52 protein-coding genes, 1 tRNA gene and 1 pseudogene (1 of these 54 only partly in view) are annotated in these 53,144 nt (G+C 39.0%); 25 read left to right on the forward strand and 29 right to left on the reverse strand.

Annotation, left to right across the window (positions count from 1 at the left end; all coding sequences use genetic code 11):
- The 12 genes in view from rimP to DV63_RS16855 are tightly spaced (at most 51 nt apart) and all read right to left on the reverse strand, a layout consistent with a single transcriptional unit that may run on beyond the window.
- Positions 1–304, reverse strand: the 5' portion of a protein-coding gene (rimP, locus tag DV63_RS16800) for a ribosome maturation factor RimP (protein WP_000166638.1). The gene continues 137 nt to the left of window position 1, outside the view; 304 of the gene's 441 nt are visible here — the first part of the coding sequence; it begins with the start codon at positions 302–304; the stop codon falls past the left edge of the window.
- Positions 297–632, reverse strand: coding sequence for a 30S ribosome-binding factor RbfA (rbfA, locus tag DV63_RS16805; RefSeq protein WP_000991176.1), 336 nt, complete (start codon positions 630–632; stop codon positions 297–299). Before rbfA ends, rimP begins: the two co-directional genes overlap by 8 nt.
- Positions 632–3,487, reverse strand: coding sequence for a translation initiation factor IF-2 (gene infB / locus DV63_RS16810; RefSeq protein ID WP_000016290.1), 2,856 nt, complete (start codon positions 3,485–3,487; stop codon positions 632–634). The genes rbfA and infB overlap by 1 nt, the downstream gene beginning before the upstream one ends.
- Positions 3,484–3,738 (reverse strand): DUF448 domain-containing protein, encoded by a 255-nt coding sequence (locus DV63_RS16815; protein ID WP_001232500.1) that lies wholly within the window; start codon positions 3,736–3,738, stop codon positions 3,484–3,486. Before DV63_RS16815 ends, infB begins: the two co-directional genes overlap by 4 nt.
- The gene (gene thrB, locus DV63_RS16820; protein ID WP_000261715.1) at positions 3,725–4,606 is read right to left on the reverse strand and encodes a homoserine kinase; all 882 of its coding nucleotides are present in this window, start codon (positions 4,604–4,606) and stop codon (positions 3,725–3,727) included. Before thrB ends, DV63_RS16815 begins: the two co-directional genes overlap by 14 nt.
- 51 nt (positions 4,607–4,657) lie before the next feature.
- Positions 4,658–5,131: a hypothetical protein gene (locus DV63_RS16825; RefSeq protein WP_031202953.1), complete on the reverse strand. Its 474-nt coding sequence runs from the start codon at positions 5,129–5,131 to the stop codon at positions 4,658–4,660.
- A gap of 22 nt (positions 5,132–5,153) precedes the next feature.
- Positions 5,154–6,041, reverse strand: a complete 888-nt coding sequence (gene lpxC, locus DV63_RS16830; RefSeq protein WP_000815235.1) for a UDP-3-O-acyl-N-acetylglucosamine deacetylase — start codon at positions 6,039–6,041, stop codon at positions 5,154–5,156.
- Positions 6,038–6,625 carry a septum site-determining protein MinC gene (gene minC, locus DV63_RS16835; protein ID WP_000921084.1) on the reverse strand — a complete coding sequence of 196 codons (588 nt, stop codon included), beginning with the start codon at positions 6,623–6,625 and terminating at the stop codon, positions 6,038–6,040. The genes lpxC and minC overlap by 4 nt, the downstream gene beginning before the upstream one ends.
- Before the next feature lie 2 nt (positions 6,626–6,627).
- On the reverse strand, positions 6,628–7,950 hold the full coding sequence (locus tag DV63_RS16840; RefSeq protein ID WP_000423110.1) for a M23 family metallopeptidase: 1,323 nt from the start codon (positions 7,948–7,950) through the stop codon (positions 6,628–6,630).
- Between the two features lie 9 nt (positions 7,951–7,959).
- Positions 7,960–8,904, reverse strand: a complete 945-nt coding sequence (locus DV63_RS16845) for an outer membrane beta-barrel protein (protein ID WP_000911205.1) — start codon at positions 8,902–8,904, stop codon at positions 7,960–7,962.
- A gap of 8 nt (positions 8,905–8,912) precedes the next feature.
- Positions 8,913–9,755 carry an outer membrane beta-barrel protein gene (locus tag DV63_RS16850; protein WP_017179844.1) on the reverse strand — a complete coding sequence of 281 codons (843 nt, stop codon included), beginning with the start codon at positions 9,753–9,755 and terminating at the stop codon, positions 8,913–8,915.
- On the reverse strand, positions 9,745–10,467 hold the full coding sequence (locus DV63_RS16855; RefSeq protein WP_031202961.1) for a hypothetical protein: 723 nt from the start codon (positions 10,465–10,467) through the stop codon (positions 9,745–9,747). Before DV63_RS16855 ends, DV63_RS16850 begins: the two co-directional genes overlap by 11 nt.
- A 148-nt stretch (positions 10,468–10,615) precedes the next feature.
- Between DV63_RS16855 and panB the strand changes: the two genes are divergently transcribed.
- The 9 genes from panB to DV63_RS16900 all read left to right on the forward strand — a co-directional run bounded on the left by panB (position 10,616) and on the right by DV63_RS16900 (position 16,035).
- On the forward strand, positions 10,616–11,428 hold the full coding sequence (gene panB / locus DV63_RS16860; protein WP_000062649.1) for a 3-methyl-2-oxobutanoate hydroxymethyltransferase: 813 nt from the start codon (positions 10,616–10,618) through the stop codon (positions 11,426–11,428).
- Positions 11,429–12,439: a Holliday junction branch migration DNA helicase RuvB gene (gene ruvB / locus DV63_RS16865; RefSeq protein ID WP_000664455.1), complete on the forward strand. Its 1,011-nt coding sequence runs from the start codon at positions 11,429–11,431 to the stop codon at positions 12,437–12,439.
- A 67-nt stretch (positions 12,440–12,506) separates the two neighbouring features.
- Positions 12,507–12,959, forward strand: coding sequence for a Sec-independent protein translocase protein TatB (gene tatB / locus DV63_RS16870; RefSeq protein ID WP_000467509.1), 453 nt, complete (start codon positions 12,507–12,509; stop codon positions 12,957–12,959).
- Positions 12,952–13,701, forward strand: coding sequence for a twin-arginine translocase subunit TatC (gene tatC, locus DV63_RS16875; protein ID WP_000461147.1), 750 nt, complete (start codon positions 12,952–12,954; stop codon positions 13,699–13,701). The genes tatB and tatC overlap by 8 nt, the downstream gene beginning before the upstream one ends.
- Positions 13,702–14,739: a tRNA preQ1(34) S-adenosylmethionine ribosyltransferase-isomerase QueA gene (gene queA, locus DV63_RS16880; protein WP_000657331.1), complete on the forward strand. Its 1,038-nt coding sequence runs from the start codon at positions 13,702–13,704 to the stop codon at positions 14,737–14,739. It begins immediately after the preceding gene.
- Entirely contained in the window at positions 14,736–15,272 is a 537-nt protein-coding gene (gene rsmG, locus DV63_RS16885; protein WP_001068792.1) for a 16S rRNA (guanine(527)-N(7))-methyltransferase RsmG, read from the forward strand. The genes queA and rsmG overlap by 4 nt, the downstream gene beginning before the upstream one ends.
- Complete coding sequence (locus tag DV63_RS16890; protein WP_000944428.1) at positions 15,266–15,496, forward strand: PP0621 family protein; 231 nt, start codon at positions 15,266–15,268, stop codon at positions 15,494–15,496. Before rsmG ends, DV63_RS16890 begins: the two co-directional genes overlap by 7 nt.
- A 2-nt stretch (positions 15,497–15,498) precedes the next feature.
- Positions 15,499–15,906 carry a hypothetical protein gene (locus DV63_RS16895; protein WP_000906106.1) on the forward strand — a complete coding sequence of 136 codons (408 nt, stop codon included), beginning with the start codon at positions 15,499–15,501 and terminating at the stop codon, positions 15,904–15,906.
- 41 nt (positions 15,907–15,947) lie between these two features.
- Positions 15,948–16,035: transfer RNA gene (locus tag DV63_RS16900), tRNA-Ser, on the forward strand.
- Between the two features lies 1 nt (position 16,036).
- On the opposite strand, the gene DV63_RS16905 is transcribed toward DV63_RS16900, so the two are convergent.
- Positions 16,037–16,609 carry an outer membrane protein gene (locus tag DV63_RS16905; protein ID WP_001879972.1) on the reverse strand — a complete coding sequence of 191 codons (573 nt, stop codon included), beginning with the start codon at positions 16,607–16,609 and terminating at the stop codon, positions 16,037–16,039.
- A gap of 320 nt (positions 16,610–16,929) precedes the next feature.
- Between DV63_RS16905 and DV63_RS16910 the strand changes: the two genes are divergently transcribed.
- Genes DV63_RS16910 through copP form a run of 7 tightly spaced genes read left to right on the forward strand, consistent with a single transcriptional unit; the run spans position 16,930 to position 23,584 of the window.
- On the forward strand, positions 16,930–17,304 hold the full coding sequence (locus DV63_RS16910) for a chemotaxis response regulator CheY (protein WP_000772151.1): 375 nt from the start codon (positions 16,930–16,932) through the stop codon (positions 17,302–17,304).
- A gap of 12 nt (positions 17,305–17,316) precedes the next feature.
- Positions 17,317–18,294, forward strand: coding sequence for a 50S ribosomal protein L11 methyltransferase (gene prmA / locus DV63_RS16915; protein WP_031202973.1), 978 nt, complete (start codon positions 17,317–17,319; stop codon positions 18,292–18,294).
- Positions 18,295–18,302: 8 nt separating this feature from the next.
- Positions 18,303–20,201, forward strand: coding sequence for an ATP-dependent zinc metalloprotease FtsH (gene ftsH, locus DV63_RS16920; protein ID WP_000805251.1), 1,899 nt, complete (start codon positions 18,303–18,305; stop codon positions 20,199–20,201).
- 2 nt (positions 20,202–20,203) lie between these two features.
- Positions 20,204–20,458 carry a hypothetical protein gene (locus tag DV63_RS16925; protein ID WP_001203114.1) on the forward strand — a complete coding sequence of 85 codons (255 nt, stop codon included), beginning with the start codon at positions 20,204–20,206 and terminating at the stop codon, positions 20,456–20,458.
- On the forward strand, positions 20,448–21,161 hold the full coding sequence (pssA, locus tag DV63_RS16930) for a CDP-diacylglycerol--serine O-phosphatidyltransferase (RefSeq protein WP_001122231.1): 714 nt from the start codon (positions 20,448–20,450) through the stop codon (positions 21,159–21,161). Before DV63_RS16925 ends, pssA begins: the two co-directional genes overlap by 11 nt.
- The gene (copA, locus tag DV63_RS16935) at positions 21,158–23,383 is read left to right on the forward strand and encodes a copper-translocating P-type ATPase CopA (RefSeq protein WP_000665023.1); all 2,226 of its coding nucleotides are present in this window, start codon (positions 21,158–21,160) and stop codon (positions 23,381–23,383) included. The genes pssA and copA overlap by 4 nt, the downstream gene beginning before the upstream one ends.
- Positions 23,384–23,584, forward strand: coding sequence for a copper-binding metallochaperone CopP (gene copP / locus DV63_RS16940; protein ID WP_000648272.1), 201 nt, complete (start codon positions 23,384–23,386; stop codon positions 23,582–23,584).
- Positions 23,585–23,732: 148 nt separating this feature from the next.
- Here copP and DV63_RS18735 read toward each other — a convergent pair whose 3' ends face one another.
- Positions 23,733–23,990: a hypothetical protein gene (locus DV63_RS18735; protein ID WP_017179845.1), complete on the reverse strand. Its 258-nt coding sequence runs from the start codon at positions 23,988–23,990 to the stop codon at positions 23,733–23,735.
- Between the two features lie 233 nt (positions 23,991–24,223).
- Positions 24,224–25,540 carry a DL-carboxypeptidase Csd4 gene (gene csd4 / locus DV63_RS16950; protein ID WP_000725373.1) on the reverse strand — a complete coding sequence of 439 codons (1,317 nt, stop codon included), beginning with the start codon at positions 25,538–25,540 and terminating at the stop codon, positions 24,224–24,226.
- A 134-nt stretch (positions 25,541–25,674) separates the two neighbouring features.
- Here csd4 and DV63_RS16955 point away from each other — a divergent pair, with 134 nt between their 5' ends.
- Entirely contained in the window at positions 25,675–26,190 is a 516-nt protein-coding gene (locus DV63_RS16955) for a flagellar FLiS export co-chaperone (RefSeq protein WP_000353446.1), read from the forward strand.
- A gap of 3 nt (positions 26,191–26,193) precedes the next feature.
- On the opposite strand, the gene DV63_RS16960 is transcribed toward DV63_RS16955, so the two are convergent.
- The 8 genes from DV63_RS16960 to pyrB all read right to left on the reverse strand — a co-directional run bounded on the left by DV63_RS16960 (position 26,194) and on the right by pyrB (position 34,829).
- Positions 26,194–27,189, reverse strand: coding sequence for a HoxN/HupN/NixA family nickel/cobalt transporter (locus DV63_RS16960; protein WP_000780436.1), 996 nt, complete (start codon positions 27,187–27,189; stop codon positions 26,194–26,196).
- A gap of 57 nt (positions 27,190–27,246) precedes the next feature.
- Complete coding sequence (locus tag DV63_RS16965) at positions 27,247–27,924, reverse strand: DUF3226 domain-containing protein (RefSeq protein WP_033636895.1); 678 nt, start codon at positions 27,922–27,924, stop codon at positions 27,247–27,249.
- An 8-nt stretch (positions 27,925–27,932) separates the two neighbouring features.
- Positions 27,933–29,111, reverse strand: coding sequence for an ATP/GTP phosphatase (locus tag DV63_RS16970; protein ID WP_000616473.1), 1,179 nt, complete (start codon positions 29,109–29,111; stop codon positions 27,933–27,935).
- A 110-nt stretch (positions 29,112–29,221) separates the two neighbouring features.
- On the reverse strand, positions 29,222–29,791 hold the full coding sequence (locus DV63_RS16975) for a restriction endonuclease (protein WP_000724659.1): 570 nt from the start codon (positions 29,789–29,791) through the stop codon (positions 29,222–29,224).
- Positions 29,792–29,794: 3 nt separating this feature from the next.
- On the reverse strand, positions 29,795–30,418 hold the full coding sequence (locus tag DV63_RS16980; protein WP_000946691.1) for a hypothetical protein: 624 nt from the start codon (positions 30,416–30,418) through the stop codon (positions 29,795–29,797).
- Positions 30,412–32,067 carry an ABC transporter ATP-binding protein gene (locus tag DV63_RS16985; RefSeq protein ID WP_000764954.1) on the reverse strand — a complete coding sequence of 552 codons (1,656 nt, stop codon included), beginning with the start codon at positions 32,065–32,067 and terminating at the stop codon, positions 30,412–30,414. The genes DV63_RS16980 and DV63_RS16985 overlap by 7 nt, the downstream gene beginning before the upstream one ends.
- A 91-nt stretch (positions 32,068–32,158) precedes the next feature.
- Positions 32,159–33,598 (reverse strand): outer membrane beta-barrel protein HofB, encoded by a 1,440-nt coding sequence (gene hofB / locus DV63_RS16990; protein WP_000798592.1) that lies wholly within the window; start codon positions 33,596–33,598, stop codon positions 32,159–32,161.
- 307 nt (positions 33,599–33,905) lie between these two features.
- On the reverse strand, positions 33,906–34,829 hold the full coding sequence (pyrB, locus tag DV63_RS16995; protein ID WP_001124606.1) for an aspartate carbamoyltransferase: 924 nt from the start codon (positions 34,827–34,829) through the stop codon (positions 33,906–33,908).
- A 66-nt stretch (positions 34,830–34,895) separates the two neighbouring features.
- Here pyrB and DV63_RS17000 point away from each other — a divergent pair, with 66 nt between their 5' ends.
- From DV63_RS17000 to DV63_RS17035, 8 genes are all read left to right on the forward strand, one after another.
- Positions 34,896–35,411 carry a hypothetical protein gene (locus DV63_RS17000; RefSeq protein ID WP_000523541.1) on the forward strand — a complete coding sequence of 172 codons (516 nt, stop codon included), beginning with the start codon at positions 34,896–34,898 and terminating at the stop codon, positions 35,409–35,411.
- Positions 35,411–36,118: a 23S rRNA (cytidine-2'-O)-methyltransferase TlyA gene (gene tlyA, locus DV63_RS17005; RefSeq protein WP_001235180.1), complete on the forward strand. Its 708-nt coding sequence runs from the start codon at positions 35,411–35,413 to the stop codon at positions 36,116–36,118. The genes DV63_RS17000 and tlyA overlap by 1 nt, the downstream gene beginning before the upstream one ends.
- The gene (locus DV63_RS17010; protein ID WP_000931573.1) at positions 36,084–36,926 is read left to right on the forward strand and encodes a bifunctional riboflavin kinase/FAD synthetase; all 843 of its coding nucleotides are present in this window, start codon (positions 36,084–36,086) and stop codon (positions 36,924–36,926) included. Before tlyA ends, DV63_RS17010 begins: the two co-directional genes overlap by 35 nt.
- A 46-nt stretch (positions 36,927–36,972) precedes the next feature.
- Positions 36,973–38,898 carry a transketolase gene (gene tkt, locus DV63_RS17015; protein ID WP_001239906.1) on the forward strand — a complete coding sequence of 642 codons (1,926 nt, stop codon included), beginning with the start codon at positions 36,973–36,975 and terminating at the stop codon, positions 38,896–38,898.
- The gene (addB, locus tag DV63_RS17020; protein WP_001047453.1) at positions 38,895–41,207 is read left to right on the forward strand and encodes an ATP-dependent deoxyribonuclease AddB; all 2,313 of its coding nucleotides are present in this window, start codon (positions 38,895–38,897) and stop codon (positions 41,205–41,207) included. Before tkt ends, addB begins: the two co-directional genes overlap by 4 nt.
- Positions 41,204–43,762, forward strand: coding sequence for a DNA translocase FtsK (locus tag DV63_RS17025; RefSeq protein WP_000837257.1), 2,559 nt, complete (start codon positions 41,204–41,206; stop codon positions 43,760–43,762). The genes addB and DV63_RS17025 overlap by 4 nt, the downstream gene beginning before the upstream one ends.
- A gap of 259 nt (positions 43,763–44,021) precedes the next feature.
- A complete protein-coding gene (locus tag DV63_RS17030; RefSeq protein WP_001069541.1) occupies positions 44,022–45,308 on the forward strand; it encodes an MFS transporter in 1,287 nt (428 codons plus the stop codon).
- 54 nt (positions 45,309–45,362) lie between these two features.
- The gene (locus tag DV63_RS17035; RefSeq protein ID WP_001179259.1) at positions 45,363–46,172 is read left to right on the forward strand and encodes a flagellar hook-basal body protein; all 810 of its coding nucleotides are present in this window, start codon (positions 45,363–45,365) and stop codon (positions 46,170–46,172) included.
- A 271-nt stretch (positions 46,173–46,443) separates the two neighbouring features.
- Here DV63_RS17035 and DV63_RS17040 read toward each other — a convergent pair.
- From DV63_RS17040 to fliF, 6 genes and pseudogenes are all read right to left on the reverse strand, one after another.
- A pseudogene (locus DV63_RS17040) lies at positions 46,444–47,203 on the reverse strand (protein NO VEIN domain-containing protein).
- 14 nt (positions 47,204–47,217) lie between these two features.
- Positions 47,218–49,026 (reverse strand): translation elongation factor 4, encoded by a 1,809-nt coding sequence (gene lepA, locus DV63_RS17045; protein ID WP_000660815.1) that lies wholly within the window; start codon positions 49,024–49,026, stop codon positions 47,218–47,220.
- Entirely contained in the window at positions 49,023–50,873 is a 1,851-nt protein-coding gene (gene dxs, locus DV63_RS17050) for a 1-deoxy-D-xylulose-5-phosphate synthase (RefSeq protein ID WP_031202986.1), read from the reverse strand. Before dxs ends, lepA begins: the two co-directional genes overlap by 4 nt.
- 2 nt (positions 50,874–50,875) lie before the next feature.
- A complete protein-coding gene (gene fliH / locus DV63_RS17055) occupies positions 50,876–51,652 on the reverse strand; it encodes a flagellar assembly protein FliH (RefSeq protein ID WP_000056291.1) in 777 nt (258 codons plus the stop codon).
- Positions 51,639–52,670, reverse strand: coding sequence for a flagellar motor switch protein FliG (fliG, locus tag DV63_RS17060; RefSeq protein WP_000201853.1), 1,032 nt, complete (start codon positions 52,668–52,670; stop codon positions 51,639–51,641). The genes fliH and fliG overlap by 14 nt, the downstream gene beginning before the upstream one ends.
- Before the next feature lie 17 nt (positions 52,671–52,687).
- Positions 52,688–53,144, reverse strand: a 457-nt coding sequence (gene fliF, locus DV63_RS17065) for a flagellar basal-body MS-ring/collar protein FliF (RefSeq protein WP_020982492.1), incomplete at its 5' end; no start/stop codon positions are given.

Genomic DNA, 53,144 nt, shown 5'->3' on the forward strand with positions numbered 1-53,144 from the left:
GTTTGACTTCCACTTTTTCGCCTAAAGAAAGTTTGAAGTGTTTGGGGGTTTTAAGCGTTCTTTCTAACCCCATGGAACTCACTTCCAAAATATAAGCGTCTTGAATAAAATCGCACACATCTAATAAGGGCGAAATGATCTCGCTCACTTGTTGGCAAATGTCCAAACTAACCGCTCCATTAGGGTTTTTAAGGCTCACCCTTAAGATATGCTGCTCATTTTCTTTAATCAAACTCACATCATAAAGCAAATAACCCAAACTTTCAATCACGCCCTCTATTTTCTCTTCTATTCTTTTAGTCATTATCTTTCCCTTTAGCGATTTCATTAAATATGGCGTCTAGGCGGAGCTGCTTTTCTAAGCTATTGTCTGAAACAAAACTGAGTTTTGGGCATTTAAACCACCCGCTCGCCTGCAAAACAAACTGCCTGATCAAACCCTCAGCTTTTTTCAATTTAGAAAGGATTTTATGATCTTGTGAAAGCACAAACACAAAAGCGTGGTGCTTCCCTTTAGAGCATTCCACTTTAGTAACGCTTAAAGAATTCAACTCGCTGTCGTTCAAGCTCGCTAAAGCCTCTTGTAGTAATTCTAAAAGATTGGATTCTAAGCGTTCTTTATGAGCGTTCATTAGAGGGTTCTTTTTTTATGGATTTCTTTATAAGTTTCAAACACATCGCCCACTTTAATCTCGTTATAATTGTCTAGCATGATCCCGCACTCATAGCCCTTAGAAACTTCTTTCACATCATCTTTAAAGCGTTTTAAAGAAAGGATTTCGCCGGTATGAACCACCACGCCATCCCTAATCAAACGCGCCTTAATGCCACGAGCGATCACCCCATCGCTCACCACACACCCGGCTATCGTGCCAACTTTAGGGATATTAAAGGTTTCTCTCACTTCCGCTTGCCCGGTATGCTCTTCTTCAATGATAGGACTCATCAAGCCTAATAACAGCGATCGCATTTCTTCAATCAAGGCATAAATCACCGTGTAAGTTTTAATGCTCACATTGTATTCTTTAGCCTTATTTTTCACATTACCGGTGGGGCGGACATTAAAGCCCAAAATCACCGCATGCTCACTGCTAGAAACCAGGCTCAAATCATTCTCAGTAATACCCCCCACCCCTGAGTGGATCACTTGAATCGCCACCTCTTCGTTATTAAGCTCTAACAAGCTGTTTTTAATGGCTTCTAAGCTTCCTTGCGTATCCGCTTTAATGACTACAGGAATGTTTTTTAATTCCTTATTAGCGACCATTTCTGAAAGCTCATCAAAAGACACTTTAGTGCTTTTACTCAACGCTTTTTGGCGTAAATAAGTCGCCCTCTTTTGAGCTTGCAAGCGCGCGATGGAATCGTTTTCTACCCCTATTAAAACAGATCCTGCAGGCGGCACTTCGCTTAAGCCCGTGATGAGAGCCACCATAGAGGGTTTTAAACTTTGAATGCTCTTGCCTTGATCATCAGTCATCGTTCTTACTTTACCAAACGCCGTTTCGGCAAAAAAACTATCCCCCACGCTCAAAGTCCCGCTTTGGACAATCACAGTGGCTACTGCCCCACGCCCTTTTTCCACGCTTCCTTCTAAAACAACCGCTCTAGCGCTACCCTCTTCTATGGCTTTTAATTCCATAATATCCGCTTGGATAAGAATGGTTTCTAATAAATTGTCAATGCCATCGCCCGTTTTAGCCGAAACAGGGATAAACTCATGCTCTCCGCCCCAATCCACAGGGTTATAGCCAAGCTCAGCGCATTCGGCTTTGAGCTTGTCCGGATTCACATTAGGCTTATCCATTTTATTCATCGCAAAAATCACAGGCACATTAGCGGCCTTTGCATGCTCTAAAGCTTCAATAGTCTGTTGCTTCACCCCATCATCAGCCGCTATCACAATCACTGCAATATCTGTAACTTGAGCCCCACGATTACGCATCTGGCTAAAGGCTTCATGCCCTGGGGTGTCAATGAAAGACACCCACTTGTCATTCTTTTCTACCATGTAAGCGCCAATGTGCTGAGTGATCCCCCCAGCTTCCGTGTGAGCGACTCTTTTATCACGGATTTTATCCAATAGTGAAGTTTTACCATGATCAACATGCCCCATGATGGTAACCACAGGCGGGCGTTCTTTTTTCACCCCCTCTAGCACTTCTTCTACTTCAAATTCTTCTAAAGTGTTTTGAACAGAAATTTCTAAATGGAACTCTTCGGCTAAAATTTCTATGCTATCCTTATCCAAAAAGTCGTTTTTAGTTACCATAAGCCCTAAATTAAAGAGGGTTTTAATCACATCAGCCAGATTCAAATTCGCTTTTTGCGCGAATTCATAGACGCACACTTCTTCAGGAATGGCAATCGCGCTTTGGATCACTTTTTGGCTGTTATCGTTACGGAATGCGCGTTTTTTCTTAGATTGTCGTTTGATTCCGCTTTCATTCATCCAAGGGTTTTTCCTTTGGACGCGCACCCTGTCGTTGATATTTTGGCGGGTTTCTTTTTCTTCTTCTTCCTTATTGAGATTATCTTGTTCATGCAAATCAAACAATAAGATTTCATCGGTTTCATCATCATAAATATCATTGCCCTTAAAATCCCTCGCATCGCTGAAATCAATTTTATGGGATTTGTTGTTTTTGGCTGTAGGGGTGGGTTTGGGCTTACTTGGTTTTTTGGCTTTTTTAGCCTCTTGCTTGTCTTTTTCTTGCCATTCTTTTTTAATGTCTTCAAAAATAGCCGCTGCGCTTTGAGTGGGTTTTTTGCTTTCTGTTACGCTGTTTTCAGTTTCATTTTCTACTTCATCGTTGCGTTTAATCACCCTAAAACCGGTGCGTCTTTTAATGTTTTCATGGCGTTTGATCTCTTGCTCTTGTTTTTTAACTTCGCTGATTTCTTTTTTAGCATTATTGGCGTTATTGGCACTGTTAGCGTTGTTAGTGTTGCTTTGGGTGAGCTTGTTTAGGGCTTCTCGGCTTTTTTGGATTTCTTGGAGCTTTTGCTTGGCTTTTTCTATTTGAGAGTGGCTAACCACTTTAGGGGTGTTTTCTATAGGGGGCGTTTGAGGGGGCGTTTGGTCTTCAAAAGTATTGACAATCTCTATCCCTCCTTTTTTTTTGGCAATGGGTGCAGGAGCTTCTTTTTTCTTTTCTTTAGTTTTTTTGGGCTTTGGCTGGCTTTTTGTTTCTTCTTTTTTAGGCGTTTTGGAAACCTTTTTGTTAAGGGGTTTGGGCGTTGTAGCCATATTCAAATCATCTTTATTGTCTTGTTCAGGATTTTTAGTGGGTTGATTGGCTCGTATTTGTTCTTTAATACCATCCACAATGTATTTGTATAGCTTGCCTGCTTGCTCTGGGGTCATTTTAGAATTTGTCTTAAGCTCTAAACCAATGTCTTTGGCTCGCTCGATCACATTTTTAAGCTCTTTTTGGGTCTTACCAAGCTCGGCTAAAAATTCTTTTAAATCAACCATACCACTCATGCTATGCTTCTCTCCTTAATCCAAGTAATGATATTTTTGGTATCTTTTGGGGCATTCTTTACTTTTGAAACCGCTTTCAACAACTTTTTTTCTCCATTTTTCAAACAATTTTCACACACATAAAAACTACGACCTTTGCCATCAAATTCCATGATTTGATTTTCAAAGCTTTTCAAACGCAACAAATCCTTTTGAGGTTGGCGCATTCTGCACGCCACACACATGCGGATTTTAATTTCAGTCTTTCTCAATAAGGACTCCATCATTATCAAAATCTAAAACCGCTACCCTAAATTTAGGGAATTTCTTGCTCAAAACCTGCTTTAATTTAGGAGCGTCCTCTTCATAACACATGTTAAAAAACGACGAACCGCTCCCTGAAAGCGTGCTCATTAAGGCGTTATTTTCTAAAGCGAGCTTTTGGATCGCAAACAACACGGGATAAGTTTGCATGCGCTTATATTGATGCATCCTGTCTTTAGAGCAACAACGCAATAAATCCCATTTCCCCTGCACAATCGCCATCGTCATCAAACTCGCATGCGAAAGGTTGAACACGCTTTCTTGCACGCTGTAACGCTTGGGCAAGAGATGGCGCGATTGCTTGGTGGAAATGACCCTATTAGGGATCACCATCACTGCTTTTAAAAAAGAAGGGATTTTGGTTTTTAAACTTATCACTTTCTTTTTTTCCACAAACGCTGCATTATACCCCCCAAACACTGCCGGGGTGATATTATCCGGATGGTTTTCATAAATTAAAGCGGTATTGACAATGTTTTCTCTATCAAAAGCAAACCCTAAAAACGCAAACGCTGAAGCGACCGCCCCCACAATCATCGCCGAGCTAGACCCCATGCCCCTTGTAATAGGGACTTTATTATGCAATAAAAATTTAAATGAGCCGTCATTCCCATGCTTTTTTAAAATCTCATAAAACACTTTAGTGAAAATATTGTTGGTTAAAAACTTAGGAATCCCTTCACCCTCCCCAACCAATTTCACCGCATGAAAACTGCTAGGCTCAATAAAAAAACGATTGCGTAAATTCAAACTCAAACCCAAGCAATCAAAACCAGGGCCTAAATTCGCACTTGTTGCAGGAACACTCACTACCAAATTTTAAACCCCTATTTTTGATACCCTTTCATTTAAAGTTAGCATTATACACTAAATAGGAGGCAAAATGTAAAACGGCGTGTTCAATTGGGTGAATTTGTCTTTCTCTAAAAAGGGGGGCAGCATGAAATCTTTTGGCGCGATTTTCAAATCTTTAAAATCGCTCAAGCTTCCCGTTTCTTTTGAAACAAAGTATTTATTGGCATACGCTAAAATGGGCGTGTTGTCGTTAAAATCAAAGCCTGTGGTGGAATAGAGTTCAAAGTCATGGATTAAAGCCAAAGTGTGTAAGAAAACATGCGTGAGTTTTAAGCTAGTGAAACTCCCTGGCCCCTTAGCGTAATAAACCCCCTTAATCGCCGGTAAAGCAGGGTTTTTAAAATCTTCAAATAATTGCGAAAAAACTTCCACTAAAGCTTCGCTTGTTTTTAATTTGGAAGTGTAAGAAGCACAAAAAAAATTGTTTTGATACACCCCAAGCAAAACCCCCTCGCCTAAAGAAATAAGCACTAAATCCAATTCCAAAAAATAAACCCTAATTTTAGGATTAAGCGAAAGCCTTTTGCAACGCAAATTCCTTAGCCGGATCTGTAGCGATCAAAACTCCGTAATTTTTAGCGTCCGCTAAAATGGCTTTAACCAACATGGAATTGAGCTTATGACTCCCTGAAAAAGAAGTGTATTTGCCCATCACAGGCATGCCTAAAACCATTAGATCCCCCATAGCGTCTAAAATCTTATGGCACACGAATTCCTTTTCGCATCTCAAACCCTCTTTATTCAAAATGCTGTTTTCATCTAGCACGATACAATTATTCAAACTCCCCCCTTTCGCCAAACCAATGGATCGCAAGTAATTCACTTCTTGCAAAAACCCAAAAGTGCGAGCTTTAGCGACTTGCTCTTTGTAAGCGGTTTTACTAAAGACGAAATGATGGGCTTGCTTAGCGATAACCGGATGGTTAAAATCAATCGTGAAATTCAAAGAAAGTTGGCTGCCTGGCTCAATTTTAACGAATTTATCACCCTCTCTAACCTCAATAGCTTGCTTGATTTCCATCACCTTTTTAGGAGCATCTAGTTCTTTAATCCCTGCTTCATCTAAAAGCATGCAGTAAGTCAAAGCACTCCCGTCCATGATAGGGATTTCTTCGTTATCCACAGAGATCTTAAGATTGTCAATACCATACGCATGGATAGCTGAAAGCAAATGCTCAATCGTAGAAATTCTAGCGTTATCCTTACCCAACACGGTTGCCATTTTGGTATCCACGATGTTTTCAGGTTTTAAGGGGAGCTTCACGCCCAAATCAGAGCGGTAAAAAACAATGCCTTGATTTTCTCCTAAAGGCTCTAAAACAAGCTTCACAGGAACGCCCTTGTGCAAGCCTATCCCTACTAATTCCACAGAGTGGTTAATGGTTGTTTGTTTCATAATACTTCCTTTATGTCTAGTATATCGTCATTTTTAGTGATTATTTTAATATTTTTATTTACCAAAAGCCGTTCAACCTCTTTTAGAGATAAAATTTTATTTTGGAAAACGATTTGAGCACTCTTGACTTCTTTCAAAATCAAACGCTCTCCAAAGCACACAATCGCCCCTTCGCAAACCCCATAAACCGACACACAGCCTTCTGAAATAATCTTGGCTCCATTGTGGATATTGCCCAAAAAAATAAGGTGATTAGCGCTATAAATCTCTTCCCCACTCCTAATATGACGCTCATAAATCGTTGTTTTAGGTTCTGTTTTAGAATGATTTGGTTTTGCATGATCGGTTTCTTCTTTTAAAGACATGGTTTTGATATGACGCCCGTTTAAAGTGCGATTCGTTTCTAAAAACAAAAGCTGGTGTTTGCGCAAAATGGCTTTGACTTCTGGTTCAATATCGTATTTAAATATAATGAGAAAATACTGCAAAAGGGCATGGTTTTTTTCTAAAAATTCCATGACTGCTTCAGGCTCTTGCTTTTCAATTTCAAACGCATGCACATTTTTTTGATTCGTTTTTAACATGACTATCCTTTCATTAAAATCCGTTTGGCTTGCTCTATGGGGGTGATGATATTGGTTTTTATCCATTGCTCATTAAGCCATTCATTAGGCCTAACAAAAACCCCTTGCAAAAGCATCCCTAAATGCAACCCGCTCCCTAATTTCAAACCACTACCCCCCACGCTTTCATCGTCTTTTAAATGAGCTAAAAAAACGCACAAACCTAACCCATAACAATTGATTAAACTATTACCATAAAAATCGAACTCCCCCTTAAAAACCCTCTTCGCAGATGGATCAAACGCTAAAGATAAATCCTTGCCAGGTATCAAATCCACCCCTAAATGCAAGAATTGGAACAACACCTGATTGTCCTTTAAGATACGCCGATTTTCTAAAAAATTGCTTGCCATTTTAAAAGACCCGTTCAAGGGTTTTAGCGCTTGAAAATGAGAAAAATCCTTATAAAAATCCCCTTGCTCTAAAGCGATCTTTTGGATTTTTTCTAAATCTTTTGGGCGTGCGTTGGAAAATCTTTCTAATAAAGTTTGTTCAGTGTGGTTTTGAAATTTTTCTTGCTTTGCAATCTTATCTTTTAAGGCGCTTAAGTCTATATCTTTTTCCCTCACATGACGGGTTTTTCGCTTGAACAATAAAGGGGTGGTATTAGAGTTATAGGCTTTATCTTTAGCGACAATGAACGCCTTAAAATCCTTATTTTTATAAGACCAAGGCACTAGAGCGATAAAAACATTACGCTGTTTGAATTCTAAAAGCCTGAAAGCTTCAAAATCCTTTTTTTTGACGCGCACAAACGCTTGAGACAAATTCTTATCCAAAGCTTCAAAGACAACTATCGCGCTCCCTCCATAAGCGATGCTTGGGGAACGAGATAAAATAGTAATTGAGGGTTTTATCGTATCAACACACACTTCTTGTTTGAAAGACGCCTTATTGCCATTGAAAAAATTAGCGTAACTCCAATCATTAGCTTGAATTTCATACAAAAGGCATTTGTCTTCTAGCCCCATGATTTCAGGCTTGATCAAAGGCACTTCTAAAGACTTGGGTTTATCCAATACCAGATTTTTTTTTTCGTATAGAATCAAATCATCTTGTGTGGTTACTTTTAAATCGTAGCGTTTGATGCCCTTTGGGGCTACTATTTTAATCTTAATGGGTTTTTTTAAATCCCAAAAAAGCGCTTCATCATTGCCATTAAGCGCACCCTCTTTGCTGCTTAAACTAAAACTTAAAGCTTTAGGTTTTGTGATTAAAGCGTTAAAAATCAAATAACCCCCTAAAATTAAAACGACTAACGCTAAAATTTTAAACCTTAACTCCAAGATCAAGCCTTAAAAAATAAACGCATAATTCACTAATAAAAAGCTGGATCGCTTGAACTGGTTGTTAGCCGAAACCAACAAACGCTCATCATCTTCTTTATTTTGATAAATGGCTCCCTCTTCCACTCCCATTCTCAAATAGCTAATCGGTAATTTGGTGCCAATCTCTAAGCGGTGTTTCCTATAAAGCGTTAAACTCACGCCCACATTAAAAGTGTAATCCACTTCAATCAAAGATTTCCATAAAAAATTAGGGCTTGAATAGCCCCCCACTACCAAATTCCTCCCGTTTTGATTAGGCTTGTCTTGATAGAGCATAAGCCCTATCCCAAAACCCGCATAAACGCCTAAAAAATGCTTTTTAGTTTTAAAATCTAAAGGCATATCAAACAATAAATCCGTATTCATAGCCCCTAAAACATAAATAAACGAGCCTACAGGTTGCTTGATTGCATTCTCTTTTAACACCCCTCCCCCAAGCAATAAATCCCCATAAAACCGTGTCCCAAAATAAGGCACAAAGCATTTTTGATACCCGAATTTAACACTAATCATAGAAACAGGAGCGTTAATATTGATGTTATTTTTAAACGCGCTAGGGGCATTCGCGCCGTATCTGTCTAACATCTCCCCTTGATAAGACAAATTAAGTTCCCCATAAGCATACCCACCCCCTAAAAAAACCCCACTCTTATCATCGGCTATGGAAAAAGATTTGAGCAATTTCTCTTTTTTCTTGGAGGAAATTTTAGGATAAGATCGATCAATATATTCTTCTTCAAACTTATCCTTATCCATCTCTTTGGGCGAAACCCCTTTTTCGGTGAGTTGTTGCTTTAAATGGTTTATTTTTTCGTCTAATTGTTGGTTTTCTTCTTCTAAATTGTCATAATCTGTCGCTTGAAGTCCTATAATGAGCGCGATATAAATCAAACAATATTTAAATTTCAACATTTTAGCCTTTACAATAAATAGTTGTAACTAATATAATAAATATTAGTGCTTTTAAAATAATATAAAAAGGTTTGCGAAGTTTCTTTTAAGGGAGGCATTTTTAAGGCTAATTCAAAGCGGTGTTTAAGATTAAGCGTCATGCTCACCCCTAAATTTAACACTAATCCAAAAGCGTTAGGCTGTGAATACCCTTTAATCTCTTTTAAATTTTGATACATCCCATTCCACCCCACTCCAACGCCTCCAAATATCCCTAACGCAAACCTTTTTTCTTTGTCAATAGGCTTATCCATCAATAGATCAATATTCAAGCTTGCGGTTTGATAAGAGGCTAAAGAATCGCTTTTAAACCCTTTCATCGCTCCCCCTAAATATTCCCCATAAAAGCGTAAGGCGCTAATCCCGTTAGCAAAATACTTTTGATACCCGCTCCTTAAGCCATACAACAAAGGAGAAGATTGAATGTTATTTAAAAGTTCAAACTTCTCGTAAGGATGAGCGTTAATCCCTATATCGCCAAGAATTACGCCTATAAAAAAACCGCTCTTATTTTTAGCCATTCGTTGGAATAAGATGGATTCATTCTTTTCATGCAATTCCCCTTTGAGCATGTAAAGCTGGCGTTTTTTCTTATGGATTTCTTCAAGTAGGCTTTTTTCATCAATATTCTTTTTAGCTTCCTTTTCTTCTTCAAGCTTTAGCGTTTGGGCGCGTTTTTCTTCCAAAAGAACGGGGGCGTCTTTAGGGGTATTTTCTTCAGTCATATTCTCTTGAGCCGTATTTTCTTCAGCGCACAAGCCTAAAATAAAACCAAAGCATAAAATGAGATTCCTTATTTTTTTAGAACACATATTGATACCCAATACTTGCTATAGCTCCCCACCAAGTCTCTTTTGAAGAATTAGATTGCAAAAAAGGGAAATTATTCAAAATTTTAAATTCAAATTCAATGCGGTTTTTTTCTAACACCGTTAGAGCCAATCCTGCGTTAAAAGACATCCCCCATTCCGCCGTGTAATTCACCCCATGCGCTACAACCCCTAAACCCAAACCCATATATCCCCCCATATAAAGGTATTTCCCCACAAAGGGTAAGGGAATGTCCAATAAAAAATCCCCATTCAGCATAACCGATTGAAACCCCACGCTCCCAAATCCCGCTTTTTTAGGAGCTCCCCCATAATATTGGATATAAATGCGCCTGCCAATGATATTTGGCTTGACCAAGCGCGCAAAAAACGATGGCCTGAAAGTTTGATAGCCAAAACGCAAGCCATAAGCGAACAAATAATTTAAAATATTCCCCGTGATGCTGGAGCTGTTAGTTCTAACCATGATTTCATGGTTGTAAAAAAACCCAGTATTGATCCCTAAAATAAGCCCGCTTTTAGCGTTCGCCCTTTTTAAGTCTTTGATCAATTCTTCAACTTCTTTATCTTCATAGGCTTTATAATACTTGATATACTTGTAGTATTTTGGGTCTAGGGTGTCATAATCAAGCGCACTCAATCCCGCATAAAACCCCATTAAAAACCATAAAATAATATATTTTTTAAGACCCAAAACCGCCAAATCCCTTGAATTGTTTGTTAAAAGCTTCTTTCAATTATACTAAAATAATTAAAATGACCGGTTAAAATTGAGTAAAATTTTTACCCACCCTAATAAAGTCATGCTACAATGCCACTATATTTAACACTTAGGATTTTCAATGAGCATGCAAACCGCCCCAATTAAAAAAATCACTCTCAACCACCTCCACGCTAAAAAAAATCAAGAAAAAATCATCGCCATCACCGCTTATGATGCGCTATTCGCTCAAATATTTGATCCGCTAGTGGATGTGATTTTAGTGGGCGATAGTTTGAATATGAGTTTTTTCAATCAAAACGACACTTTAAGCGCGAGTGTGGGAATGATGCTCTATCACACCAAAGCCGTGTGCGCGGGCGCTAAGACTCCTTTTATCATCACAGACATGCCCTTTGGAAGCTATAAAGACGAAAAAACAGCCCTAAAAAACGCCATTAGAGTTTATAAAGAAACCCAAGCGAACGCGATCAAACTAGAGGGGGGGAAAGAAAAAGCGAAGCTGGTTAAAACGCTCACTGATGAGGGCGTTATCGTGGTAGGACATATCGGCTTAATGCCCCAATTCGTGCGTCTTGATGGAGGTTATAAGATTAAGGGCAAAAACGAAGAGCAACAAAAAAAACTTTTAGAAGACGCCTTGAGTTTAGAAGAAGCCGGGGCGGGTTTGTTGGTTTTAGAGGGTATAACCACCCCTATCGCTCAAATAATCACGCAAAAAATCAAAATCCCCACGATCGGCATAGGGAGCGGTAAAGATTGCGACGGGCAGATTTTAGTGTGGAGCGATATGTTAGGCTTTTTTGATAGTTTTAAGCCTAAATTCGTGCGAGAATACCTTAAGGGGAAAGAATTGGTTCAAAACGCTATCAAGCAATACGCTGATGATGTGAAAAAGGGAAACTTCCCTAACGAGTTAGAAAGTTATCATTAAATGAAAGAACGGATAGTTAATTTAGAAACTTTGGATTTTGAAACTTCTCAAGAAATGAGTTTGCGCCCTAATCTTTGGGAAGATTATATCGGTCAAGAAAAGATCAAAAGCAATTTGCAAATTTCTATTTGCGCGGCTAAAAAACGCCAAGAAAGTTTGGATCACATGCTCTTTTTTGGCCCGCCCGGTTTGGGTAAAACTTCAATAAGCCATATCATCGCTAAAGAAATGGAAACCAATATCAAAATCACCGCCGCTCCCATGATAGAAAAAAGCGGTGATTTAGCCGCCATTTTGACGAATTTGCAAGCTAAAGACATTCTTTTTATTGATGAAATCCACCGGCTCAGCCCAGCGATTGAAGAGGTTTTATACCCGGCTATGGAAGATTTCAGGCTGGATATTATCATAGGCTCAGGCCCGGCCGCTCAAACCATTAAAATTGATTTACCCCCTTTCACCCTCATCGGCGCTACCACCAGAGCCGGAATGCTCTCTAACCCCTTAAGAGACAGATTTGGCATGAGCTTTAGAATGCAATTTTATAGCCCTAGCGAACTAGCCCTTATCATTAAAAAAGCCGCCGCCAAACTCCACCAAGACATCAAAGAAGAAAGCGCTGATGAAATCGCTAAAAGGAGTAGAGGCACGCCAAGGATCGCTTTAAGGCTTTTAAAAAGGGTGCGCGATTTTGCGTTAGTCAAAAATTCAAGCTTGATGGATTTAGACATCACTTTGCATGCTTTGAAGGAATTAGGCGTGAATGAATTAGGCTTTGATGAAGCGGATTTGGCGTATTTATCTTTGTTGGCTAACGCTCAAGGGCGACCGGTGGGTTTGAACACGATTGCAGCGTCTATGAGAGAAGATGAAGGCACGATTGAAGATGTGATTGAGCCTTTTTTACTCGCTAATGGTTATTTAGAGCGCACCGCTAAAGGCAGAATCGCCACGCCTAAAACCCACGCGCTTTTAAAAATCCCCACTTTAAACCCCCAAACTTTATTTTAATCTTGTTTAGAAAGAAAATTACACTACAATAACGATAAAATTTTAAAGGGTGTAAAAGTAGATTATTATGTTTGGCATGGGCTTTTTTGAAATCCTTTTGGTGTTAATTGTAGCGATTATTTTTTTAGGGCCAGAAAAATTCCCCCAGGCGGTCGTGGATATAGTGAAGTTTTTTCGCACGGTTAAAAAAACGCTCAATGACGCTAAGGACACTTTAGATAAAGAAATCAATATTGAAGAAATCAAAAAAGAAACCCTAGAGTATCAAAAGCTCTTTGAAAATAAAGTGGAGAGTCTTAAGGGCGTTAAGATTGAAGAATTAGAAGACGCTAAAGTAACTGCAGAAAATGAGATTAAAAGCATTCAGGATTTGATGCAAGATTACCAACGCAGCTTAGAAACCAACACGCCCCATAACCATTTAAATGAAGAAATTTCAAGCGACAAATCTCCTAAAGAAGTCAAATCGGCAACCGACAACAACACCAAAGAACACGACAAAGAAAAAGAGCATGTTTGAAGATTTAAAACCGCATTTACAGGAATTAAGAAAGTGTTTGATGATTTCTGTAGGAACGATTCTAGTGGCGTTTTTGGGGTGCTTTCATTTTTGGAAAAGTATTTTTGAATTGGTTAAAAATTCTTATAAAGGCACACTCATTCAGCTCTCCCCTATTGAAGGGGTCATGGTAGCGGTTAAAATCAGTTTTTCAGCCGCTATCGTCATTTCCATGCCCATTATTTTTTGGCAATTATGGCTCTTTATCGCTCCAGGGCTTTACAAGAATGAAAAAAAAGTGATTTTGCCTTTTGTGTTTTTTGGGAGCGGCATGTTTTTGATTGGAGCGGCGTTTTCTTATTATGTGGTGTTCCCTTTCATCATTGAATACTTAGCCACTTTTGGGAGCGATGTGTTTGCGGCCAATATTTCTGCGTCCAGTTACGTGAGCTTTTTCACGCGCTTGATTTTAGGCTTTGGCATGGCGTTTGAATTGCCTGTTTTGGCGTATTTTTTGGCTAAAGTGGGCTTGATTACCGATGCGAGCCTGAAAGCGTATTTCAAATACGCTATTGTAGTGATTTTTATTGTAGCAGCCATTATCACTCCCCCTGATGTGGTGAGTCAAATCTTTATGGCGTTGCCCTTAGTGGGGCTTTATGGGCTTTCTATTTTGATCGCCAAAATAATCAATCCGGCTCCCAAAGATAATGAAGAAGATAGCGAAAATAACGCCAAAGAGCATACAAAGAGCGAGTCGTAGTTGAAAGAATTTGATTTAGAAAGCTATGATTATGATTTGCCTAAGGAATTGATCGCAAACTACCCCATTTTGCCCAAAGAAAAGGCTAAGTTACTCGTATATGAAAGGCGTTCGCAAAAAATCACGCACACCACTTTTGAGCATGTTTTAGATTTTTTCCCTAAAAACGCCCTTGTGGTGTTGAACGACACTAAAGTGATTAAGGCCAGGCTTTTTGGATCTAAGCATGCCTTTTTGCCATCAAAAACGACCGAAGTGTTTTTCCACCGCTTTTTTAAAAATAATACCGCTATAACTCAAATCAAGGGCAAGATCAAAGTGGGGGACAAAATCTTTTTTGATGCACATTATCACGCTGAAGTTTTGGAATTGCTTCATAACGGCCAGCGTTTGATCGCTTTTTATGGCAATCAAACCCCCTTAAATCAAGAAAATATCCTAAAACTTTTAGAGCGATACGGGCATATGCCCTTACCCCCTTACATTAAAAGAGCCGATGAAAGTTTGGATGCGCATGAATACCAAAGCGTGTTCGCTAAACACATGGGCGCGGTGGCTGCCCCTACAGCGTCATTGCATTTTTCTCAAAATACCTTAGAAAAATTATTGAAAAGTTTCAAGCACGCTTTTTTAACCTTGCATGTGGGGGCTGGGACTTTTCTTGGTGTAGAAACTAAAGATATTAGAGAGCATCAAATCCATACAGAAGTTTTACGCATTCCTAAAAAGAGCCAAGAAATTTTGCAAGAATCCCAAGAGATTTTATGCATCGGCACGACCGCTTTAAGGAGCGTGGAATACTTTAAGCGTTTAGAAAACCCTAATCAAGAGGCGTTTGAATGCGATATATTCTTGCATCTTGCTAATCCTATTTTGCATGTTAATTGCTTGCTCACTAATTTCCATTTGCCCAAATCAAGCCTTTTAATGCTTGTAAGCACGATGATAGGCTTAGAAAAAACCAAAGAAATCTATCAAATAGCCATAGAAAAGAAGTATCGTTTTTATTCTTATGGCGATGGGATGCTGATTTTATGAACCCCTTATTGCAAGACTACGCGCACATCCTTTTAGAATGGAATCAAACGCACAACTTGAGCGGCGCGAAACGTTTAAGTGAGTTAGAACTCCAGATCACAGACGCTCTAAAACCCTTAGAATTTATCAAAGATTTTAAAAGTTGTTTGGATATTGGGAGCGGGGCGGGACTTCCTGCTATCCCTTTAGCCCTTGAAAAACCTGAAGTAAAATTCATTCTTTTAGAGCCAAGAACAAAAAGAGCGGCTTTTTTAAACTACCTTAAAAGCGTTTTGCCTTTAAAAAATATTGAAATCATTAAAAAGCGTTTAGAAGATTATCAAAATCTTTTACAAGTGGATTTAATCACTTCTAGAGCGGTCGCTAGCTCTTCTTTTTTGATAGAAAAAAGCCAACGCTTCCTAAAAGATAAGGGGTATTTTTTATTCTATAAAGGCGAGCAGTTAAAAGATGAAATCGCTTATAAAGACACTGAATGCTTTAGGCATCAAAAGCGTATTTATTTTTACAAATCAAAGGAAAGTTTATGTTAAGAATTTTAATCCCCTTACTCATTATTGTGTGGGTTTTATGGCGTTTGTTTTTGAGGCAAAAACCCCTTAAAGACAACCACTCTTATACGCAACAAACCCCTAAAGAATTAGAAGATCACATGATTGTATGCTCTAAATGCCAAACCTATGTCTCTAGCAAAGACGCTATTTATAGCGGGGCGGTGGCGTATTGCAGTGAAACTTGTTTGAATAATAAAGGATAAATATGCTTATTTTAGGACACCCTTTAATCCCTAGCGATCGTTTTGTTTTCATTAAAAACACCGATGGCATTCATTCTAGCACCAATAACGATATAGTGTGTTTTGAAGCGAACCCAAAAAATTTGGAATTAGCCCAATATTGCTGTGAAAATAGCGTCAATTTTAGCGTGATCTTTTTATCGCACAAAATAGAGACAGACACCTTTTTTTTATTCAACGCTTTCAAACCGCTCTATTGTATTTTTAAGGATATTAAACAAGCCACACTCGCCCAACAACATGCCACTAATTACTTATTAGATAGCAAAATTTTGTTTTCTATGGATTTAAACGACACAGAGTTGTGGGAAATTTGCGCTAAAAGTCAGATTGATGGCGTTATTTCTAAAGATTCACTCCTTTTAAAATAAGCCCTTTTTAAACAAATCTTAGTTATAATAATCCCTTTTAAGGGGAGATGTCCGAGTGGTTGAAGGAGCACGCCTGGAACGCGTGTAAGGTGCAAGCCTTCGAGGGTTCGAATCCCTCTCTCTCCGCCATTTAAAAATGCCACGAATGCGAAACAAAAAACAAAAAGCTCCTTTCAAACAGACTGCGCCTTTCAGGGGTTAAAAAGATTTTCATGCCAATTTCTACATCCACCTTATGATACAAAACGATCGTGCGAAACTGCACCCCAAATTTCCCGATAGCCCTGAAATAAGTGTTATGAAAATTGAAATCTTTTAACGAATCCCAAGTATTCACCACCAAATCTTTGACTTTATTGTTGAGTATCCATGTGTTAGCGGCCAGTTGCAAGCCAAAGAAAAAAGCCCAGCGGTTGATAGGGTTTTTAGCGTAGGCGACCATGAAATCCCCTCCCACCCCATAAGTGAACATGTTCGCTTGTAAAGTAGAGTCATTATTAAAAAGCACATTACCATAATCTATAAAGAAATAATACCTAGAATAAGCCCAATCGTTTTTAGGATTCACTTCATAGCCTTGAAGGATTGAAGCCCCTTGTAAAAGCTTGTTGGTGTTTAAAGGGCGCATAAACACCGTGCCTATTTGATAAGAAGAAGACATATAACTCAAATTTTCAGCATTTAAAATATTTAAAAAACTCATACTCAGTATTAAAATTCTTAAATAATACACTTACTTGTAAAATCCTTGTCTTTCTTTTTTCAAACCATCCAATGACCCTTTATCGCACTCAAAGAGTTATTTTATTACTTTTAGGCTATTATCATAGCAAACAAACTGAATTTTTTTACAAATAAGAACGCTCATTGAACGCTCCATTTAGCCAATGATTATTGTCGGTCAAGGTAATTTTAATCAAAACATGCTATTATTTGGAACGATTTATTATTATAAGGCGTTAGAGACGCTTTGGCTGTTTAAAAAGAGCCTAATTTAAATGCAATCTTAAAAGGAGAAGCGCTTTGAAACTACTGGTAGTAGATGATAGCTCAACTATGAGGAGAATTATTAAAAACACGCTTTCACGCTTAGGCTATGAAGATGTTTTAGAAGCTGAGCATGGGGTGGAAGCTTGGGAGAAACTAGACGCTAATGCGGACACTAAGGTGCTTATCACAGATTGGAACATGCCTGAAATGAACGGGTTGGATCTCGTTAAAAAGGTGCGATCCGATAGCCGTTTTAAAGAAATCCCTATTATTATGATCACCACAGAGGGCGGTAAGGCTGAAGTTATTACGGCTTTGAAAGCGGGCGTGAATAACTACATTGTGAAGCCTTTTACCCCCCAAGTTTTGAAAGAAAAATTAGAGGTTGTTTTAGGGACAAACGATTGAGTGTTAAAGCCAATGTATTATGAATTTTTCTTTATCTTCCCTAAGGAGCGGGAGCTTTTTGAAAGCTTTCTTTTAGACACCACGCATCTAGCCTTAGAAGAATCAAGCTTAGAAAATTTAAAAGCGTTTGACGATAAAGAGAGCATTGGATTTATAAGCCAATCTAATTGGCATCATTTCGCCACTCATGACCCTTTAAAAGAAAATTTAAAAGAAAAGCCCCCACATCTCAAAAATTTCGTTATTTTACGCTCTCAAAAGGATTTGAACGACTCGCTCATTCCAGCATTAGAAGCGTTTTGTTTGAGCTTAAAACAAAACCTGCAAAGTGAGTTTGATTTTTTCTATCTTTCACGCAATCTGGCTTCAAAAGATTGGCTAGAAGCCTACAAACAAGCTATTTTGCCGGTGCAATGCGCTAAATTTTACATACACCCTAGCTGGCATCAAAAACCAAGCCATGTCGCTACAGATGATAGCATAATGATCGATCCGGCTCTTGCCTTTGGATCAGGCCATCATGAAAGCACTTCTATGTGTTTGGAATTGCTCTCTAGCCTTGATCTAAAACGCAAAAACGCTTTAGATGTGGGCTGTGGGAGCGGGATTTTAAGCATCGCCTTAAAAAAACAAGGCGTTAGCGCTTTGATCGCTTGCGATACGGATAGTTTAGCCGTTGAAGAAACCCTAAAAAATTTTAACTTGAATCAAATCACCCTATTAGCGCAAGATAAAATCATTTATGGCTCTACGCAAAAAATTAAAGGGCGTTTTGATATTATTGTAGCGAACATTGTCGCTGATGTGATTAAGAGTTTGTATAGTGAATTTGTGCGGCTTTGTAACCACACTCTTATTTTATCAGGGATTTTAGAAACCCATTTAAACTCTGTTTTACAGATCTATTATAATGGATTTGAGGTTTTAGAACAACGACAGCGTAACGGATGGGTCGCTCTAAAATTGCTTAGAAAACAACCAATAAATTAAGGATTATAATGAAACCAACGAACGAACCTAAAAAACCTTTTTTTCAAAGTCCCATTATCCTTGCGGTTCTTGGAGGGATTTTACTCATTTTTTTTCTGCACTCTTTCAATTCTGATGGCAGTTTTTCGGACAATTTCTTAGCTTCTAGCACTAAAAATGTGAGCTACCATGAAATCAAACAGCTCATCAGCAATAATGAAGTGGAAAATGTGAGTATCGGTCAAACTTTGATCAAAGCCAGCCATAAAGAGGGCAACAATCGTGTGATCTATATCGCTAAACGAGTGCCTGATCTAACCTTAGTGCCTTTGTTAGACGAGAAGAAAATCAATTATTCTGGTTTTAGCGAGTCTAACTTTTTTACGGACATGTTAGGGTGGCTCATGCCTATTTTAGTGATTTTAGGGCTATGGATGTTTATGGCAAACCGCATGCAAAAAAATATGGGTGGGGGTATTTTTGGCATGGGGAGCGCGAAAAAACTCATTAACGCTGAAAAACCCAATGTGCGTTTTAATGACATGGCAGGCAATGAAGAAGCCAAAGAAGAAGTGGTAGAAATCGTAGATTTCTTAAAATACCCCGAACGATACGCCAATCTAGGGGCTAAAATCCCTAAAGGCGTGTTATTAGTAGGGCCTCCAGGAACCGGTAAAACCCTTTTAGCCAAAGCGGTAGCCGGCGAAGCGCATGTGCCGTTTTTCTCTATGGGAGGGAGCAGTTTCATTGAAATGTTTGTGGGCTTAGGGGCAAGCAGGGTTAGGGATTTATTTGAAACCGCTAAAAAACAAGCCCCTAGCATCATTTTTATTGATGAAATTGATGCCATAGGCAAGAGCAGAGCGGCTGGAGGCGTAGTGAGCGGGAACGATGAAAGAGAGCAAACCTTAAACCAACTCTTAGCCGAAATGGATGGTTTTGGGAGCGAAAACGCGCCTGTGATTGTTTTAGCCGCAACGAACCGCCCTGAAATCTTAGACCCAGCCTTAATGCGTCCAGGGCGCTTTGACAGGCAGGTTTTAGTGGATAAGCCTGATTTTAATGGCAGGGTAGAAATCTTAAAAGTGCATATTAAAGGCGTGAAACTCGCTAATGATGTGAATTTGCAAGAAGTCGCCAAACTCACCGCAGGGCTTGCAGGAGCGGATTTAGCGAATATCATCAATGAAGCCGCGCTTTTAGCAGGAAGAAACAACCAAAAAGAAGTCAGGCAGCAGCATTTAAAAGAAGCGGTTGAAAGAGGGATTGCGGGGTTAGAAAAGAAAAGTAGGCGCATCAGTCCTAAGGAAAAGAAAATCGTCGCCTACCATGAAAGCGGGCATGCCGTGATTTCTGAAATGACTAAAGGGAGTGCTAGGGTGAATAAAGTTTCTATCATTCCAAGGGGCATGGCGGCTTTAGGCTACACCCTTAACACGCCTGAAGAAAACAAATACTTGATGCAAAAACACGAACTCATCGCTGAAATTGATGTGCTTTTAGGCGGGAGAGCGGCTGAAGATGTCTTTTTGGAAGAAATTTCTACCGGTGCGAGCAACGATTTAGAAAGAGCGACTGATATTATTAAAGGCATGGTGAGTTACTACGGCATGAGCAGTGTCAGTGGGCTTATGGTGTTAGAAAAGCAACGGAGTGCCTTTTTAGGAGGTGGTTATGGAAGCAGTAGGGAATTTAGCGAAAAGACTGCAGAAGAAATGGATCTTTTCATTAAAAATTTGCTAGAAGAGCGCTATGAGCATGTCAAACAAACCTTAAGCGACTACAGAGAAGCGATTGAAATCATGGTCAAAGAATTGTTTGACAAAGAAGTCATTACAGGCGAAAGGGTGCGTGAAATCATCAGCGAATACGAAGCCGCCAACAATTTAGAAAGCCGTTTGATCCCTTTAGAAGAGCAAGCGAGTTAAGAGTGCGAGCTTACAAACAGATTTTTGATAAGGGTTTAAAGCCTTGTTATAAACATTCTGTTTGTTTAAAGCTTTTTTTTAGATTTTGTTTTCTCAAAACTCATGCTTACCAACAGCGTTATAAGGCGTTTGCCCTAACGCTCTTTTCTTGTAAGTTTTTTAACGCTTGCAAGATTTTTATTCCCGCAATTGATTTTAAAATTGTTTTTGTTCCCATTCTAAAAGCCAAGTTAAAAAGAATCTCTAATGCCTATTAACCCTCTCTATCTTTTCCCTAATCTTTTTACCGCTAGCAGTATTTTTTTAGGCATGATGAGTATTTTTTACGCTTCCAGTTATCAATTTGTCATGGCATGTTGGTTAGTGGTAGTGAGTCTTATTTTAGACGGGCTTGATGGGCGTGTCGCAAGGCTTACCAATACCACTAGCAAGTTTGGCATTGAATTTGACTCCTTAGCTGATGTAATCGCTTTTGGGGTGGCCCCAAGCTTAATCACTTACTTTTATGTGGGGTATAACTTTGGGCGCATAGGCATGGCGGTGAGCGCGTTGTTTGTGATTTTTGGAGCGATACGATTAGCGCGATTCAATATCAGCACCAACACAAGCGACCCCTATTCTTTCATCGGTATCCCTATTCCTGCTGCGGCGGTATTGGTGGTGCTTTGTGTGTTATTGGATAACAAATACCATTTTTTAGAAGGGAATACAGAAAAGTTATTTTTAAGCTTTATTGTCTTACTAGGGGTGCTTATGGTGAGCAATATCCGCTACCCTAATTTTAAAAAAGTCAAGTGGAATCTCAAGCTTTTCATCTTAGTGTTGATTTTTTTATCGTTAGTGTTTGTGCGCCCTTTAGAGGCTTTAAGCGTGTTTATGGGGTTGTATTTGATTTATGGCATCATTCGGTGGCTTTTTTTAATGGTAAAAATTATTTTTAATAAAAATAAAAACGCATGAAAGAATCTTTTTACATAGAGGGAATGACTTGCACGGCGTGTTCTAGCGGGATTGAACGCTCTTTAGGGCGTAAGAGTTTTGTGAAAAAAATAGAAGTGAGCCTTTTAAACAAGAGCGCCAACATTGAATTTAACGAAAACGAAACCAATTTAGACGAAATTTTTAAACTCATTGAAAAACTGGGTTATAGCCCTAAAAAAACTCTAACAAAAGAAAAAAAAGAATTTTTTAGCCCTAATGTTAAATTAGCGTTGGCGGTTATTTTCACGCTTTTTGTGGTGTATCTTTCTATGGGAGCGATGCTTAGTCCTAGCCTTTTACCTGAAAGCTTGCTTACGATTAACAATCATAGTAATTTTTTAAACGCTTGCTTACAGCTTATAGGCACGCTCATTGTCATGCATTTGGGGAGGGATTTTTACATTCAAGGGTTTAAAGCCTTATGGCACAGACAACCCAACATGAGCAGCCTTATCGCCATAGGCACAAGCGCTGCCTTAATTTCAAGCCTGTGGCAATTGTATTTCGTTTATACAAATCAGTGGTCTTATGGGCATTATTATTTTGAAAGCGTGTGCGTGATTTTAATGTTTGTGATGGTGGGCAAACGCATTGAAAATGTTTCTAAAGACAAGGCTTTAGACGCTATGCAAGCCTTGATGAAAAACGCCCCAAAAACCGCACTTAAAATGCAAAATAACCAACAGATTGAAGTTTTAGTGGATAGCATTGTGGTGGGGGATATTTTGAAAGTCCTCCCTGGAAGCGCTATTGCAGTAGATGGCGAAATCATAGAGGGCGAAGGGGAATTAGATGAGAGCATGTTAAGCGGTGAAGCGTTGCCGGTTTATAAAAAAGTCGGCGATAAAGTCTTTTCAGGGACACTCAACAGCCACACGAGTTTTTTAATGAAAGCCACGCAAAATAACAAAAACAGCACCTTGTCTCAAATTATAGAAATGATCCATAACGCTCAAAGCTCAAAGGCAGAGATTTCTCGCTTAGCGGATAAGGTTTCAAGCGTGTTTGTGCCAAGCGTGATCGCTATTGCGGTTTTAGCGTTTGTGGTGTGGCTCATCATCGCCCCTAAGCCTGATTTTTGGTGGAATTTTGGAATCGCTTTAGAAGTGTTTGTATCGGTTTTAGTGATTTCTTGCCCTTGCGCTTTAGGATTGGCTACGCCTATGAGTATTTTAGTAGCGAACCAAAAAGCGAGTTCTTTAGGCTTATTTTTTAAAGACGCTAAAAGTTTAGAAAAAGCAAGGCTAGTCAATACGATCGTTTTTGATAAAACCGGCACGCTCACTAACGGCAAGCCTGTCGTTAAAAGCGTTCATTCTAACATAGAATTATTAGAGCTATTGAGTTTAGCGGGCAGTATTGAAAAGAGTAGCGAACATGTCATTGCTAAAGGGATTGTAGAATACGCAAAAGAGCATAACGCCCCTTTAAAAGAAATGAGCGGAGTTAAAGTGAAAACGGGTTTTGGCATTAGCGCTAAAGTAGATTATCAAGGCGCTAAAAAAATCATTAAAGTAGGTAATAGCGAGTTTTTTAACCCTATTAATACGCTAGAAATCAAAGAAAACGGGATTTTAGTGTTTGTGGGTAGAATGATCAGTGAAAAAGAAGACGAGCTTTTAGGGGTGTTTGTTTTAGAAGATTTGCCCAAAAAAGGCGTGAAAGAGCATATCGCTCAAATCAAAAATCTAGGCATTAACACGCTTCTTTTGAGTGGGGACAATAGGGAAAATGTCAAAAAATGCACGCTGGAATTAGGGATTGATGGCTATATCAGCAACGCCAAACCACAAGACAAGCTCAACAAGATTAAAGAGCTTAAGGAAAAAGGGCAGATTGTGATGATGGTGGGCGATGGCTTGAATGACGCTCCCAGTCTTGCTATGAGCGATGTGGCGGTGGTGATGGCTAAAGGGAGCGATGTGAGCGTGCAAGCAGCGGATATTGTGAGCTTTAATAACGATATTAAATCGGTTTATAGCGCGATTAAATTAAGCCAGGCGACCATTAAAAATATCAAAGAAAATTTGTTTTGGGCTTTTTGTTATAATAGCGTGTTCATCCCTTTAGCTTGTGGGGTTCTTTATAAGGCTAATATCATGTTAAGCCCAGCGATTGCGGGTTTAGCGATGAGTTTAAGCTCTGTGAGTGTGGTCTTAAACTCCCAAAGGCTAAGGAATTTTAAAATTAAGGATCATTGAATGAAAGCAACTTTTCAAGTGCCAAGCATTACTTGCAACCATTGCGTGGATAAAATTGAAAAATTTGTGGGCGGAATTGAAGGCGTGAGCTTTATTGATGTGAGCGTGGAAAAAAAGAGCGTGGTTGTAGAATTTGACGCTCCAGCGACACAAGATTTAATCAAAGAAGCCTTATTAGATGCTGGGCAAGAAGTGGTGTGATATAAAAGTGGTGTGATATAAAGATAGTAGTTTAAAGACAGCAACATTCAAAAGGGTTGTTATATCTTTTAATGTTTGGGTTTGTTTGGGTGTTTTTACGCCCTTCAATGGTGATTTATCATAACAATAAGAGAAAGAAATTATCGCATCATTTCATTTTTTTATACATGCAAATCTGCCTATCCAAGCCCTTAATTACACCACCCATAAAAGAAAGGGAATTGCGAGATAGTTTGCTTTTGAATCGCGAACGAATGAGTTCAAAGATTTTAACAAACAATACGCATAGCTCATCAGGTTTCATATCGCTAACATTGCATAAGCTCTTTATGTATCCAATAGGGACACGAACACGAGAGTCAACATCTTTTAAGTCATTGTCTAGTCGCTGTATTAAGCCATCCATGCGATTATCTCATGCATTCTTTCTAAAACACGATGTTCCCTTGCTAAAAAAGAATGAGATGAAAGCATGGCGTAAAGTCTGTTGCTTATGTTACATAGCCTATTTGTTAAGTCAGGTAATGATAAATAAAGATTTCTAATGTCTGGCATGATTATCCTTTATTGGCGGTTGTCATGTTGTATCATGCGTTGCCTTAAAACGCTATGAGATCTTTTGGCAAGGTTTATCCATTCCTACACAAATTTCACTAAGATCATCCCGCTAAACGCATTATTTTTATAAAATTCTATGCGATAGATCCTTTCTTGCTTGTCCAGTGAAAAGCGTTTTTGAAAATCTTTAAGTCTAATCGTATAACCCGCTTCATTAGGCTTACTCTCATTGGAAACGCTAAAGCCAATCACATTCGCGCGGATATTATCCATAGCATGGATACAAAAACTCTCTTTCACTTCAACCACGCTCCCTATTTTAACCATTTGATCCTTATTGTCAATTTGCATTTCCACTTCTTCTAAAGAAGGATCAAACTCTATGTAAAAAGGCGATAATCGTGTCATGAGCTTGTTGCCGTATTTTAAAAACACTTCTTGTTTATTTTTGACTAGCCCTACAATGTAAGCGTTGCTCTCTATGGGGATTTGCGGGATTTTAGTGTTGTGGGGTAAGGGGAAATGATTGAGTCTAGGGCGCAAGTTAAAAAGGGGCATTTTAGGCAGAGAGCTGATTTTTGCCCACAAGCTTTTATCATTGATTAGGGCATGCACGCTGCTAGGGTTAAGCTCAAAATCGCGCTTAAAAGGGATATTGAGTTGATTGAGTAAGCCCTCAATGGCTTGCAAATGGTAAAACACCCTTGATACTAAAGGGAGCTCTTTGCTGGCTTCATTGGCAAAAGCGCTCTTTTTTTGGTTGATCGCATAAAAAGTTAGGGCTTTTTGCATTTCTGTATCGCCTTGCGCGGTGCGCGTGTTTTTTAAATGATACTCCTCAATGGGGTGCAATAAATGGGCGTTGATACTCTCAATCGTATTGTTTGCGAAAGCAAGCAGATTGGGGAATTTCGCCCCTTTAACTTCATCTTGATCAATAATGAAGCAATTCCCCCAGCGCTTAGGATTGAGCGTCGCATCAATATAAACAGGGCGGTAATACCCACCGCCATCATGCAAATGCAAGACGGCATCCACGCTTGGTTTTGCAATCAAGGATTTGATTTCTTGGATAGTGGGGTATTCAGGGTCATTCTTGTCTAAAGCGGCAAATTTGCGGTTCATATCCCCATACAAGCCCCTATGATTTCTTAACATGGAAGGCTTATTCAATACCGGAACCACTTCAACCAGGCCTTTTAAAACGCTATAGTGCATCAAAAACAAATTAGCCGCATTAAACCCCCCAGGCTCATCGCCTTGAATCCCTGCCAAAAGCAACAAATGGGGGGCTTTGTCTTTATCCTCTACATTTGTAGGGACTTTTTCTATCGTTTCTATCGCATGCGCAAACACCAAAGAACACAAGCCCCACACTAAAAGCCATATTTTTTTCATCCAATCTCTCTACTATTTGAAACTAAAAGATCGCTAATTATACCTAAAAACCTTTTTAAGGGTGTTTTTTAAAGTTTTCATAAAAAGGAACGAAAAATGCTTGTGGAGGGTTAATTCTATTTAAAAGGTTTTTTATGGATATTTTAAAAACTCTTCAAAAGCATTTGGGCGATGTGGAAACAAGCGATTTTAAAACCAATGCGATAGAAAAATCCCAACAAATCGCCCAATTCAGTAGGGACATGAAAAATATAAACGAGAGCGTTGGAGCGTTACAAGTCTTGCAAATCGCTTGCAAAAAGCTTTTCAATAAGAGCATGGGTTTAGAAGATAAAGACGCTTTGCAAGCTTCTATCATTAAACAGGAATTGAAAGAAATTGTAGAAAATTGCCAGTTTTTAGCCTCCCCTTTGTTTGACACTCAGCTCAACATTGCAATCCATGATGAAGTTTTTTCCATGATTGTGGCTAACCCGTTGGATTTATTGGAAAATATTGGCGAGTTTCAAGCTTATTTGGAAGAAAAATCAAACGAAATTAAGGAATTATTAGGTTATTTGAGCGAAAGCCTTTCAAACCCTAAAGCCTTCATGCCAAGTTTTTCAAATAAAAGCCTTAAAGATTTGCTAAGCGATAATTTGAGGGCTTAAAATTCAGCTCTCCAATTTAGAAAATTTGATTTTCCATAAAAAGAATGAGCCTAGAAACGCTATTACAAATAAGCCCACCAAGTAATAGCCCAAGTCTGTAAATTCCAGGCTTTGTAAGGTGTTTAAAAGGCGGTTTTCAAATTTTAAATGGAGTTTCTCGCTAACGACTTGAAAAAGCTCAATCAACCCGATAAAGAGTGCGACAAACACGCTTAAGGCCGTGATAGAGATATTGTAATAGATTTTTCTTAAAGGGGTTTTGAACGCCCAATCATACGCCTTGAGCATGAACGCCCCATCTAAAGTGTCAAACAAACTCATGCCAGCGGCAAAAAGAATGGGCAAAGATAGCATGCCCACCACACTCACTTTAATCGCACTGCTAGAGAGGGCCAAAAGTGCGATTTCGCTAGCGGTATCAAAACCCAGCCCAAAAAGAAACCCGATAGGATAAATATGCCACGACTTGGAAACGAAATTAAACAAGGGCTTAAAAAAGCGGTTGAGTAAGCCCCTACTCGTTAAGAGCCGTTCAATCTCTTCATTTTGTTGCTGGCTCAGGCTTTCATTAGAATGCGATTTTTTGAATATTTTTAATAAATCTAAGAGAATAATCGCATTCAATAGCCCTATAATGAGCAAAAAAAGCCCAGAAACTAAAGTCCCCACTACCCCCCCTATTTCTTCTAGCATCGGCGTGTGCTCTTTAGCCCAAGCGATCGCAAACGCGCTGATAATGGTCATTAAAATCACCACGCTTGAATGACCCATAGAAAAGTAAAACCCCACACCATAGGCGTTTTTGCCTTGTTGGGTGAGCTTTCTTATGGTGTTGTCTATGCAAGCGATGTGATCCGCATCAAAGGCATGCTTTGCCCCCAACATGTAAGCCATAGAAGCCGCCGCATAAAACGAAGCGTTATTGGCCATAAAAAGCAACGCTAAACCTAATGCATGCAAGAACACAATCGCTAAAAAATAAGGAAACCACAATTTCACAGCGCGCCTTTTTGTAAAAATAATACTTTTTGAATAATTTTAATATATTTTGTTAAATTAGAAAATTTTAGGATTTATTTTTTGATTACTTTCTGCAAATTGCCTTAAAAAATTTTTAAGGGGATTGAGAAGTTCTGATTCAAACTTGATGGCTTTTTTTAATTTTTCATAGTCTTCTTCATGTTCATTCTTTACTTTACCTCCTATATTATCAAAAATATTTTTTTTGGTATATAGATATTCTAATCCAAGTGCTTCTAAATAGGCATACCACTTATTTTTTCTTATGTTTTTAATCGGTTTGTAATGTTCTGTCTTTTTAATACAATCCAAATAGCCTTCAAAACAATTTATAAACTCTTTGTGGTTAGCAATTTTTAATAATAGGGTTTCTAAATCACCATCATCTTGATTATTAGGGAATAAAAAGATTTGTTCTCTTGGAAAATCAATCCTTTTTTCTTTGAATTTTTCACGAATATGCTTAAGCTTATTATCAAAACCTGCATCGCTTTCTCGACTCTCTTTCTTGTCTGCATCAAAAATAATGCACACTTGTTTATATGTTTGATGTTCATTATTTAAAATTTTTCTAATCTTTTCCGGAAATTCACCTGAAATGAGCTTATCTTTACCTTCTATATCAAGCATATCAAAATGATCCTGGCATTTCAAAAAATTAAGATACCAACCTAAAAAGTTTCTATCACTTTTTCCTTCTGTATAAATAAGTATCTTTTTACTTAATTATTTTCTTTAAACCTTTCTTTACCTCCAAAAAGATTGGCATGATTTTTGAAATAAAGAGATAGATTTTCTCCATAATAAGGCTCTGCAACGATTGAACTGCTGTTTTTTTCTAAGCAAAACAATTTAGTCTGATTGGCAAATTTTTTTTCTTTGATAACTTGGTCTAAAATTTCTACAAATTCTTGGCTATGGGTAGTCATAAACACTTGCAAATTACGATCTTTGTTATTATTAATAAAATCAATAATCTTTTCTAACAATAACCTCATGCGGGAAAAATGCAAGCCATTTTCCACTTCATCAATATAGATCGTTGTTGCGTTATTGGCAATAAAAGCGCTCACAATATGAAAATACTTCATCAAACCATCGCCAAACATAGATAGCGGGACTTTTTCTTTGATATTTTTCACCTCTAATTTGAGTTGGTTGTTAGCATTAAATCTAATAGCTTGAATGTTTTTATCAAATTGGTTAAGACTTTGATTCAGCCTTTTTTCTAGTTGATTGTCATCAAGAATCTTACGCACTGCTTGAATGATATTGGGATTCATAATATGGATGGCATTAGGATTTATAACATCTCGCTTGCGAGCAACATCGCTAGGCGTTATGATGGTAGCGCTTTCAAAGGGTAAAAGTTTTTGCGATTGGTTGGGCTCAAAATTCTTAAATTGCCTGTTGTAGCTTGACTGATTAGGAATTGGTGGGAAATTGGGAATTCTAGCGATATTTAAATAATCGTTATAGATTTCTTCTTTATCTTTTTTAAAAATGAACTTAAGTTGTGAGAATGCTTGCACTTGTTCTGCTGTGGGTATTATTTGCGACTCTATTACCTTTTGTTTTTCATTGACTATGAATTTTATTTGTAAGTCTAAGGTTTGATTGTTGTCTAAAGTCGTGGTAATTTGTATTTTTTCGTTAGTGTTTAAATTATAAAACATCAAGTTTTTTGATTCTGTCGTTAAAGGCTCTTTGCGTATATTGTCATAAATTTCAATTATATTAGTGCATGGGTGCATGGATTTTCCCACTAAACAATATAACGCCTCTAACAAATTAGACTTTCCCGCATTATTTTCACCAGTGATAATGTTAAGCTTGGTAAAACCATCAATTGTGGTGTCCTTAAAATTCTTAAAGTTTTTGATGCGAACAGACTGAATCATTGAACCCCTTTATCCAAGCAGAAATTGACGCTAAATTTTGACATTATAGTGCATGCAATTACGACAACATTTTAAAAGAATTTGAGGACAAACGATCTGATGAGAGCGGTTCATCTCTTTTTGTTCAAAAATTTGATCCATTCGTCTCTATCAATCAAAAGCACTCCGTTAGCTTGAGCCAGTTTTTGAGCGGCTTGCGTGAAATAGCTATTGGTGATCACGCAAGCTTTTTCGCAAGCGTAGTAAGCTTTAGAAGAGACCACCTCCTGAATGGCTTTGGGCGAAACTTTATGCGAGTAGCGTTTGGCTTGAACCGCCCACTTGATGCCGTCTTTTTCTATAATCAAATCCGCTCCATAATCGCCGCTTTTTTGTGTGATGCTCACTTCAAAACCCTTTGAAGTGAAAAAGATTTTGGAATATTCTTCAAATTCAAAGCCGTTCATGGCGTCTATTTTTTGCAAAATGCGTTTGAGTTGGCGCTTCTTATACGAAGAAATAACGCCTTGAAAAAGCACTAACATTGAAAAAACGCTAAGAATTGCCAACAATTTTAAAAGCAAATCATTAGCTGAGGTTACTAATTGCAATTCTAGGGCTTTTTCCAATAAAACATGCCACGCTGAATAAATCCCTACCGAAAACAAAATGACAAAAATGAAAAATACAATCTTTTTCATGCCTTAAAGCCACTCTGCATTTTCTATAGCGTTCAAACGCTTTTCTAAACCCTCCATAAGAGAATAGTAAGCCTTATTAAGGGCTTTGATTAAAGCGTTATGGTAGGATTTGTCTTCTTGGGAAAAAAGAGAGGGGTTATCACCCAAACGATTAGCGTAATAAACAGGCACGCTGAAAGCGGTGGGGATTAAAAGGGTGTCAAACGGGCAAGTGGTTTGCGGGACGCATTCTAAAATCAAGCTCGCTTGAAGGTTTAAAAAACGCATGACGGATTTTGGGTCAGCGTTAGGCTCAACCGTCTTTTTAAGCCTTTCTTTAACGGCTTTTAAATCTTTAGGACTCTCTTCAAAAGAAAAAAAAACATTGCCTGAAACATTGAGAGTAAAAGCGCTTTTATCTTTTAAAAAATAAGCGATTTGTTGGGTGAGCGCTTTTTTAAATTCTTTTTGGTAAAAGGGCGGCACAAAACGGGCGTTAAAAAAGATTTTAGGGGGGGTTAAAGTGAAAGCGGTTTTTAAAGCGCTATTTTTGGGGTAATCTTTATATTTTAAATGGAGTGTCGTTTTGTTGAAAAACTGACACCCTAGTAAAATAAAAGCAACACCAACGCTTAAAACCCTTAACATTCTATCAAACGCCCATGCTCTAATTTCACATGCTTAGTGGCTAATTTTAGCGTGCTTGGGTTGTGCGAGATAAGAATGATCAAGCGGTTTTGTTTCAATTCTAAAATGCTTTGTTTGATGCTCTCTTCTGTGTTATTGTCCAAAGCGGAAGTGGCTTCATCAAAGATTAAAACTTGAGCGTCTTTATACAAAGCTCTTGCAATGGCGATTCTTTGGCGTTGGCCGCCGCTAAGATTAGCGCCAAATTCATCTAAAACGCTCTCTATCCCATGAGGCATTTTTTCCACAAAATCTAAGGCTTGAGCTTTTTTTAGGCATTCTTTGATTTTGACCTCATCAATTTCTAAACCATACGCCACATTTTCAGCCACGCTCCCGTTAAAAATAAACACCCTTTGAGTGACAACGCTAATCTTTTCTCTCAAGGATTTTTGAGTGATGCTCTCTATTTTTTGATCATTGATGAAAATTTCACCCTTGCTTGGCTCATAAAGGCGTAAGATCAGATTCACTAATGAGCTTTTACCGCTCCCGCTTTCGCCTTTTAAAGCGATGATTTCATTTCGTTGGAATTTCAAACTAATATCGCTTAAAACATAACGCTCTTGATTGTCTAGCACATAAGCCAGCCATACCTTTTTAAATTCTATGGTGTGTATGGCGTCATCTAGCGTTAATTCCCCATCAACAATCGCCGGCTCTCTTTCTAAAATCTCATGGATCCTGTCGCTAGCGACTAAGGCTTCTTGAAAATTAGAAACAATCCTGGTTAAGCGTTTGATCGGCGTATAGAGCATAAAAAGGGCCGTAATGAAAGAAAAAAACGCCCCCACGCTAATATGGCCTCTAATCACTTCATTCCCCCCTAAATAAATCACTAGCGCTATAGCGATAGAGCCTAAAAACTCCATTAAAGGCGAAGAAATTTCAGCCACGGCGATGTTTTTGATACCGATTTTAAAAAACGCTTCATTTTCTTTCACAAAAGCCTTATGCTCTAACTTTTCGCCATTAGAGATTTTAATCGCTTCCACATTGTTAAAGACTTCACTCAAACGAGCGGTGATTTTGGCGTTACTCTCTTGATGGGATTTAGCAAGTTTTTTAACCTTACGAATGATTTTACTGATAGGAATAGCAGCTAGCGGCATGATGACTAGCCCCACTAACGCTAATTTAGGGCTTTGATAGATCACCACCCCCACTAACCCGACAATCGTTAGCCCCTCTCTTAGGCTCTCTGAAAGGTAATTGGACAAACTCGCTCTAATCAAACCGATATCATTGGTGATCCTTGCGATCAATTCGCCCTTTTTCGTCCTGTTAAAAAAATCCATTTCCATTTTGAGAAGGCTTTCTAGCATGGTGTTGCGTATTTTTTTGACAATATCAAGCCCGATAAAGTTAGTGAAATAAGTGCCTAAATACATGCCCCCACTCTTGCCCAAATACGCCAAAATCACTAAAAAAGGCAGGATTTTGAGCATGTGAGTGTCTTTATTGATAAAAATTTCATCTAAAGTGGGCTTGACCAAATAAGTCCCCCAAGCCGTGCTTAAAGCCACCACTAAAGAAGAAAATAAAACCACTATAAAACTTTTATAATGCTCTTTAAGATATTTAGAATAACGCTTGAAAAAGAGTTTCAAATGCTTAACCTTATGGATTTGATTAAACTCGTATTATAGTGTTTTTATTAAGGGATTTTTAACGCTTTAATAAACAGCTTAAAGCGATTGATTAGAATTTAGTGATAAGAGTTGTCATCAAATGGCTCCTGTCTGAATAAAGCGCTTTAGAGCCGGGCGTGGGCCTGTAACTCCCTACCGTAAAGCCTGCATGCGTCATCACGCCCAAATATTCTAATTTCACGCTCGCTGTCAAACTCTTACTGATCTTATAGCCCACATTAACAGCCGCGCTCGCTTCATTGGCTAAAGCGCCGCTAGTCCAACGCCATAAAGTCCCCCACAGCCACTTTTTATGCACGCCCCCACCAAAAACCCAACCAGAGATGGCATCAGCGGTTACCACATGGCTTAAGGCTTGCCCTATATCATAAACGCTATTGGTCCAAAAATCAATGCCTAAAGGGTTTCCTGTCGTGCCGATGTAAGCGTTTGCGTTTTTCCACACTTTATAAAACGCTCCCCCAAAATTAAATTCATTGTAATCAAATCGTTGTCTAATAAGCAAGCTTTGCCCAGCGGTGCCAGCCTTTATGGCGTAACGATAAGTATCCCTTTTTAAGGGGGCATGGACAGGGAGTAAAATATAAGCTTTTGTTTCTGATCTAAAGCCCACGCCATCAAAATTAGGGTTACTATCATAGCCTACAACCACCCCAGGGCTATAATAAGTCCCGGGCGAAAATTGGAAAAAAGGGCTGATGCTAACCCCTTTTCTTTCGTAAGTGTAATCCACTAAATGGATACCATAATTTAGAGTGTGCCCGTTTTTAATCACGGTTCTTGGAGAGTAAAAATCATAAATCCACTCCCCATAAGCGAACGCCCTACCCCATGAGCTAAACCACCATAATTTGTGGCTCCCTTCATTTTTATCCTTGACTTTAGCGCTGATTTCAAAACCTTGCGTGTAACCGCTCATATAAGGAGCATTAGATTGATAACGCCCTCCTTTAGCTAAAAAAATATCTTTATAGCGGTATTCTAAAAAAGCGTTATTCATCAAGTAATTACGGCGGATTTTATTGGCTCTAGCGTTCCCGCACGCTATAGAATCAATCACCTTGCCATCAGATCCAAGCGCGCACTCATGGATACTCGTGCCATCAAGCAAGGCTCTTTTACCCCCCAAATAGCCATCCCAATAACCGATGTAGTTATAAATAACCGATCCGCCTTGATTGAATTTCGTGCTATCATAAGCGACCCCTCCTAGCGTGCCACCGACTTTTCCCTCTAAAACATGCCCTTGATCTTTAAGACCTTTGGATAAAAAATCCGCATAGATATTGCCCTGCCCTACAGCGGTTACAAAAGTCTCTGTAGGATAAATCCCCCTAGCTATATCAATCTTTTTTTTATTAAAGCCAACTTTAGAAAAGGACTCCGCTGAAACTTCAATTTTATAATCAAACGCTTGCAAAGAAGCGCTCAAACTTAAAACATATAACCCACAAAAAACTTTATTCTTTAAAGGCGTGCTATTTTTCATTTTTTTCCTTTTAATAGCCAATACATCTTAAAGATTATGACTTAAAGACTATACAATTCTTAACTGATCTAAAAACAAAGAAGCGTAATCAAGCTATTTATTTATTTTTAATTAACCCAACTATTTTAGATTATAACGAAATTTTTTTAGTTTCATAATAAAATGAGATAAAGTAAATCAAAATCTGATCAAAGTGGGATTTTTGCGCTGTTTTATAACCAAACCCATTTTCTTCATACGAAAGTTCTTATGAAAGTTCTTATATTGATTGCAAAAAATGCCAAAAAGCATTTTTTAAGTTTGATGCTTAATCTAATAGCAAAAACTCCAACACCGCCATGCGCATCGCCACGCCATTTTTGACTTGCTCTAAAACTTTAGATCGCTTATCTTCTAACACCGCGCTTTCTATATCAATATCCCTATGCACCGGGCCTGGGTGTAAAATAATCACCTCTTTATTTTTAGCGTGAGCTTCTAGGCGTTTTTGGGTGATGCAATAAGCATTGCCATAATCTTTCAAGCTCGCAAAAATGGGCGCGTTGTGCCGTTCGGTTTGGGTCCTCAAACTCATTAAAATGTCTGCAAATCCTATCGCTTCTTCAATGTTGTGCGTCGTTTTTAAAGAAACGCTAGGGAGCATGGAGCTTGGGGCGCACAGCATGATCTCAAGCCCTAGTCTTTGGAGCAATTTAATGTTGCTGTTAGCCACTCTGGAATTTTTCACATCGCCGATGAAAGCGATTTTCTTCCCTTTTAGATTTTCCAAACTGCCAAAATGCCGATAAAGGGTGAGCAAGTCTAATAACGCTTGGGTAGGATGAGCGCTTACGCCGCTTCCTGCGTTAATTAAGGGGCATTGTGAAAATTCGGCTAATTTAAAAGGCGCGCTTGAAAAAGCATGCCGTGTGATGATAGCGTCAGGCTGCATGGCATGGATATTTTTAAAAGTGTCTATCAAAGTTTCACCCTTTGAAGTGGAGCTTGTTTGCATGTTTAATTTCACTATTTTTGCCCCCAACCTTAGGCTTGCGATTTCAAAACTAGACACCGTTCGGGTGGAATTTTCAAAAAATAAAGCCACGATGATTTTATTGTGCATTTTTTCTTTTATTTCTAAAGATACGGCGTTAAAATCGTTCGCATAAACGCTCGCTTTGTTCAATAAAAGCTTGATTTCATCTAGGCTTAAATCGCTGGTTTGGAGCAAGTGTCGGCATTTTTTTGGCATAAAACCCCCTTTTAGTTATAATATCGGTTTTATTTTAGCTAAAAATGGCATGGGTTTTAGCAAGGAATGGGCTTGAAAAATCTCTCAACACTTCTGGTGTTTTTATTCTTTTGTTTAGGGTGTGTGAGCAATTTCAATGAAGACACCTACACGCTAGACTTAGTTTTAGAAAAAAAGATCCAAGCCAGCAGGAAAGGCGAAATCACCCAAAATAATGTGCCTATCATCACGGCTATCGCTACGCATTTAAACGATGTGGATAGCGGCACTTACTATGACCATGAGTATTTTTTAGTGGAGATTTTCACGCAAAATAACGACTGGATAGACGATGGCTATATTTCTTATGAACTTTTTGGCACAAAACCTATAGGAAAAGAGCCTTTATGGGTGCGAGAAATCACAAAAGATGAATTTGATGGCATTTTAGAAACCACGAACAGGTGGAGCAGAGCTTTTTTACTCGCTTTTGACAAATTGGATTATTTAGCGGTGCAAGAAGCCAAACTAGAGCTTGATGCCTATAGTTTAGGCAAGATTGTTTTTAATTTCTCTTATCAAGTCCCCTTACCTCAATTTTAATGCGCTTAGATTACGCTTTATTCAACCAGCATTTAGTGGGCAGCAGAGAAAAAGCTAAAGCGTTGGTTTTAAAAAATCAGGTTTTAGTCAATAAAATGGTGGTTTCTAAACCCTCTTTTATGGTTAAAGAGGACGATAAGATTGAACTCATCGCTACAAATCTGTTCGTTAGCAGGGCTGGGGAAAAATTAGCGGCTTTTTTAGAAACCCATTTCGTGGATTTTAAGGGAAAGGTGGTTTTAGATGTGGGAGCGAGCAAAGGGGGCTTTAGTGAAGTGGCTCTTTTAAAAGGGGCTAAAAAGGTGCTTTGCGTGGATGTGGGGAAAATGCAATTAGATGAGAGTTTGAAACAAGACAAGCGCATAGAATGTTATGAAGAATGCGATATTAGAGGGTTTAAAACGCCAGAAACAATTGATTTAGTGCTTTGTGATGTGAGCTTTATTTCTTTATATTGTATTTTAGAAGCGATTTTGCCTTTAAGCGGTGAATTTTTGGCGCTTTTCAAACCGCAATTTGAAGTGGGCAGAGCGACAAAACGCAATAAAAAGGGGGTGGTGGTGGATAAAGAAGCCATTTTAAACGCTTTAGAAAACTTTAAAAACCATTTAAAAACAAAGGATTTTCAAATCTTAAAGATCCAAGAAAGCTTAGTGAAAGGGAAAAACGGGAATGTTGAATTTTTTATCCATTTCAAGCGAGCCTGAGATTAAAAGCCTGGCTATCGGCAAATTTGACGGCTTGCATTTAGGGCATCAAGCCCTTTTTAAAGAATTAAAAGATCCCAAAGCCCTTTTAATCATAGAAAAAAAACATTACACTAAAGGCTATTTAACCCCCCTAAAATACCGCGCTAAACTCGTGGGCATGCCTTTATTTTTTGTGTATTTAGAAGAGATTTCGCGATTAAACGCTTTAGAATTTTTAGATCTTTTAAAAAAGAAATTCCCCCATTTAGAACGCCTGGTCGTAGGCTATGACTTTAGGTTTGGGCATGAGAGAAAAAATGACGCTTTATTTTTAAAAGAGCGTTTTGAAAAAACCATTATTGTGCCTGAAGTGAAAATAAAAGAGATCAGCGTGCATTCTAAAACCATCAAACTAGCCCTAAGTCATGGCGACTTATCTTTAGCCAACAAGCTCTTAGGCAGGCCTTATGAAGTGTGCGGGGAAGTCATTAGCGATCAAGGCTTAGGGCATAAAGAATTAGCGCCTACTTTAAACATCAAAACTAAAGATTTTATCCTCCCTAGTTTTGGGGTGTATGCGAGTTTAGTGAAAATAAAAGATCCAATTTATCAAAAAAGCGTGAGTTTTATAGGCAACCGCTTAAGCACGGATCAGCATTTCGCCATAGAATGCCATGTCCTTGATACCATCATAGAAAACCCTCCCAAAGAAATCGCTTTGCGTTTGGTTCAAAAAATACGAGACAACATGCACTTTTCTTCGTTAAAAGAGCTTAAAAATCAGATCCAACAAGACATCTTAAGAGCCAAAGAGATTTTGAGATAATTTGTGTTAAAATGGCTTTTAAAAACCTTAAAAATGGAAAAATTTGATGCGATTGAGTAACGCTGACTTAGAACGATTAAAAAGCATGGCCAACACGCTGCGCTTTTTGTGTGTGGACATGATAGATAAGGCTAATAGCGGGCATCCGGGCGTGTGCTTGGGGTTAGCTGATGTGATGGTGGTTTTAAGCTTGCATTTAAACCTTAACCCCACAAACCCTAAATGGCTCAACAGGGACAGGCTGGTTTTTAGCGGAGGGCATGCGAGCGCGTTAGCGTATAGTTTGTTGCATTTGTGGGGCTTTGATTTGAGCTTAGAAGATTTAAAGCGTTTCAGGCAATTACACTCTAAAACCCCAGGACACCCCGAATTGCACCACACCGAAGGCATTGAGGTTACAACAGGCCCTTTGGGGCAAGGTTTTGCTAACGCTGTGGGCTTTAGCATGGCGAGTCAATACGCTCAAAACCTTTTAGACAAAGAAGCCATTTCTCATAAAGTCTATTGCTTGTGTGGGGATGGGGATTTGCAAGAAGGCATTAGTTATGAGAGCGCTTCTTTAGCCGGACACCTTCGCCTTGATAACCTCATTGTGATTTATGACAGCAACCAGATCAGCATTGAAGGCGCTATTAATATTAGTTTTAGCGAACAGGTTAAAACGCGTTTTTTAGCGCAAAATTGGGAAGTGCTAGAATGCGATGGGCATGACTATCAAGCGATTCATAACGCTTTAGAAGAAGCCAAAAAATCCACCAAACCCACGCTTTTAATCGCTCATACGATTATTGGTAAGGGGGCTATTGGCTTAGAAGGGAGTGAAAAAACGCATGGCTCGCCTTTAAACAAAGAAGTGTTAAAACAATCCAAAGAAAGCGCTCAAATCAATCCTAATGAAAGCTTTATTATTAGCCCAAAAAACAAAATGCATTTTGAAGAAGTGAAAGTTAGAGGCGCTAGTTTAGAAGCCTTATGGGAAAAATCCTTAAGCCCTAAAGCAAAAGAAAAAATCCATGCGTTAAAGGATTTTGATTTTAGCGCCATCCATTACCCCACCTTTAAAAAAGGCGAATCTCTAGCCACGAGAGTGAGTAACGGCATGATTTTAAACGCTATCGCTAAGGAATGCGAGGGCTTTTTAGGGGGGAGTGCGGATCTAGCCCCATCTAATAACACGCAGTTAAAACACTCTGGCGATTTCCCTTTAGGGCAAAACTTGCATTTTGGGATCAGAGAGCATGCCATGGGGGCTATCACTAACGCTTTAGCGGCGTATGGTTTGTTTGTGCCTTTTTGCGCGACCTTTTTTGTGTTTAGCGATTATTTGATGCCTAGCATCCGTTTGAGCGCTTTAATGAAACTAAAAGCCCTTTTTATCTTTACGCATGACAGCATTGGCGTGGGTGAAGATGGGGCCACGCACCAGCCTATAGAGCAGTTGAGCCATTTGCGCGCTTTGCCCAATTTCTATGCTTTCAGACCTAGCGACGCTTTTGAAAACACCGCTTGCATGCAAGTAGCGTTAAGTTTGAACGCTCCTAGCGGGCTTATTTTATCGCGCCAAAATTTACCCGTGCTTGATGAGGTCTCTAAAGAGCAGGTTTTAAAAGGGGCGTATGTTAAACACCATTCTAAAGATCCCGTTATCACGCTGGTTGCGAGCGGAAGCGAAGTGTCTTTAGCTTTAGAGAGCGCTAAAATTTTAGAGCGAGAAAATATCCCCACTCAAGTGGTGAGCGTGCCGTGCTTTGATTTATTGATAGAGCAAGAAGAAAGCTATCTTAAAGAACTCTTTAAGGGTAAAGTTTTAGCGATTGAAGCGAGCCGCGCGATAGAGTGGTATCGTTTTGCGGATAAAATCATTGGCATGGATTCTTTTGGGAGCTCAGCAAAGGGCGATAAACTCTTTGAAAAATTTGGCTTTAGCGTTGAAAACACCACCACTCAAGCTAAAAGGTTGCTCAACGCATGAACTTAGAAAAACTTTTTTTAGAAAAAACCCCCTTGTTTGTTTTTAGCTCCACCAGGCGTTTAAAACATTTCTATTTAGAGCAAGGCGAAGGGTTTTTGCCTAACGCAATGAGCATGGGGAGTTTTTTTGAACAGGCTTTTTACATCCCTAATAAAAAGAAAATCCCTAACAACGTGCGCCAAATTTTAATGATAGACACCATTAAAGCTATCGCTAAAGAAAAAAAATCCATTCTTGAAGGGCTTTTGCTTTTTGAAAACAGCTTTTTGGGGTATTTGGAAAGCACTTCTTTTTTGTTTGATTTGTTTGATGAGTTAAGCTCTGCTTGTATCAAGCTCAATGAACTTTCTTCTAAAGACATTTATTTGGATTATGAAAAGCATTTAGAAGTCTTAGAAATGATTTATAAGCGCTACATTAAAAAACTAAAAGAATTAGGCTTTTATGACAAAATCATGCAAGAAAAACCCACCATTTTAAAAGAATTTTTTGAGCATTTTTCCTCCATTGAATGGCATTTAGACGGCTTTATGAGCGTTTTTGAAAGGCAATGCCTGTTAGAAGTGGCCGAGTTAGTGCCTATCACTTTACACCTATCTTGCGACAAATACAACCAAAAATTTTTGGAATTTTTGAATCTCAAATTAGAAACAGATTGCGATTATTCCATTGATTTTAAAACCCAAAAGATCCTTTCTCAAACTTTCAATGATCAAAAAATAGAGCCAAAGCTTTATGCCAACTCCAGTTATTTAAAACAAAGTGCTTTAGTTTTACAAACCATAGAAGAGTATTTGCAACAAGATAACGACCCTAATAAAATGGCGATCATCACGCCTAATGCGGATTTTTTACCTTTTTTAAAACTCTTAGACAAAAACAACAATTTGAATTTCGCTATGGGTTTAGGGGCTAAAAACAGCCCTTATTATACAGAGCTTGTCAAAATCTTAGAAGATTTAGAAACAAGCGGTTTTGATTTGAGCGCATCGCCTTTATTGGATTTGGAAAACCTCACGCTCGCGCTTTTAGAACAACAAGGCTCTAAAGAAAAAGCGCCATTGAAAGAAGCGCATTCTCAAATCATGCACCAGTATCATCTTTTAAAAGACACGCTTAAAAACTACAGCCTTAAAGATTTGTTGCATTTGTATTTGCAAGAATTTGAAGCCAATTTCCGTTTAGACGATTCTAGCGGGGGCAAAATACGAGTCATGGACACTTTAGAAACAAGGGGCATGCAATTTGATAAAATCGTTATCGTGGATTTCAATGAAACTTGCGTGCCAAGCTTTAAAGATTGCGATTTGTTTTTGAACTCTGCTTTAAGAAAATCGCTCAACCTCCCCACTTTATTAGATAAGAAAAATTTGCAAAAACATTATTACTACCAGCTCTTTAAAAACTCTAAAGAAATGGCGCTTTCTTATATAGAGAGCGAAACTTCAAAAGTTTCTAACATGCTTTTGGAATTAGATTTGCCTATAGAGCCTATCAAAGACGCTTACACGCTTTTTGCACCAAGTCCTTTAAAAGACTACCAAGAAGAAGAAATCAAAGCCGCTATCCCTAAAGATTTTAGCTTTAGCGCTAGCTCATTGAACGCTTTTTTAACTTGCAAGCGCCGTTTCTACTACCACTACATTAAGCGCTTCAAAGAAAGCCCTAAAGACGAAAATAATAGCACTGTGGGCAGTTTGCTCCATGAACTTTTAAAAGAAGCTTATGAAAAAGATAAAAACCCCTATGCGTTAGAAGAGAGACTCATTCAGCTCTTAGAAACAAGAGAAAACATTACCCCTAAAGAGCGTTTAGACACTCTTATAGCGCTCAAAAAAATCCAGGCTTTTTATCTTAAAGAAAAAGAACGCTTTAAGGCAAAAATCAAAATCCTTGATCTTGAAAAAAGCTTTGAAACGACCATTCAAGGCGTTGCGTTTAAAGGGCGCATAGACAGGATTGACAAAACGGCTGACAATGAGGTTATTTTATTGGATTACAAATTCAAAAACGATTTGAAAAGAGGGGGCTTAAGCCCCATAGAAATCGCTCAAATCAGCACCGATTATCAAATGGCCATCTATGCGTTTGCCCTTAAAAATCTGGGCTACAAAGAGCCTATAAAAGCCTTTTTTTATGATTTAAGAAAGGGCGAGTTACTAGAAGAAGAAGGGCCTATTTTGCAGGCTAAAATGCATTATTTGGAATATTCTCTTATCCCTAAGCTCAAACAAGAAATGGTTTTTGAAAAAACTTTAGAGGCTAAAGATTGTGAATATTGCTCTTTTAAAGACATGTGCAACCGATGAAATCTAAAAAACTTTATTTAGCTTTAATCATAGGGGTTTTATTAGCGTTTTTAACCCTATCTTCATGGCTAGGTAATAGCGGTTTAGTGGGGCGTTTTGGGGTGTGGTTTGCCGCAATCAATAAAAAATATTTTGGGTATCTTTCATGGGTTAATTTACCCTATTTAGCGTGGGTTTTATTCCTTTTATACAGGACTAAAAATCCTTTTACAGAAATCGTTTTAGAAAAAACTTTAGGGCATCTGCTTGGCATTTTATCTTTACTCTTTTTGCAATCTAGCCTGTTGAATCAAGGGGAGATCGGTAACAGCGTGCGTTTGTTTTTACGCCCTTTTATAGGGGACTTTGGGCTTTATGCGCTGATAATGCTTATGGCAGTTATTTCTTATTTGATTTTATTCAAACTGCCCCCTAAAAGCGTTTTTTATCCTTATATGAATAAAACACAAAACCTTTTAAAAGAGGTTTATCAACAATGCTTACAAGCCTTTAGCCCTAATTTTAGCCCAAAAAAAGAGGGTTTTGAAAACGCCCCATCAGATATTCAAAAAAAAGAAACCAAAAACGACAAAGAAAAAGAAAACCTCAAAGAAAACCCTATTGATGAAAACCACAAAACCCCTAATAAAGAATCGTTTCTGGCGATCCCTACCCCCTATAACACGACTTTAAACGATCTAAAGCCACAAGAAGGCTTAGTCCAAATTTCCTCCCATTCTCCTACCCATTACACCATTTACCCTAAAAAAAACCGATTTGATGATTTATCCAACCCCACTAACCCCACTTTAAAAGAGATTAAACAAGAAACTAAAGAAAGAGAACCCACGCCTAAACAAGAAACTCTTACACCCACCACGCCCAAACCTATCATATCAGCACCCATCATGCCCGCACCTGCACCCAACACAGAAAATGACAACAAAACACAAAACCACAAAGCCCCAAACCACCCTAAAAAAGAAGAAAGCCCACAAGAAAACGCGCAAGAAGAAATGATAAAAGAAAATATAAAAGAAGAAGAAAAAGAGGTGCAACACGCTCCAAGCTTTAGCCCACTAACCCCCACAAACGCTAAAAAACCCGTTATGGTTAAAGAATTGAGCGAAAATAAAGAGATATTAGACGGATTGGATTATGGTGAAGTGCAAAAACCCAAAGATTATGAGCTTCCCACAACGCAATTATTGAATGCGGTTTGTTTGAAGGACACTTCTTTAGACGAAAACGAGATTGACCAAAAAATCCAGGATTTATTGAGCAAACTGCGCACCTTTAAAATTGATGGCGATATTATCCGCACTTATTCAGGCCCTATTGTAACCACTTTTGAATTCCGCCCAGCCCCTAATGTTAAGGTGAGCCGTATTTTAGGCTTGAGCGATGATTTAGCGATGACTTTATGCGCGGAATCCATTCGCATTCAAGCCCCTATTAAGGGTAAAGATGTCGTTGGCATTGAAATCCCTAACAGCCAAAGCCAAATTATTTATTTAAGAGAAATTTTAGAGAGCGAATTGTTTCAAAAATCCAGCTCGCCCTTAACTCTGGCTTTAGGCAAAGACATTGTGGGTAACCCTTTCATCACGGATTTAAAAAAGCTCCCCCACTTGCTCATCGCCGGCACGACAGGAAGCGGTAAGAGCGTGGGCGTGAATGCGATGATTTTATCCTTACTTTATAAAAACCCCCCTGATCAACTCAAATTAGTGATGATCGATCCCAAAATGGTAGAATTTAGCATTTATGCGGACATCCCTCATTTACTCACGCCCATTATCACCGACCCTAAAAAAGCTATTGGGGCTTTGCAAAGCGTGGCTAAAGAAATGGAACGCCGGTATTCTTTAATGAGCGAATACAAGGTTAAAACCATTGATTCTTATAATGAACAAGCCCCAAGTAACGGCGTTGAAGCGTTCCCCTATTTGATTGTGGTGATTGATGAATTAGCGGATTTGATGATGACAGGGGGCAAAGAAGCGGAGTTTCCTATCGCCAGAATCGCTCAAATGGGGCGAGCGAGCGGCTTACACCTCATTGTAGCGACCCAACGCCCGAGCGTGGATGTCGTAACCGGCCTAATCAAAACCAACTTGCCTTCAAGGGTGAGTTTTAGGGTAGGCACTAAGATTGATTCTAAAGTGATTTTAGACACCGATGGGGCGCAAAGCTTGTTAGGAAGGGGCGATATGCTCTTTACCCCCCCAGGAGCGAACGGGCTAGTGCGCTTGCATGCCCCCTTTGCCACTGAAGATGAGATCAAAAAAATCGTGGATTTTATTAAAGCCCAAAAAGAGGTGCAATACGATAAAGATTTCTTGCTAGAAGAATCGCGCATGCCTTTAGACACCCCTAATTATCAAGGCGATGACATTCTAGAAAGGGCTAAAGCGGTGATTTTAGAAAAAAAGATCACTTCTACGAGTTTTTTACAACGCCAATTAAAAATCGGCTACAACCAAGCCGCTACCATTACGGACGAATTAGAGGCTCAAGGCTTTTTATCCCCAAGAAACGCCAAAGGCAACAGAGAGATTTTGCAAAACTTTTAGGCTTTGTTTCCATTGAATATTGGCAAACATTATTTTTAATTTTTAAAAAGTTACCGCTTGCTTTTTGCAAGCTCTTTATAATTGATTTTAAAAATGCCTGTGCACATTTTTTAGACTTTATTATCAATCCTTCATTAAAAACAAAAACTTTTCTCAATGATACAAACGATACCAACCTTTCATCTGTTAATCAAATATTATCTGTGGTTTCCCTAACTCCTAGTAAAATTACCTAAAAATTTCATATTCAAGGATAGCCATGAACCCCCAAACCCAACCAGCCACCAAAAAACCCTTAAAATCCCTTTTAGCCGCTAGTTCCGGTAATTTAGTGGAATGGTATGACTTTTACGCTTACGCGTTCCTTGCCCCTTATTTTGCTAAGGAATTTACCCACACCAATGACCCCACTCTAGCGCTAATCTCAGCTTTTTTAGTTTTCATGCTAGGGTTTTTCATGCGCCCTTTGGGGAGTTTGTTTTTTGGTAAATTGGGGGATAAAAAGGGGCGTAAAACTTCTATGGTGTACTCCATTATCCTTATGGCGCTAGGCTCTTTCATGCTCGCATTGCTCCCCACTAAAGAAATCGTAGGGGAATGGGCGTTCTTGTTTTTATTATTAGCCAGGCTTTTACAGGGCTTTAGCGTGGGAGGCGAATACGGCGTGGTCGCTACTTACCTCTCTGAATTGGGCAAGAATGGTAAAAAAGGTTTTTATGGCTCTTTTCAATATGTAACTTTAGTTGGAGGGCAACTCTTAGCTATTTTTTCGCTCTTTATCGTTGAAAACATTTACACGCATGAGCAAATCAGCGCGTTCGCTTGGCGTTATTTATTCGCTTTAGGGGGTATATTAGCCCTACTCTCGCTCTTTTTAAGAAATATCATGGAAGAAACTATGGATAGTCAAACCACTCCCAAAACCACTATTAAAGAAGAAACCCAAAGAGGCAGTTTGAAGGAATTGCTCAACCATAAAAAAGCCTTAATGATAGTTTTTGGGCTGACTATGGGAGGGAGTTTGTGTTTTTATACTTTTACGGTGTATTTAAAAATCTTTTTAACCAACAGCTCATCATTCAGCCCTAAAGAAAGCAGTTTTATCATGCTTTTAGCGCTCTCTTATTTCATCTTCTTACAACCCTTATGCGGGATGCTTGCGGATAAAATCAAACGCACCCAAATGCTGATAGTTTTTGCTATAGCAGGGCTTATTGTAACGCCCGTTGTCTTTTATGGCATCAAGCATGCCACTGGCGTGTATGAAGCCCTATTTTACGAAATACTTGCCTTGAGCACGATGAGTTTTTACACTTGCATTGCTGGGGTCATTAAAGCGGAATTGTTCCCTGAACATGTGCGAGCGCTTGGCGTGGGTTTGGCCTATGCAATTGCGAATGCGCTTTTTGGAGGGAGCGCGAGTTATGTAGCGTTGCAATTCAAACAACATGGTTTTGAATGGGGGTTTGTAGGCTATGTCATGTTGAGTATTGTTATCTTTATGGTTATGGTTATCATATTCCCTAAAAAAACCTATTTGGAATAAATCATGGTTTTGATTTAATTTTTGCTATAATTTTTCTTTTAAAAGGATTCTTGCATGCAAAATGGGTATTATGCGGCCACTGGAGCTATGGCGACACAATTTAACCGCTTGGATTTGACCTCTAATAATTTAGCTAATTTAAACACCAACGGCTTTAAAAGAGAAGATGCAATTACGGGCGATTTTTTAAGGCTTTACCAACAATACCGAGAGCAACTGCCCTTAGAAGATCAAACCAAAGCGAGCGCGAAGTATTTAAACCGCAACCTCAATCGTGTGCCTATTCTATCAGAAATCTATACGGATAGAAGCCTTGGCGCGTTTGAAGAAACGCATAACCCCCTAGATTTTGCCCTAACAAGCCCTAACCTCTATTTTGCGATACAAACTAATGAGGGCGTCGCTTATACCAGAGATGGGCATTTTAGCGTGGATAAAGACGGCTTTTTGGTAACTCTTAATGGCTTTAGGGTGCTTTCTCGTTCGGGCTTGAACGAAAAAGGAGGGATCATGCTCATGCCTAACGCTGAAATTGAAGTCAATCAAAATGGCGAAATCACTTTTAGGGATAATGAAGCCCAAATTCAAGCAGGTGCGTTGGCTTTAGTGGGTTTTAGCGAACCTAAAAATCTTAAAAAAATAGGGCAAAACCTTTATACTTATCAGGGTGAAGGCGTCCATCAAGTCTCTGACTCTGGCGCGTTAAGGCAATACATGCTAGAAAAAAGCAATGTCAATGCGGTGCGCGAGATGAGCGCTTTGATTGAAATCAACCGCTTTTTGGACATGTATTCTAAAGTGTTAAAAACCCACCAAGACGACATGAACGCTGAAGCGATCAACAAACTCGCCACAAAAGCTTAAGAACGAATGATTTAGGATTATTTCCAACTTGTGAGTCTTCAAAAATTTCTTTTATCTCTTTGATTTGTGAAAAATTTTCATGTGCATGTGTTTGCGTGTTTATTTTTTCTTTATTATTGATTATGCCCTTTTAGCATAACCAACACCCTATCTAAAGAGATCTTTTTTCTTATTTACAAATGTCATTTTATATTTTCACTCCAACGCCAAGTCAATCAAAATCTGCCAATTCTCTTTATAGTGTTGGAGTTGCGATAAGCTCTTTGTAAAGCTATTTTATTTGCCCTATTAAGTGGTATTCCAAAATGCTTTTTTGCTTTCTCTCGCATGCCTTAAACTCTAAATGTTTTAAGGGGTTAGCAATGGATAAAAGATGGGGTTTTTCACTTAAATTCAATACCACCACAAGCACATAATCATGGTTATACGCTTGCGCTTGATCGTATTCTTTTTGGGTCAATCTCAATGCCCCTTGCTTTTCTCTAATCCCCTTAACTTCCACTAAAAACGCCTGCTTGTTGGTTTGAATATAGAAGTCATACCCATCGCCAAAAAGACGCATGTCTTTTAAATGCCCACAAGAGAATATTTTGATGTTTTTATAGTGGTTTAAAAAATACAATTCGGCTTCTAAACCCGTTTCTTGCATGCTTTTATAGCGGGTTTTGAGGTAAGCGTTAGGGGTAATGCCTAAATCTTTGATTCCGTATTGTTCTTGCAAAAACCATTTCACAATATGGCTAAAACCCTTAACGCTTTCATTTCCAAACAAACTATCAATCCATAATTTTCTATGGATATAGGCACCGCCTTTTTGCCACCAACCTTTGCGTTTATTAGGGAAAAAAATAATCAAATAAATCCATACGATTTTTAATAACGCCAGTCGTGTCAGCTAGGCCAATTTGGACGCAATATTCAAAAAAAGCATTTTTAGTAGAAAAGCCAAATTCTTTAATAAAATCATTATCAAATTTTGCCAAAGCATAGCCTATGAGATTTAAAATTTCATAGTTCTTATGTTTTGCCATAGAAGCTAAACGCCCTAATCAATCTTTAATATCGCTAAAAACGCTTCTTGGGGAAGCTCCACCTTACCAATAGCTTTCATGCGTTTCTTGCCCTCTTTTTGCTTTTCTAAGAGCTTTCTTTTTCGTGTAATATCGCCCCCATAGCACTTAGCCGTTACATTCTTACCGACAGATTTAATCGTCTCTCTGGCGATGATTTTATTCCCCACGCTCGCTTGGATAGCGACTTCAAAAAGCTGTCTTGGGATAAGCTCTTTCATCGTTTCCACTAAGGCTCGCCCCTTTTCATACGCTTTGTTTTTATCTATAATAATAGAAAGCGCATCCACCACATCGCCTGCCACCCTCACATCTAACTTCACTAAATGAGCCTCTCTGTTTTCTATAGGTTCATAATCAAAGCTCGCATACCCTTTAGTGCAAGATTTGAGCTTGTCATAAAAATCCATCACAATTTCATTGCTCGGCAAGGAATAAGTGAGCATGACACGAGACTGATTCAAATATTCCATTTTTTCTTGAATGCCTCTTTTATTGTTCAATAACTGCATTAAATTACCCAAAAATTCACTCGGCGTGATGATCGTCGCCCTCACAAAAGGCTCTTTGATGCAAGCGATATGATTTTCAGGGGGCAATTCGCTAGGGTTTTGGATGTATTTGATGCTGTTATCCGTCAAATGCACTTCATACACCACCGTGGGAGCGGTAGCGATGAGGTTAAGACCAAATTCCCTTTCTAGCCTTTCTTTAATCACTTCCATGTGCAATAGCCCTAAAAAGCCCACCCTAAAGCCAAAGCCAAGTGCCACAGAGCTTTCAGGCTCAAAATTTAAAGCGCAATCGTTAAGCTGGAGTTTCAATAACGCTTCTCTTAAATCTTCAAACCTGTCCGTTTCTATAGGGTAAAGCCCCGCAAAAACAAAGGGTTTCGCCGGCATAAAGCCTTCAATGGGTTTAGAGGTAGGGTTTTTAGCGTCTGTGAGCGTATCACCCACCGCAATATCCGTAACGCTCTTTAACCCCAAACTCACAATGCCAATCTCGCCGCATTCTAAACTCTTAGTGGGGATTTTTTTCAAAGGGTTAGGGTAGTATAGCCCTAAAACGCCATGTTTTTTACCCGTTCCCATCACTAAAATTTCTTGCTCGGTATTAATGCTCCCATCCATGATACGCACCAGCGCTAGCGCCCCTAAATAATTGTCAAACCATGAATCATAAATGAGCGCTTTTAAGGGAGCGTTAACATCACCGCTAGGGGCAGGAATGGTGGTAATGATTTTTTCTAACAAATCTTTAATGCCAAGCCTAGCTTTAGCGCTCACTTCATTAGCGTTAGAGCAATCAATCCCTATCGTGTCTTCTATATCCTGTTTGACTTCCAAAACATTCGCATTGGGCAAATCAATTTTATTGATCACCGGTAAAATTTCTAAATTGTTATCTAAAGCAATATAAGTGTTGGCGATGGTTTGCGCTTCCACGCCTTGAGTGGCATCCACCACCAATAACGCCCCTTCGCACGAACACAAAGAGCGAGACACTTCATAGCTAAAATCCACATGCCCTGGGGTGTCAATGAGGTTTAAAACATAATCCTCCCCCTTAAGCGTGTAATTTAAGCGCACGCTTTGAGCCTTAATCGTAATGCCCCTTTCTTTTTCAATATCCATAGTGTCCATCACTTGGCTGGTCATTTCTCTGTTACTGATAGCGTTGCATTCAGCGATCAAACAATCCGCTAAAGTGCTTTTACCATGGTCAATGTGAGCGATAATGGAAAAATTGCGGATATTCTTCATTGGCGTCTTTTCTTTCATCTCTCTTGTCCTAAATCTTTTAAAATAGCGTCAGTCAAACTCTCTGTGTCTAAGCCTAAGGATTTTTCCACTAAAGCGGTGTTCCCATGCATGATAAATTCATCAATGATTTCAAAGCTTTTAACAGGCTTTAAAATATTTTGTTCGCTCAAAAACTCTAAAATCGCGCTAGCCACCCCTCCAAGCTTGTAATTATCGCTAAAAACATAGAGCTTTTGATAAGGGGCAATGATCGCGCTTAAATTTTGATCTAAGGGCTTTAAAAACCTGAGATCCAAAAGCGCACACTCTATGTTTTTTTCTTTTAAAGCCAGTTGGACTAAATGCGCCCGCCCCACGCCATTACCATAGCCAATGAGTAAAATTTCGCCCTCTTTTTTCAACAATTCGCTTTGCCCTAAAACAAAACCGCTAGGCTCAAAAACCCCCTCTTTTAACGCAAACGACCCCCTAGGGTAGCGGAACGCACAAGGGCTTGAATCGTGTTCATTAGCAAAACGCACGGCGTTTTTTAAAGTCTCATTATCTCGTGGGGCAAAAATAACCATGTTAGGGATAGAGCGCAAATACGACACGTCTAAAAGCCCTTGGTGCGTTTCGCCATCTTCGCCCACAATCCCGGCCCTGTCAATGGCTAATTTAATCGGCAAGCTAGAAATGCAAGCGTCATGCACAATGGAATCATAAGCCCTTTGCAAAAAAGTAGAATAGATGCTCACAAAAGGTTTAAACCCCTCTTTAGCCATAGCGCTGCTAGAAGTTAAAGCGTGTTGTTCAGCGATAGCGACATCAAAAAAGCGCAAAGGGTAAGCGTCAATGAGTTTGTCTAATCCTGTGCCGCTAGGCATCGCAGCGGTTACGCCTACGATTTTTTCATCTTTCTTAGCCAATTCTAAAAGGGTGTTAGAATACGCTTCAGTGGGCGATAAAATCGCGCTTTTGGATTTTTTAGACAAGCCGGTATCCAAATCAAAAGGCCCCACCCCATGCCATTTTTCATACCGCCCTTCAGCGATTTTATAGCCTTTGCCCTTTAAGGTTTGCGCATGGATTAGCACCGGTTCTTTAAGCTCTTTGGCTAATTTTAAGGTTTCAATAATCGCGCTCAAATCATGCCCGTTAATGGGCCCTATATAGTTAATGCCTAATTCTTCAAAAAACACGCCTGGGGTGATGAGCTTGAAAGATTCTTCAAAACGACTCGCTAAGTAATTCACGCTTTCAGGTAAGGTGTTCAAGATTTTTTTAACTTTAGAGCGGAAAGACTGGTAAAACGGGCCCTTCATCAGCTGGCTAAGGGCTTTGGATAAAGCCCCGATAGGCGTGCTGATACTCATTTCATTATCGTTCAAAATCATGATCATGGGGTATTTCCTATCGCCCAGTTCGTTTAAGGCTTCATAAAAAATCCCTGCGCTAATGCTCCCATCGCCTAATAAAGCTATAGGCATGCCCAGCGCTTGTTTCAAACAAAAAGCTTTAGCCACCCCCACGCCTATAGACACCGAAGTGGAGCTATGCCCGGCAATGAAATAATCGTATACGCTCTCGCTGGGTTTAGTAAAGCCGCTCAAGCCTTTAAATTGCCTTAAAGTGCTAAAGCTTTCAAAGCGCCCGGTTAAGAGCTTGTGAGCGTAAGCTTGGTGCGAAGTGTCAAAAATGAAAGGGTTTTTTTGGCAATCAAATAAGGCATGCATGCCCACAATCAGCTCCACAGCCCCTAAAGAAGAGCTTAAATGCCCCCCATTAGCGCTCACCACCTCTAAAATACGACTCCGCAGCGTTTGACACACCAACTCCAAGCCTGCAATATCATTAGGGTTTAAATCAAAAGTTTTATTTTGCAAAATCACACCTTAAAATTTTCCAACACGCTTTCTTTGAGCGTTTTAAAGCGCTCCATTAAATTCCCATCAAGGCTCCCGTTAGAGCTAGTGATCATAACGCCTCCTTTAGAAATAGCCTCATTACTCTCTAATTTGATTTTAGAAGCGTTTTGCAAATGATCGTTTAAATAAGGGTAATCCAAAGGATTGACTTTTAAATGAATATCCGTTGCGTCTAAAACGTTTTTTAAAAGTTCTTCAGCTAAAGCAAGGGCTACTTTTTGGCTGTTGTCTTCCACTTCTTTAAGGATCACTTCTTTGGCTATATCTATCGCAATCGCGCTCAGTTCCTTTTCTAAAGCCATTAAATGATCTTCTGATTTTTTCATTTTTTCATCTAAAGCCGTGATCGCATGCAAAAGCTGGTTTTTTTCTTCATTCACGCTGTGAGTGAGTTCGTTACGCATTTTTTCTTCGCCCTCTTTAAAGCCGATTTTATAGCCATCGTTTTTAGCGTTTTCAATCAAAGCTTTGCTCTCTTCTTGGGCTTTTTCAAATTGCATTTGCAATTTCACTAAATGGCTTGAAAGCTCATCGGTTTTTTTCAATAAGCAATCAATCAAATCGTTTTCTATCGCTTTTTTTTCCAAAGGCTCTTGTGGGTTAGGCGTTTCTAAAGACGCGCTATTAGGATTAGTTTTAGGGGGTAAATTGGCCATGCTCTTAAATTCGTATTTTTGAATGTCATGCTTATTCAAATGGTCTTTTTGGATCAAATTTTTGCGGCTATTCAATGACATCTTCCTCTTCACCGGTTTGGATCACGCCTTTTTCTTGCAAGCTCTGCACGATTTCAATGATTTTCCTTTGAGCCACATCCACATCTTTGATTTTAACTGCCCCTAAATATTGCATTTCTTCTACAAACTGCTCTGCAGCCCTGCTGCTCATGTTGTTTAAGAATTTATCGGTTAAATCTTTCGTGGAAGTTTTTAACGCTAAAGACAAATCTTTTTTATCCGCTACTTTCAAAATCTCTCTGATAGCGAAATTGTCCAATTTCACAATGTCTTCAAAAGTGAACATCATTTCTTTAATCGCACCGGCGAGCTTGTTATCCACGCTTTCAATGCGAGCAAGCGTGGTTTTAGCACTCTTTTGGCCCAAGCGGTTAAAGATTTCAGCCACCGCTCTTAAGCCACCCACTTCAATTTTATAGCTAGTGAGCGATTCTAGTTTGTTTTCTAACACCGTGGAAACCCTTTTAACCACTTGGGGCGATATTTCACCTAAATTCGCCATTCTAATAGAAATCTCGGCTTTCATTTCATCAGGGAAATAGCTCAAAGTCTCAGCCGCATTAGGGGCTTCCATGTGGGCTAAAATCAAGGCAATGGTTTGAGGGTGTTCGTTAATGATGAAATCAGCGAGTTGTTGGGGCTTGATTTTGCCTAAATAAGCGAAGTTTTTTTGCGTTTGCAAGCTTTTAGTGAGTTTATCCATCACTTTTTTGGCTTCTTCGCTCCCTAAAGTCCTAGTTAAAAGCTCTCTGGCGTATTCTAAACCGCCGGTATTGATGTATTGGTTAGACTGAAAAATCGCAAAAAATTCCTCTAAAACCGCCGCGCCGATTTGCTTGTCTGTGCCGTTTAATTGCACGATTTGCTTAGAAATCTCTGTAATGGAGTCAATGTCTAAATGCCTTAAAATCTCGCCTGTGGTGTCTTCGCCCACTTGAATGAGTAAAATAGCGATTTTTTCACTCATGGAAAGTTCGTCTAATTGAGCCTTTTGTTTGGGGGTAAGCTTGGTTGCCATTTTTAACCTTTTATCGTTTAACCTTTCGCGCCGTCTGAAGAGATTTCATCTTTGATCAAGAGTTTAAAGAGCATTGCGATTTCATCAGGGCGTTCTTTAAGGGTCCCTCTAATCTTTTCTAAGATAATTTCGTATCTTACTTCTTCTTCGCTAAAGGTTGCATTAAGCCCTAATTGATCTTCTACTTTTTTTCTCAAATCGCCCAGTTTGTTCAATTCATCTTCTTCTTCATCCATTTCTTCAAACATGGATTTCACTTCCTTATCTTCATCAGGCACCACTTCTAGCATGCGTTCGCTGAAAGGCACAATCACTTTTTTATAGAAAATAAATAGCACTATAAACACTAAAACATACTTGATTAAAGGCGTGAATGAACCTAAGACTTTTTGAGTCTTGTGCATGATTTTTTCGCTCAAAGTAGCGTTATCAATCATGGGCGCCATAGGGTTAAACTCAAAATTGCTCACCGCC

Source organism: Helicobacter pylori FD535 (assembly GCF_000296015.2).
Classification (GTDB): domain Bacteria; phylum Campylobacterota; class Campylobacteria; order Campylobacterales; family Helicobacteraceae; genus Helicobacter; species Helicobacter pylori_CT.

Coding starts and splice junctions, on each gene's coding strand:
- rbfA (WP_000991176.1), bottom strand. CDS start 632: ATGAACGCTCATAAAGAACGCTTAGAATCCAATCTTTTAGAATTACTA.
- infB (WP_000016290.1), bottom strand. CDS start 3,487: ATGAGTGGTATGGTTGATTTAAAAGAATTTTTAGCCGAGCTTGGTAAG.
- lpxC (WP_000815235.1), bottom strand. CDS start 6,041: ATGAAACAAACAACCATTAACCACTCTGTGGAATTAGTAGGGATAGGC.
- minC (WP_000921084.1), bottom strand. CDS start 6,625: ATGTTAAAAACGAATCAAAAAAATGTGCATGCGTTTGAAATTGAAAAG.
- DV63_RS16845 (WP_000911205.1), bottom strand. CDS start 8,904: ATGTTGAAATTTAAATATTGTTTGATTTATATCGCGCTCATTATAGGA.
- DV63_RS16850 (WP_017179844.1), bottom strand. CDS start 9,755: ATGTGTTCTAAAAAAATAAGGAATCTCATTTTATGCTTTGGTTTTATT.
- panB (WP_000062649.1), top strand. CDS start 10,616: ATGAGCATGCAAACCGCCCCAATTAAAAAAATCACTCTCAACCACCTC.
- ruvB (WP_000664455.1), top strand. CDS start 11,429: ATGAAAGAACGGATAGTTAATTTAGAAACTTTGGATTTTGAAACTTCT.
- tatB (WP_000467509.1), top strand. CDS start 12,507: ATGTTTGGCATGGGCTTTTTTGAAATCCTTTTGGTGTTAATTGTAGCG.
- tatC (WP_000461147.1), top strand. CDS start 12,952: ATGTTTGAAGATTTAAAACCGCATTTACAGGAATTAAGAAAGTGTTTG.
- rsmG (WP_001068792.1), top strand. CDS start 14,736: ATGAACCCCTTATTGCAAGACTACGCGCACATCCTTTTAGAATGGAAT.
- DV63_RS16890 (WP_000944428.1), top strand. CDS start 15,266: ATGTTAAGAATTTTAATCCCCTTACTCATTATTGTGTGGGTTTTATGG.
- DV63_RS16895 (WP_000906106.1), top strand. CDS start 15,499: ATGCTTATTTTAGGACACCCTTTAATCCCTAGCGATCGTTTTGTTTTC.
- DV63_RS16905 (WP_001879972.1), bottom strand. CDS start 16,609: ATGAGTTTTTTAAATATTTTAAATGCTGAAAATTTGAGTTATATGTCT.
- prmA (WP_031202973.1), top strand. CDS start 17,317: ATGTATTATGAATTTTTCTTTATCTTCCCTAAGGAGCGGGAGCTTTTT.
- ftsH (WP_000805251.1), top strand. CDS start 18,303: ATGAAACCAACGAACGAACCTAAAAAACCTTTTTTTCAAAGTCCCATT.
- pssA (WP_001122231.1), top strand. CDS start 20,448: ATGCCTATTAACCCTCTCTATCTTTTCCCTAATCTTTTTACCGCTAGC.
- copA (WP_000665023.1), top strand. CDS start 21,158: ATGAAAGAATCTTTTTACATAGAGGGAATGACTTGCACGGCGTGTTCT.
- copP (WP_000648272.1), top strand. CDS start 23,384: ATGAAAGCAACTTTTCAAGTGCCAAGCATTACTTGCAACCATTGCGTG.
- DV63_RS18735 (WP_017179845.1), bottom strand. CDS start 23,990: ATGGATGGCTTAATACAGCGACTAGACAATGACTTAAAAGATGTTGAC.
- csd4 (WP_000725373.1), bottom strand. CDS start 25,540: ATGAAAAAAATATGGCTTTTAGTGTGGGGCTTGTGTTCTTTGGTGTTT.
- DV63_RS16955 (WP_000353446.1), top strand. CDS start 25,675: ATGGATATTTTAAAAACTCTTCAAAAGCATTTGGGCGATGTGGAAACA.
- DV63_RS16970 (WP_000616473.1), bottom strand. CDS start 29,111: ATGATTCAGTCTGTTCGCATCAAAAACTTTAAGAATTTTAAGGACACC.
- DV63_RS16975 (WP_000724659.1), bottom strand. CDS start 29,791: ATGAAAAAGATTGTATTTTTCATTTTTGTCATTTTGTTTTCGGTAGGG.
- DV63_RS16980 (WP_000946691.1), bottom strand. CDS start 30,418: ATGTTAAGGGTTTTAAGCGTTGGTGTTGCTTTTATTTTACTAGGGTGT.
- hofB (WP_000798592.1), bottom strand. CDS start 33,598: ATGAAAAATAGCACGCCTTTAAAGAATAAAGTTTTTTGTGGGTTATAT.
- pyrB (WP_001124606.1), bottom strand. CDS start 34,829: ATGCCAAAAAAATGCCGACACTTGCTCCAAACCAGCGATTTAAGCCTA.
- DV63_RS17000 (WP_000523541.1), top strand. CDS start 34,896: ATGGGCTTGAAAAATCTCTCAACACTTCTGGTGTTTTTATTCTTTTGT.
- tlyA (WP_001235180.1), top strand. CDS start 35,411: ATGCGCTTAGATTACGCTTTATTCAACCAGCATTTAGTGGGCAGCAGA.
- DV63_RS17010 (WP_000931573.1), top strand. CDS start 36,084: ATGTTGAATTTTTTATCCATTTCAAGCGAGCCTGAGATTAAAAGCCTG.
- tkt (WP_001239906.1), top strand. CDS start 36,973: ATGCGATTGAGTAACGCTGACTTAGAACGATTAAAAAGCATGGCCAAC.
- addB (WP_001047453.1), top strand. CDS start 38,895: ATGAACTTAGAAAAACTTTTTTTAGAAAAAACCCCCTTGTTTGTTTTT.
- DV63_RS17025 (WP_000837257.1), top strand. CDS start 41,204: ATGAAATCTAAAAAACTTTATTTAGCTTTAATCATAGGGGTTTTATTA.
- DV63_RS17030 (WP_001069541.1), top strand. CDS start 44,022: ATGAACCCCCAAACCCAACCAGCCACCAAAAAACCCTTAAAATCCCTT.
- DV63_RS17035 (WP_001179259.1), top strand. CDS start 45,363: ATGCAAAATGGGTATTATGCGGCCACTGGAGCTATGGCGACACAATTT.
- lepA (WP_000660815.1), bottom strand. CDS start 49,026: ATGAAAGAAAAGACGCCAATGAAGAATATCCGCAATTTTTCCATTATC.
- fliH (WP_000056291.1), bottom strand. CDS start 51,652: ATGTCATTGAATAGCCGCAAAAATTTGATCCAAAAAGACCATTTGAAT.
- fliG (WP_000201853.1), bottom strand. CDS start 52,670: ATGGCAACCAAGCTTACCCCCAAACAAAAGGCTCAATTAGACGAACTT.